Genomic DNA, 57205 nt, shown 5'->3' on the forward strand with positions numbered 1-57205 from the left:
GCCCGGGGCGGGGGGCGGGGGGGGGGCGCGGGCGGCCCGGCCCGCCCCCGCGCCCCCCCCCCCCCCCCCCCCCCCCCCCCCCCCCCCCCCCCCCCCCCCCCCCCCCCCCCCCCCCCCCCCCCCCCCCCCCACGTCCGGCCCGATCAGCCCCGTTCCGCACCGCGTCCCCGCAGCCTCACCCCGGAGCGTCCATGCACCACCCGTCCGCCGCCTCGGACGACGGCTCCGACACCCTGTTCGGCCTCGACGCCCTCAGTCCCGGACCCGCGGCGCAGCCTGCCGACCGAGCCGCGGACCGACCCGCCGACGGATCCCGCCACCGACCCGCCTTCCGCGACTCCGCCGCCGCACGACGCCTGCTGCCGGTGCGGGAGATCTACGCCGAGCCCGCGGCAGCCGCCTCACCGCGCGGCCGGCAGATCATCGCCCGGTTCCCCGAGGCGCGGATCGTGGAGGTGGAGTCCCACTGGGGCATCCCCGGGCTGCACGGCAACGAGGGCAACGTGGCGCGGTGGGCGCGCGTCAAGGGGGAGACGATCGTGCTCGGCGAGCGGAAGTCGCCCAGCACGCGACCCAACGGCCGGTCCGCCGACTGGATCGCGCCGGGGGCCTCCAACGGCTGCGCGATGGCCTGCGCCTACTGCTATGTGCCGCGCCGCAAGGGATACGCCAACCCGGTGACCGTCTTCACCAACATCGACCGGATCATCGCCCACATCGGACGGCACATCGCCCGGCAGGGCCCCAAGCGTGAGCCCAACCAGTGCGACCCCGAGGCCTGGGTGTACGACATCGGCGAGAACGGCGACTGCTCGGTGGACGCGCTGATCTGCGACAACACCGCGGATCTCGTGCACGCCTTCCGGCAGTGGCCGACGGCCAAGGCGTCCTTCGCCACGAAGTTCGTCAACACGGACCTGCTGGCGCTGGACCCCCGCGGCCGGACCCGCATCCGCTTCTCGGTGATGCCCCCGCAGGACGCGCGGCTGCTGGACCTGCGCACCTCACCGGTCGCCGACCGGATCGCCGCCGCCGCGGACTTCCTGGACGCGGGCTACGAGGTCCACTTCAACCTCTCTCCGGTCGTGATCCGCCCCGGCTGGGAGCAGGCCTGGACGGAACTGCTCTCCCACCTCGACGACGTCCTGCCGGACCGCGTGAAGCGCCGAGCAGCCGCCGAGGTGATCATGCTGACCCACAACAGGGACCTGCACGAGGTCAACCTCGGCTGGCACCCCCGCGCCGAGGACGTCCTGTGGCGCCCGGACCTCCAGGAGACGAAACGCTCCGAGAACGGCGCCCTGAACGTCCGCTACGAGACCCGCACCAAGGCCCACTCAGTGAACCGCCTCCGCGAACTGATCACCACCCACACCCCCTGGCTCCGCATCCGGTACGCCTTCTGAGCCCGGTCGGTTGTCGGTAGCGTGATCGGCGTGATGGTGGGCACCGGAGAGACTCGGCTGGTCGTGCTGCGTGGCAACAGTGCTTCGGGGAAGTCGTCCGTCGCGGCCGGGATCCGTGAGAGGTTCGGGCGTGGGGTGGCGTTGGTCGGTCAGGACAATCTGCGGCGGACCGTGCTCCGTGAGCGGGATCTGCCGGGGGCCGCGAGCATCGGCCTGATCGATCTGACGGCCCGTTATGCGCTGGACGCCGGGTATCACGTCGTCGTCGAAGGCATCCTCTACGCCGACCGTTACGGCGACATGCTCGCCCAACTGTGCGCTGATCACCGGGGTTTGACCCACGCCTACTACCTGGACGTGCCCTTCGCCGAAACCGTCGTCCGGCATGCCACCAAGCCGATCGCCGGCGAAGTCAGTGAGACGCAACTGCGTGGCTGGTACCGGTCGCGCGACTTGCTGCCGGGCGGCGTCGAGACAGTGATCGGCGCGGACAGCGCGCTGCACGAGACGGTCGACCGCATCATGCTCGACACCGGCCTCGCCCATCTGCCGGCACTGGACCGCTGACGGGTTCCTGGCGACCTCGACGTCCAAGCGTCCGAGTGTCACGGCGTCGAAACCGTAGACACATCATGGCAGTTCAGCGGCCCCTCATGGCTGTCACAGATCTGTTGCATGGAGCGGACAAATCCGCCTCACAAGATCCATAAGTTTGATCGTGCAGCCGGCCACACGCCCCGACTCTCCGGGTTTCAGTGAAGGCGGCATGCGGCTCTTTCACGCACTCTCGCTTCTCTCTTCTCTGATCTCGACCTGGAGTCGTCATGCGTCGTTCGTTCCTTCGCACCGCCATCACCGCCGCCGCTCTAGGCGCCGCGGTCCTCACCCCGACGGCCGCCGCCTACGCGGCCGATGACGCACCGTCAGCCACGACCGGCAAGGGTGAACTGGTCGACACCAAGACCCTGTTGGATGGGCTGACCGGCAAGGTCTACAAGCTCGGCGAGCACACCTACGCCGCCGAGATCTCCAAGGGCGGCTCCGTGCTGGGCACGCTGAACGCCACCAGCGGCTCCGCCACGATCGTCAAGCAGTCCCGCACCTTCGGGAACGTCCAGGTCGTCCTCGCCTCCGACGGCAGCCTGACCTCGCACCGCAGCGAGCCCGGCGACTCCCTGGGCGACCTGGTGGGGACGCACACACTCCAGGGCGGTCTCACCGCCCGCGTCTACAAGACGAATCCGGGGCTGTACCAGGCCACCGTCCACGCCAAGGGCACCGGCGCCGTCCTCGGCAAGCTCCAGGCGGGCACGTCCGGCGGCGCCGCCGCGTCGGACACCAAGGTCTTCGACGGCGTGCGCGTCACCCTGCGCTCCGACGGCAAGGTCACCAGCGAACTGGTCGACGACGGCAACGGCACTCTCCTGCGCACCGAGACGCTGTCCGACGGCTCGATCCTCAAGGTGTACCGGGTCAAGGGCGAGCACTACCGCGCGCAGAACATCGTCGACGGCCGCGTCGTCTGCACCCTCGACGCCACGAACAAGTCCGTCGCCTGCCGGCGCGGCAGCGCGTACATCGTGCTCACGCCCGGCGGTCAGACCTACCACTGGTCGGGGAGCACCGTCAGCGGCGGCAAGCTGGGCCTGTACAAGCTGCCGAACGGCAAGCTGGTGAAGCTGGTGCGCCAGAACGGCGTCTACGGACTGGACGCCTACCGGGACGGTGTGTCGATCGGCGTCATCTGGGCCAAGAACAACCGCCCGGCGGTCGGCCAGGACGACGTCACCCTCGCCGTGATCAACCCCGACGGCAGCTTCAGCAACCACATCCTGGGCGGCGGCAAGCAGGGCCCCGCGGTGTACATCGGCGCCGGTGACGGCACGAAGCCCCCGACCGACCCGGCCGACGGCACCCCGCAGCCCGGCACGGAGCAGACGGGCGGCGGTTCGCAGACGGGCACCCAGACCACGACGACGCAGACCACCGTCGTACCGAAGGGCGGTGTGGCCGCCGGAGCGGAACTGTCCACGGACGGCGACCACTCGGTGCTCGTCGCCTCGGCCGCGGGCGCCGCCGCGATCGCGGCGGCCGGCCTCGGTTACGTGGCGGTCGCCCGTCGCCGTACCGACTGACGTCCCGCACCACGCCCATGGTCCGGCCGGTTACGCACCATCGCCTCCCTGTGCGCCCGGCCGGACCATGGGCGCGGCACGCCCTGCCGTGCCGCCCCGACCGCACCACCTTGCCCCCCGCCGCGCCACCGGCGAAGCCCGCCCGTTCCGTATGCCCGCCCAGGAAGGCCAGATGTCCCAACGCCGCATCACCGCCGCGCTGTTCACGCTCCTCGCCGGAGCCGCCCTGCTCGGGTGCGGCAGCGATCAAGGGTCCGTGTCGTCCGCGCCGCCGGCACACGTGCGCCCCACGACCGCCGCGCCGACGCTCCCGGCCGCCGCCGTCCGGCCCATGGTCGCGTCCAAGCCCGTACGGGTGCGGATCGCCTCCGCGGGCGTCGACACCGGGCCCGTCCTGGAACTCGGCCTGGCCGCCGACGGCACGGTCGAGGTTCCCTCGGTCGCCCAGGCGGATCGCATCGGCTGGTACGACAAGGGAGTGACCCCCGGGGAGACCGGCCCCGCCGTCCTCATCGGTCACTTCGACACCGACAAGGGCCCGGCCGTGCTGAAGAACGTCGCCCGGATCAAGGCCGGCGACGCCATCACCGTCTTCCGCGCGGACGGCACCACCGCGGACTTCCGGGTCCGCGAAATAGAGCAGGTGAGCAAGAAGGCCTTCCCCACGAAGAAGGTCTACGGCGACACCACACGCCCCGAACTGCGCCTGATCACCTGCGGAGGCGACCTCACGGACGGCCACAGGCCCGACAACATCATCCTGTACGCCGACCTGATGACCTGATGACCTGATGGCTTGGCGGCCTGACGGAATCTGTAGAAGGAAGACCCGCTAAGCCCCGTTCACGGCCTCGCCACGGCTGCCGTTCCCGCCTGAGGAGTGACCTCAGAGCCCCGTCACCTTGGAGCTGGCCGACACCTCGTAGACCAGGGTGACCGTTCGGTGGCCGTCGGGAGGCAGGACGACGTCCCAGCGGGCGATGCCGTCCGCGTCGACCTCGGCGGGCGCGGGCGAGCAGGCTTCCTTACGCAGGCGCACCTCCACCGCCGAGACCTCGGAGACCGGGACGCGCTCCCGCACGGTCACCGTCCGCTCGTCCCGCTCCCCGGGAGCCGAGAACCGGGACAGGTGCAGCCGGACCGTGTGGGTGGTCACGCTCCGCTGGGTCAAGCCGGCGGAGGCGTGGGACTCCTCGGCGTGCCGGATCACCCGGTAGTCGTCGCGGCTGCCGAAGGCGAGCTCGACGGGGGCGCCGGGGGCGGCGAAGTCCAGTGCGCCGCGGCCACTGAATCCGCTCCCGCGGACCAGGTCCACAGGACCGGCGAGCAGGGCGTGACCGGACAGGTTGTCGAACCGCGCCGCCTGGGTGACCAGCGGGGACAGCTCGGGTGCGCACACGTACTCGCTCCTCGCCGTCGTGCTGAAGGAGGAGAGCGGCACCCGGTGGGCGCGGCCGTCCGCGGGCACGGAGATCGGCGCGGGGGATTGCAGCACCCGTGCCTCGCCGCCGTCGGCCAGCCCCGGCAGCCCGAGCACCGGGGCCGGGCCGAGGTCGCCGATCTCCTGCTCGCGCAGCTCGACGTCGACCGTGCGGCGCTCGGCGGCGGTGCGGTCCTTGAGCGTCAACCGGTCCTCGCGCAGCCGCGGCGGCTCGGAGGCCAGCGCGGACCGTGCCGTCGACAGCGTCAGCCGGACGTCCGACCAGTCCTCGCCGGTGCGCTGCCAGACCATCGCGTCGGTCTCCAGCGTCAGCCGGTCGCCGTCGAGCACGGCCCGGTAGGCGGGCCGCCACACCGCACACGAGGTGAGGTGGGTCAGACGCAGCCGCACGGGGCCGTCGGCGGCGGCCTCCACGGTCAGCTCGACATGCCCGACCAGCTCGGCGGGCTCCTGCTCCGAGAGGTCCAAAGCCTGCCGCGCTTCAGCGAGTTCGTCTTCAATGGATGTCAACCGGCTCTGTGCGTCGTGCAGTTGCGCTTCGGCCGACTCGCGTTCGTCGTCCACACGGTTCAGTTCGCGTTCCCAGCGGGGGCCTTCGGTCTCCCCGTAGCCGGCGCCTTCGCCGATCTCCCGCAGCAGATCGGCGGCGAGGCGGCCGAGCAGGTCCAGACGGGACGTGATCCGGTCGCGACGCCGCAGGAGGGCGAACTCCTCCTCTTCGAGAGCCTGCGCGCGGTGACGCAGGGCGGAATCGTCGTCGGCGGGGCGCGGCCCGCGGGGCGTCCAGGCGCGGACGATCCGGGCGTCGAGCACCGTCGCGGCGTGATCGGCGGTCAGCTCGGCGTGGAGAGTGCGGTCCACGGCCAGCGCGCTGACGGGACCGAGCCGCAGCCGCTGGACTCCCGCCCTCAGGTCGAGCACGACGGCTCGCTCGACGTGAGCGCGGTCCTCCAGACAGGTGACGGCGGTGACGGGGAGGGCGATCGGCTTCGGGGCCGTGGACATGGTGGTGTCAGCTCCTGCGGTTGCCGCCGACCAGGGCCTTGCCGGCCGGGATGCGGATCTCGTAGCCGCCGTCGAGGGCGGTGGTCCCGCCGGCGGGCAGGTCCACCCGCCAGACGCGGGTGCCCGGGGCATGGCGGTCGGGCCCCGTCCCGTCCTCGGGCGCGGTCCAGTCCGCGCGCTCCTCGATGCGGACGTCCGCTTCGGAGGTGACCGGCACCCGCTCGCGCACCTCGACGGCGACGGGCCGCGCGAGCCGGTTGGCCAGCTCGACATGGACGCGGTGGTCCAGCACGGTGACGTTGTTGCGCAGGCCCGACGTCGACTCGTCGAGGGTCGTACGGCGCGTGACCCGGATGCCCTCGGCCGGCCCGAGGCCCACCCGGCGCACACCGCCGGGAGCGAGCGTGGGGAGCGCGGCGGTCAGCAGGAAGTCGTCGTCGACGGTGACTTCCACCGGTCCGGCGAGCAGAGCCTGGTCGGTGGCGTTGGAGAGCACCAGCGTCGCGTACACCGTCTCCTCCACGGACGGCGCGCACAGGTACTCGGTGCGCAGACCGACCGGGATCTCGGCGACGGTGACGGTGTGCCAGGCGCCGTCGGAGGGGATGTCGGTGCGGGCCGCGGCGTCGAAGCGGTGATCGAAGGAGCCCGCCGACTCGCGGGGCCGCACCGCGTGTCCGGGCAGCGGCAGCGCGGCGACGGCCTCGGCGCGACGGCGGTACTCGGACGCCACCGGGTCGTAGGGCGTGTCCGGGAACAGCCGGCCCCTGCGGTCGGCCTGCTCGTCCGGGCCGGACAGGGCGAGAGCGGCGTAGTCCAGCTCGCTGCTGCTCGGCTGCGGTGGGCCGGGCACGGGCGGCGGAGGCGGCGGCGCGGCCAGTCCGGAGGCCGCGGGCGCCTTGGCCGAAGGAGCGGCGCCGGGCGGGCCGCCGACGGGAGGACGACCGCCCGTCCGCGCACCGCCCGGCCGGGCGGGGGCGGACCTCTGACGGCCGGCGAAGGCGGCCTGGTCGGGCGCGGACCGCTCGACGTCGGCGAAGGCCGCAGGGGCGGCCCCGGGCGCGGCGGGCATGGCGGGCGGCGCGCCGTAGACCGGCGGCGACGCATACGGCGGCGGTGCCGGGGACGCGGCGAGCGGCGGTGGTGGCACCGGCGGCGACGGAGCCGAAACCGGCTCCGCGACGCCGCCCACGCCGCCCACGCCGCCCACGACGACCGCGACGTGCGCGAGGCTCGCGGCGGGACGGGTGCCCGCCGCGTCGTACCCGCTGAACAGGTCGGCGAGTCCCGGCGGAGGCTCGCGCCAGCCGGAAGGCGCGGGCACGGGCTGCCGGCGGCCGATCCGGATCGAGCGCAGTCTCGGCAGATCGGTGCGACGCCGCAGGTCGGCGGTGGACAGGGAGACGAGTACGCCCGTCCAGTCCTCCCCGGTGCGCTGGGCGACCGAGGCGCGCAGCACCAGACGGCCGCTGTCGTCTCCCTGACGGTGGGTGAGACGGTAGGCCGGCGCCCAGACGGCCCCCGGCACGCCGTACTCCACCTCCACCTCGACCTCGACCTCGGCGTCCGCCGCTCCCTCGCCGTGACCGGCGACGTCGAGGGTCAGGACCGCGCAGACCGTGGACCGAACGTGCGCCGACGGCGCGTCGGTGGAGGCGCGGGCGAGCCGGTCCGCGGCGACGTCGAGCTCGTGCTCGACGTGCTCGAGCGCCTCCTCCAGCTCGACGAGGCGAGCGTGCAGACCCGTGAGCCGCTGCTCGACGAAGTCGGCGAGCCCGAGCCAGGCGTCGACGGGAGTCCGGCGGTGCGGATCGTCGCGCTTGCGGGGCGGCGCCACCGGGCGCAGAGCCCTGACCTCCTCGATCCGGCTCCGCTGGCGGTCCCGGCGTCCTCTCGCCGCCGCGCACTCGTCGCGCAGCCGCTCCATCTCACGCCGCAGCCCGCCGGAGTCACCGGATTCCGACGGCTCGGCGTCCACCTCGATCCGGGCCTCGACGACCCGCACGCCGGAAGGACCCAGGACACGCGCCCGCAGCGAGCCCGGATCCATCGAGCGCGGCAGCCCCGTCACCCGCACCCGACCGTCCGCCGGGACACTGCCCCGCGCCAGCCGACGGCAGACCGCGCCCTGCGCGTACACCACGACCGAATCGAGGACAGATCCCCAACTCCGTGCCGACTCGCCCCTCATGCTCAGCCCCCCGCGCGCGCTGTCCGTACCGCACCCCACCCTACGCCCGACGCCGCCGCCTCACCGCCGGACGCCGATCCCGGTCGGCGACGCGTCGCAGGTGTGGATACCCCCACCCCCGAAGGGTGGTTCACCGGATGGGCGGGAGCAGGGGTGCGGGGCGATCGTGTGTACCCGAAGTCCACAGCGATCAAAGGGGAATTGGTGAACCGTTCCGAGGAACACGGTCTGGCGCGCCGTACGTTACTGGCGGCCACGGCGGCGGCGTTGGGCGCGGCGGCGGTAGGGGCAGGCGCGGGGAGCGCAGTCGCCGGCGGCGGGGAAGGGCCGCTGACGCAGGCGGCGGTGGACGCCGAGGCGGCGCGCCTGAGGCATGAACTGATCCAGCTGCGGCGGGACTTCAACGGGCATCCCGAGGCCCCGGGGCTGGAACTGCGCACGGCCGCGGTGGTGGCCCGGGAGCTGAGGGCGGCGGGGCTGACCGTCACCACCGGGGTGGGCGGCCACGGAGTCGTCGCTGTCCTGCGGGGCTCGCGTCCGGGCCGGACGGTCGCCTACCGGGCGGACATGGACGCCGTCCCGCCCAAGGACATCGTCGGGGGCGGCCCCGCGCCGGCACACCTGTGCGGCCACGACGTCCACACCGCCGTGGGCATCGGCGTCGCCCGGGTCCTGGCGCGGCTGCGGCGGCGCCTGAACGGAACGGTGGTCTTCCTCTTCCAGCCCGCCGAGGAGAACCTGTCCGGGGCCCGCGCGATGATCGACGCGGGCGTGCTGGAGCGTACGGCCGTGGAGGAGGTCCACGCGCTGCACTGCGGGCCCCTTCCGGTCGGCCGGTTCGCCGTGACCGCGGGATTCGGGATGCCCGGGCAGGACAAGGCGGAGGTGACGCTCACCGGGCCGGACGCGGTGAACGCCGCGCGGCGCCTGGCCGTCGACATCGGCGCCCTCGCGACGGTGGCCCTCCCCCAGGGCCCGGCGGACCTGGAGCGGCTCATCGCCGACGCCCACCAGCCCGACGGACCGCTGGCCCGCTTCACCGCCTTGCGGGCGACAGCGCGGGAGGCCGAGGTGAACGTCTCCTACCGCTGCTGGCCGCAGGAGCGGTGGGTGCAGGTGCGCGAGGACATCCGCCGACTGACCCTGCCGTACGAAGGGGCCCAAGTACGCTTCCCCGCCGAGCCGTTCCCGGCCATGGTCTGCCCGCGACGCGAGGGACACCTGCTCGCCCACCACCTGCGCCGCACCCTCGGCCGCGACACGGTCACCGAACTCCACGCCGCCTTCCCGCCCTTCAGCGGCGAGGACTTCGCTCTCTTCCTGAACCGGATCCCCGGCACCTACACGTTCCTCGGCGTTCGGGCCCCCGGCACGCCCATCACCACGAGCTACCCGCACTACCCCGACTTCTCCCCGGACGAGCGCGCCATCGAGATCGGCGTCCGGGCGATGGCGGGCTGGCTCGCGACGCGCAGCAACGGGGCGCGCGGTTCTGCCGCGGCGGCGGCCCGGACGGTCACGGGCCCGGCCCCCGACGCCCGCCGAAGTGCTTCGTGACCGAGGCACTTCGGTGGAGCGCACCTCACCGAGGTCGGCCGCCGCCCCGCTCCCGTGACACCCCGCCCGGCGCTCGGAGGCCCGAGTCACCGGGCGGCGGTACTCGCCGACGCCGCTCTGCCCGGCCTCGTAGCCCCACAGGCCCGGCAGGATGCCGCCGTCGACGACGCCGCACATGCCCGGCACCTCGGCCCACTGGTCGGAGCTCATCACATGGCAGGTGGAGGTGCCCATGATGGCCACCATCCGGCCCGGCTCCACGGCCGTGGCGGCCGGCGCGGTCACATGGGCGTCCACGTTGCCGACGCACACCGCGATGCCTTCGGGCAGCCCCGTCCACGCCGCGGCCTCGGCGGTCAACCGGCCTGCCAGATCGCCGAGTCGACCGATCGGATGGTCCAGTTTGGCGGTCACGAAGTCGGCGAAGCCGGGGTTCAGGGCCACTAGGTGGTCCGGCGAGGGGTAGGAGCCGTCCTGGTGCTGGCCCTTGTAACCGGCGGTGCAGGCGTTGCGGACGTACGTCCCGCCCAGTCGCCACACGATCCGGTCTGCGGCCTCGATCCAGCGGGCGGTCAGCCCGTAGATCTCCGGGTCCTCCTCCAGGAGTTGGAGCGCCTTGGCGAACTCCCACTCCGAGGAGATCTTCCCGCCGTAGCGCTGGAGCCAGGGCTCCTTGCGCTCCGCGGCGAGCGCGGTGATGCGGTCGGCCTGGGCCTGCGCGGCGTGGTGCCGCCACAGTTTGACGTAGGCGTGCGGACGCCCGGCGAGCTCCGGCAGTTCGCACAGGGGGGTGCCGTCGGCGAGCACCGGCAGCACCGTGCAGGCGGTGAAGTCGGTCCCGATCCCGACGACTTGCTCCGCACGTACACCGGAACGGGCGAGCGCCTCGGGCACGGCGGTGCGCAGGACGTCGATGTAGTCCGACGGCACCTGGAGGCCCAGTCGGGCGGCAGCGGGGTCCCGTCGGGCAGCTCCCGGTCGAGGACGGCGTGCGCGTAGGGATGCTCGGCGGAGGCCAGCTCGGCCCCGTCGGAGACCCGGACCACTACGGCCCGCCCGGACAACGTGCCGTAGTCGACTCCCACGACGTAGGTGTCGGGGAGGGGGCGCTCCGTGTGCTCCCTGGGCTCCGTGTGCTCCCTGGGCTCCGTGTGCGCCCCATGCTCCGTGTGCTCGGCGTTCACCACCGGACCGCCCTTCTGTTCGGGGTTTCGTACGCCGTTCGCAGGCGCGGATGAGGGTGAGGAAAGCGAAGAAGAAAAGGATGAGGGTGGGGATGGGGATGGGGGTGTGCGCACCCGGCCGGGGCCCGACAGAAGCCCCGGCCGGGTGACGAACGTCAGCCGTTCAGCGGCGCGACGGTCACCTTGTCGACGTCGGGCGCGTACGCCGCGGCGTTGCCGAAGGAGACGGTGTTGACGCCGGCCTTGAGGGTGACCGGGACCGGCAGGTCCCAGAAGTTGGACCAGCTGTAGGAGTTGCGGAACATGACCCTCTGGGCGGTGCCGTTGACGGTGATGTCCGCGGCCCTGGAGATCACGTTGGTGTTGTAGTTGCCGGACCCGGCGACCTCGTTGTTGGCGTAGCGCACGTTCATCACGTAGCGCCCGGCCGAGGGGGCGTTCACCTGGAAGGTCAGCGTGTTGCCGGAGCCCAGGCCGACGTGTCCGACGTACTTCCCGCCGGACGCCCAGGAGTTGGCCGAGACCGACGCGGTGCCGGCGCGGGCGGCGTCCTCGGCCTCGTACGTCGCGACGCCCGTCGTGCTCACGGCGCCGGTGACGCGCAGGTCGCGCAGACTGACGCTGCCGCCGCCCGGGACGGCGGCGGTGATGCGGTTGTTGCCCGCCGACAGGTACAGCCGCAGCACTTTGTCGGTGACCTGGCCCTGCGTGGCGGCGAGCGTCGCGGCCCTGGCCCCGTCCAGGCTCAGGGTGGCCTCGCCGGTGGAGGAGTAGTCGGCGTGCACGGTGTAGTAGCCGTCGGCCGGCGCGTAGACGTCGAACGCCGCCTTGTCCTGGGTGTCCAGTATCAGCGCGCCGGCGCCGCCGGCACCGGCCGCGCTGTAGTCGTACGACGGGGAGCCGCTGATGTCGGCGTAGGTCGCGGGGTAGACGGCGTCCGGGGCGGTGGACGCCGTGACGTCGATCTTGTCGAGGGTGACCTCGTTCGTGCCCTTGGCCAGGGTCAGGGTGTGCCGGCCGGCCGTCAGGGTGACGGGCACGCTCGCCGTGGCACGGTAGGTCCAGTTCAGGGTGGACCCGTAGGTGACGGTCCGGGGCGAGCCGCCGTCGACCGTGAGGGTCTGGGTGGCGGGCCCGCCGGACTGGTTGCCGTAGAAGACGTTCACGTCGTACGTGCCGGTCTTCGGGACGTCGACGGTGAAGGCGACCTTGCTGGTCGCCTGGTTCAGGCTGCCGACGTCCTTGGTGCCCGAGGTGGCGAACCCGTAGGGGTTGGAGACCGAGCCCTGGGAGTAGACCGTGCCGCCGGTGATCGCCGCGCTCTCCGCCTCGTAGGACGCGGACCAGGGCAGGCTCGCCGCTTCGGGCGCGGAACTGCCGGCCGGATTGAGGGTGATCCGGTACGCCGACATGGCGTCCAGGCCGGTCAGCGGCACGGTGACGCTGCCGTTCGCGGCGACGGTGGCGGTCGTCCGGGACACCACGCTCGGCGCTGCGGCGGCCCCCTCGTAGCCGGTCCAACCGGTGCGCTCGACGGTGACGTTGACCTTCGTGCCGAAGCGCTTGGGCACGTTCTTGATCACCGTGTCCACGGTGCCGGACGTGCCGCCGAGCAGGACCTGCGCCTGCCTGCGCCCGGAGTCCAGCGAGGCGATGCCCTGGACGGTGTCGATGGTGTTGGCCTGCGGCGGGGTCAGTTTGACGGTGTCGCCGGTGAGTCCCGCGTACCAACGCAGCAGCCACCAGGTGCCGTTGGGGATGTTGGTCTGCGCGTTGTTGTCGTTGAGGTTGCCGGCGATGTTCCAGTAGGCCTGGTCGGCGTAGACCTTGTTCCGCTCGAACAGGGACATCCACTGGATCATCTGCCCCGGCACGGACTGGTCGCGCCGGTTGCCGTACTCGTTGATGCTGACCGGCAGTTCGGCGATGCCGGCCTTCTTCTCGATGGCGCGGTAGGCGGCGAGGTGGGACTCGAAGTCGGACAGGGAGCCAGGACCGAGCTCGTGCCAGGTCGTGATGTCCGGGAGCACCCCGTTGGCCTTGGCCCACGGGTAGAAGTCACCCATCAGCCTGCCGTCGTAGCGCGTCTCGTTGGGGCCGGCGATCCGGGCGTCGGGGATGATCGAGCGGATCTTCTTGTAGACGGTGGTCCAGTCGCTCTTGAAGCTGTTCAGCGCGTTCGTGTACTTGGTGCTGTCCGAACTGCCCAGCCCCGGATACCAGTTGCCGTCGGGCTCGTTGAACGGTACCCACACGAAATCGTCCGCGTCGGGGCGCGCGGCGACCTTGCGGACCATGGTGTCGACCTTGGCCAGATAGTCGCTCAACCCCAAGTTCTCGTACGGCCACTGGGCGTAGACGTCCTGCATGTAGATGTGGACCTCGCCACCGCCGTTGCGGTCGTAGCCCGCCTTGATCGCGAGGGCGTCCCCGTTGGGGTGCTGCGCACCGTCGGGCGCCTTCTGGATCACGGTGGTCATGTGCAGCGGGGCGACCAACTCGTCGCCCGGGACGCCGTCGTCGCTCAGGCCGTACAGCGTTCCGTTGGCTCCGTGCATGACTGCGCCGGTGCTCTGGGCCAGGTCGACGGTGATCTGCGGGGTGGCCGCCTGGGCGTACGGACCGGTCACGGCCGTGCCGATCAGGGCCGCGGTGACGGTCACCGCCCCCATGAGGAGCCGCGTCTTGCGTGATCTGTGCTCGGTTCGAGGCATGTGTGTCCTCCGCCTCCCGCGTCGCCGCGGGAGGATCGTGGGTGGAACCGGGGGTCCGGGACTGGAGCCGGGGGGCCGGGGCGTGCGGGGACTCACGCCCCGGGCGTCTCGGGCGGGGCTACTTGACGGCTCCGCTGGTGATGCCGGCGACGATCCGGCGCTGGGCGACGACGAACACCGCCACCATCGGCAGGCTCATCATCACCACATAGGCGAAGATGAGATGCCAGTTGTTCAAGTACAGCTGTGCGCTGGCGACTTGGTAGAGGTTGAGCGGGAGCGTGGCCTTCTCCCCGCCGCCGAGCACGAAGAACGCGTAGAAGATGTCGCTCCACGCGAACAGCATCACCATGATCGTGGCGGTGGCGATGACCGGGCGCAGCAGCGGCAGGACCACTTGGAAGAAGACCCGCGCCGGGCCGGCGCCGTCCATGCGCGCGGCCTCCTCCAGCTCCTCCGGCAGATTGCGGATGAAGCCGGTCATGAAGAAGATCGACGTGGACAGGTACATCCCCGTGTAGACCGCGATCATGCCCAACTGGGTGCCCGCCAGACCGATCTGACGCAGCTCCATCACGATGGTGATGACCGCGGGCGGGAGCAGCAGCCCGCTGATGCTCAGCGCGTACAGCGTGCCGGCCAGCCGCCCCGAGCGGCGGGCGAAGACCCAGGCCGCCCCGGCGCCCAGCAGCAGCACGAGCACGACGGAGGGGACGACGACCAGCAGGCTGTTGACGAAGCCCTGGACGACCTTGCCCTGGTCGAAGGTCTGCTGGTAGTTCTCGGCGGCCTGCACCTGGTGCGGCAGGGACAGGTTGGGCTTGATCGCCTCGGCCTGCGGCTTCACGGAGGTCACCGCGACCAGCCAGAGCGGGATGCCGATGGTGACGGCGGCGATCAGTACGACGGCCGTCGGCTGGAGCCAGCGCGGGGCACGTCGGCTCCCGGCGGCGGGCGCGAAAGCGGTGGTCACTGGTTGTTCTCCCTCCGGCGCAGGCCGACGATCACGGGCACGGCGAGGACGACCACGACGAGGAAGAGCACCAGGCTCATCGCGGACGCCTGGGCGTACAGACCTTGGCCGAAGATGCGGAACATGTAGATGTTGAACACCTCGGTCTCGCTGCCGGGACCGCCCGCCGTGGTGGCCTGGACGATGTCGAAGGTGTTCATGGACCCGATCAGCGCGGTGGTCACGTTGAAGGTCACCGCGGGCGCCAGCAGCGGGAACCGGATCGACCAGAGCGTGCGCCAGGAACCCGCCCCGTCGATGCGCGCGGCCTCCAGGACGTCACCCGGCATGCTCTTCAGGCCCGCCAGGTAGATCAGCATGGCCAGGCCCATCCACTTCCAGCCGTGGATGACCGTCACCACCACCAGCGTCCAGGTCGTCGAGCCCAGCCACGGCGTGTCCACGGTGTGCCCCGCCAGCGACGACAACACCCCGTTGAGCGCGCCGTCCTGGGCGAGCAGGGCCCGGAAGATGTAACCGACGGCCAGCGCGGAGATCAGCACGGGCAGGAAGAACACGGCGCGGAAGAACCGGTTGAATCGCGTGTCCCGCTCCAGCAGCAGGGCCAGGCCCAGACCGAAACCGTTCTGGAAGACGGCCACCAGGACCGCGTACACCACGGTGATGCGGATGTCCCGGGCCATCGACCCGTCGCTCAGGATGGTCTCGAAGTTCGACAGGCCCACGAAGCCGATCCGCGGGTGGAACGCCGACCAGTCGGTGAACGGGTAGACGAAGTTCAGCAGGTTCGGCAGCAGGAAGAACACGCCGAGCACGGCGAGCGCGGGGAGCGCGAACCACCACGGGTGGTTGGACTTCCTGCGGCGGCGCTCACGCCGGTCGCGGCGGGGCGAGGCGTCCCGCTCCTTCGCGTCCGCGGCGTCGACGACGTCCCTGGTGGCGGTGTCCACCTCTTACTTACCTCCGGTACGGGCCCCGGGCGCGTCCTGACGGGAGCAGCCCGGGGGACGGGCTGGCGGAAGGGGGCGTCGGTCAGAAACCGTCGACGCCGCGGGCCTTCAGGATCTGCTCGAACTGGTCCTGGGCGGCCTGGGCGACCTGCTGGGGGGACTTCTTGCCGTAGATCATGTCGGCGAGGGCGAGGTGCATGTCGGGCGCGGTGAGCGCCTTGACCTGGAAGACGCCGGTGGCCGTGGACAGCGCCTCGGCCTGGGCGATCGCGGTCTGCGGCAGACCGGCCGGGTTGGGCACCGCCGGCTGCACCGACACGAGCTTGTTGGTCTTGATGTACTCCGGGTAGTCCTGGCCGAGCCAGAAGGACAGGAACTGCCGTGCGGCGTTCTGACGCTCGGTGTCGCCGGTCTTGAACGCGACGACGCCGTTGGTCTGGTCGGGCGAGTACTCCGCCTGGGCGGCGCTGTTGGCGATGGGGAACCAGCCGAGCTTCTGGTCCATCTCCTCCGTGCTTGCGGTGGACTGGATCTGCGCCTGGAGCGAGGTGACGTTCAGCGCCATCGCGGCACTGCCGTCCATGATCGCCTTGCCCTGGTCGACGAACGTGGCGGTCTTGTAGTTCTTCTGGGCCAGCCCGCCGTCGAGGATCTTCGTCTTGTACTTGGTGATGGCGTCGACGACGACCTTGTCGGTCCAGGACTCCTTGTTCTTGTTGAGGTCGTCCCAGAACGACTGGGGCAGGTCGGTCATCTGTGCCTGGACCTGCCACTGGAGCGGCCACTTGTCGCCGCCGACCTCGAAGAACGGCGCGACGCCCGTCTTCGCCTTGATCTGTGCGGCGGTGGCGAGCATCTCGTCGTAGCTCTTGGGCATCGAGGTGACGCCGGCCTTCTTGAAGACGTCCTTGTTGTAGTAGACGCCGAGGACCGCCGGGCTGGTGACGATGGCCGCGTAGCGGTGTCCGTCGACCTGACCGAGGCTCTGCTCCGTCTTGCCGAGCTTGGAGACCCAGTCCTCGTTGTCGAGTTGGAGCAGGTTCTGCTGCGGCTGGACGAAGGGCAGCGTGCTGCCCGTGGGCTGCCAGAACATCAGGTCCGGCTTGACGCCCGAGGCCAGCTTGGTCGGGACGTTCGACTCGTAGGGGTCGGGGATGACCTCGGTGGTGATCTCGGCGCCGGTGGCCTTCTCGAACGCCTCGATGGCCTGCTTGGGCTGCGAGACGCTGTTCTGCGCCGTCCACATGGTGAGCTTGACGCCCTTGAGGTCCGCGGTCGGGTCGACCGAACCCTGGGGCGCCGCGTCCGTGCCGCCGGCGGTGCTGTCGCTACAGGCGGTGGCGGTCAGCCCGAGGAGACAGGCGGTGACAAGGACGGAGACGGCTCTTCTCATGGCGGGATCCTTGCTCGTCGAGGGTGAGGAGGTACGGCTGTGCCGCGGGGCGGCGGGACGGGGGAGGCGCGGCGGGGCTACTGCGGTCCGCGTGAACTGAGCTGCGACGCGGGGGATTTCACCGAGGGGTCGCGCAGGCGGCGTCGCGGGAAGAGGCGTTGGGCTGTACGGCGACGCCGGGGAGCGGTGCGGGCTGAGGTGGCGGTGATCGCTGAAGGAAGCCGGTCGAACAGACCTCGGCAGGGCGGGAGGTGCGAAGGGGGCCGTGCCGATGGGGAGTTGTCGAAGGGGTCTGCGCAGCAGGGGGGTGTCGAAGGGGTCCGGGCAGGACGGGAGTTGACGAAGTGGCTGAGCAGGACGGGAGTTGGCGAAGCGGTCAGGGTAGGAGGGGATTCGGCGAAGGGGTCCGGGCAGGACGGGGGGTTGGCGAAGGGGTTCGGGCAGGACGGGGTTGGCGAAGCGGTCGGGGCAGGAGGGGATTTGGCGAAGGAATCAGGACGGAAAGGGAGTTGGCGAAGGAGCTTGCGCGGAAAGGGAGTGGGCGGAAGGAGAGTTCGGCCGGCTGAGCCGGGCGTGGTGTGCGCACCCCGCCCGGCTCACGCGTGGCGCGTTCCCGAGCTCTCCCTGATCACGAGGGCGGGTTCGGCGGGCACCGGCGCGGTCGACTCGCCGTCGGTGTCGAGCTGGGTGCGCAGCAGCCCGAAGGCGGTGCGGCCCAGCCCCTGGAAGTCCATGCGGACCGTGGTGAGGGACGGTGTCAGGAACGCGGAGTGCGGGGCGTCGTCGAAGCCGATGACGCTGACGTCCTCCGGAACCCTTCGGCCCGCGTGGTGCAGGGCGCGCAGCACGCCAAGCGCCAGGTCGTCGTTGCCGCACAGGACGGCGGTGACGCCCGGGTCCTGGGCGAGCTTCTTCCCGGCCTCGTATCCGGCCTGCGCGTCCCAGCCCTTGCCGGCCGGCTCGGGAGCGACGACGCCGGCCGCCTCCAGGGCCTGACGCCAGCCCTCGGCGCGGGGCCCCTCCGAGCGCCGGGTGCCGGTGGAGGCGGGGATGGCCACGTAGTGGACCGTGTCGTGCCCGAGCGACAACAGGTGCTCGGTCGCGGCGTGGGCCGCCTCGCGGTCGTCGGCCCACACCGCCGGACGGTCGGGCGTCCGTCCCGGGGCGGGCGCCTCCACCACCGCCGCACACGGCACATGCGCCGGTACGCGGTCCAGGGCGGCGGCGCCCAGCCGGTCGAAGCCGATGACCACCAGCCCGCCGCCGGCGTCGGCGGCCGAGGCGATCGTGCGGTCCAGGTCGTCCTCGGGAGTCAGGAGCCGCACGCCGAGCGTGTAGCCCTCGGCGCGGGACGCCTCCTCCAGGCCTTGAAGGGTGGCGGCGTAACCGTAGAGGAGGGTGTTCGACGTGAGCACCGTGACCGACCGGGTCACGCCGCTGGCCAGCGCGAACGCGGTGGCGTTGCGCCGGAAGCCCAGGGCGTCGATGGCCTCCTGCACCCGTAGGCGCGTCTCCTCACGGACGTTCGGGTGGCCGTTGATGACCCTCGAAACGGTCTGGTGGGAGACGCCTGCCGTCTGGGCGACGTCGCGGATGCTGGCGGCCTTCTGCGGCCCCTGAGCGGGGTCGGAGCGGCCGGCCGACCTTGTGTGACCGGTCACAGACATGCCAGGATTGTGAGCGGTCACAACGTGGGCGTCAAGAGACCGAAACACCGGGTTCACCGACGGCCACATCCGCCCGACGCGGCACACCCTCACCCGCCGAGCGTGAATCCCCAGATCAACCCCCATGAGAACCGCCGCAGGACCGAACATCCCGGAAGGGGAAATCGCGTTGACCGCTGTCGTCGAATCCGCCGAGAGGTCCCGAGTCTGGTCGCACCCGGCGCTCGGCCTGCACGCCGTCGTGGACGCCACCGGGGCGGTGAGACTCGGCGGACCCGGCCAGGACTGGGCCCGTCTGGTCCCCCTCGTGGAGATCACCGCCACCGGCCACGGGCGCATCTGGTCGGGGGAACGCTTCATCGAGACGGCCATCGGCGACCGTCTGACCTACCGCGCACACGAGACGGCCCGGGACGGCGGCCTGGAGCGCACGACGATCCGGCTTGCGGACCCCGCGACCGGTCTGGCCGCCGACGTCACGTTGGAGGCGACCGAGGGAACCGGCTGCCTGCGGTCCCGAGTCCGCCTGGTCAACGAGGGCAGTGCGCCGATCCGGCTGGAGAGCGTCTCCACCCTGACCCTCGGCGGCATCGTCGACGCGGCCGGCGGCCTCGACGGACTGACCCTGCACTGGGCGGACAACGACTGGCTCGCCGAATGCCGTTGGCGGCAGGCCCCCTTCCGCGAGCGGGTCGTCCCGCTCAGCCGCTCTGCCCACGGACACGAGGGCAGGGGCTGCTTCGAGCGCTACTCACAAGGGAGTTGGTCCACCGGCCGCCATCTGCCGCTGGCCGGCCTCACCGACGGGGAGGGCCGCGCCTGGCTGTGGCAGATCGAGTCCAGCGCCGGCTGGCGCTTCGAGACCGGAGAGCGCGAAGGGGCCGCCTACGTGGCCCTGTTCGGCCCCGACGACGCCCACCACCAGTGGCACCACACCCTGGCCCCCGGCGAGGAGTTCCACACCGTCCCCGCCGTCCTCGTGCGGACGGAGACCGGCGGCCTGGACGCGGCCTTCGGTGAACTCACCGACCACCGCCGCGCCGTCCGCCGCGACCACCCCGACCACCGCACCCTGCCGGTGATCTACAACGACTACATGAACACCCTGATGGGCGACCCCACCACCGAACGGCTCCTGCCGCTCATCGAGGCGGCCGGGGCGGCCGGGGCCGAGGTGTTCGTCATCGACGCCGGCTGGTACGACGACGACGCCCAGGGCTGGTGGGACGCCGTCGGCGCCTGGGAACCCGCCCCCAACCGCTTCCCCGACGGCCTGCTGGAAGTACTGGACGCCATCAGACGCCACGGGATGACGCCCGGACTCTGGCTCGAACCCGAAGTCGTCGGCGTACGCAGCCCCCTGGCCCACACCCTGCCGGCCGAGGCGTTCTTCCGGCGCGGCGGCGTGCGCGTCACGGAACACGGACGGCACCACCTGGACCTGCGCCACCCGGCCGCCCGCGCCCACCTCGACGAGGTCGTGGACCGGCTGGTCGGCGAGTGGGGCGTCGGCTACCTGAAGCTCGACTACAACATCAACATCGGCCCCGGCACGGAGAACGGCGGCGGCGAGAGCGCGGGCGCCGGACTGCTCGGGCATCACCGCGCCCACCTCGACTGGATGGCCTCGGTCCTCGACCGGTACCCGCGTCTCGTCCTGGAGAACTGCGGGTCGGGCGGCCTGCGCATGGACTACGCGCAGCTGGCCGTGGCGCAGCTCCAGTCCACCAGCGACCAGCAGGACCTGCTGCGCTACCCGCCCATCGCCGCGGCGGCCCCCACCGCCGTGACCCCCGAGCAGGCGGCCGTCTGGGCCTACCCCCAGCCGGACCACTCCCTCGACGAGATCGCCTTCACGCTCACCGGCGCGCTCCTCGGCCGCGTCCATCTCTCCGGCTTCCTCAACCACATGAACGACGAGCAGCTCGGCCTCGTCCGCTCGGCGATCTCCGTCTACAAGGACCTCCGGCCGGAGCTCGGCGGCACCCGCCCGTTCTGGCCCCTCGGCCTTCCCGCCTGGGACGACGAGTGGATCGCCCAGGGACTGCGGGGCGAGAAGTCCACGTTCCTCACTGTCTGGAGGCGGGAGCCGGGCGCGGACACCGAGCGCACGCTCACCATTCCGCACCTGCGGGGCGCTCAGGTGCGTCCCGCCGTCCTGTATCCGGCGACCGCCGACACCACCGCGGAGTGGGACGCCGACGCCGGGACGCTCACCGTCTCCCTGCCGCGCGCCAACACCGCCGTGCTGCTGGGGCTGAGGCCTGCGGCGGCGGCTTCGTCGGCTGCGGAGTCTTCGGTGACTTCGTTGGACTGACGCGACCGGGGTCCGGGGCTTCGCGTCCGTGGCTTCCTGCGTCCGTGGCTTCCTGCGTCCGTTGCTTCCTGCGTCCGGCGGGTTCGCGACCCGCCACCGGCGAGGTTCGGCCGGTCGGCGGGGTCGCTCGCTCATAGTGGCCCCATGCGGAGGGCCCCTTCGGAACAGCCAGCGGACGAGCGGCACCCATGACCCGTGCGGGACCGTCCATGCTGACGCGCGTGCTGATGGCGACGACCATCGGCACCGCGCTGGAGTGGTACGGGTTCATCCTGTTCAGCACCATGAGCGCGCTCGTCCTGAACCGGCTGTTCTTCCCGCCCGGCGACCCGGTCGCGGCGACGCTGGCGTCCTTCGCCACGTTCGCGGTCGGGTTCGCCGTCCGGCCGCTCGGCGCGCTGGTCATCGGGCACTACGGGGACCGGCTGGGCCGCAGGAAGATGCTGGTGATCACCCTGGTCACCGTCGGCTCGGCCAGCGCGCTCATGGGTGTGCTGCCGACGTACGCGACCGCCGGGGCGTGGGCTCCCGCGCTGCTGGTCGTGCTGCGGGTGATCCAGGGGTTCGGGGCGGGGGCCGAGTACGCGGGGGCCTCCCTCACCCTGGCCGAGTTCGCGCCGCCGGAACGTCGCGGGCGGTACTCCGCCATCCCGCCGGCGGGCGCGGCGCTCGGAGCACTGCTCTCGGCCGGGGCCGTCGCCGCTGTGTCGACCCTTCCTCCGGACGACTTCCTCGACTGGGGATGGCGCATCCCCTTCCTCGTCACCGTCCTCGTCACGGCGACCGGCTTCTACATCCGTGTGAGCGTGGTCGAGAGCCCGATGTTCGAGGAGGCCAAGCGGAAGCAGGGCGTCGCGCGGGCGCCCGCCGTCGAACTGGCCCGAAGCGCTCCCCGGGCGCTGCTCGCCGGGGTGGTCAGCAGCGTCGGACCGAACGTCGCCGCGTACATCCCGGTGGTCTTCGCGCTCGCGTACCTCACCGGACAACTCGGCTTCTCCCGCACGGACACCCTCGTCGGAGCACTGATCTTCTTCGCGTGCAGCGCTGCGGCGATGCCGCCGGCCGGGGCGCTCGGGGACATGGTCGGCCGCCGGGTCGTGTTCGGCGGTGCCATGGTCGCCGCAGCCGTCTTCGCGTTCCCCTTCTTCTGGCTGCTGGGCACCGCGGAGACCGGATACGTGTGGTTCGCGTTCGGCGTGAGCGGCTTGCTGCTGGGAGCCCAACTCGGCGGACAGGCAGGCTTCCTGGCCGAACTGTTCACGACGAGGACCCGGTTCAGCGGCGTGGCCCTCAGCCGGGAGGTCGCAGCCGCGCTGGCGGGCGGTACCGCCCCGCTCGTCGCGACGGCACTGCTGGAGGCGGCCGGGGGAGCCCCCTGGCCGGTGGTCCTGTACATGAGCGGGCTGCTGCTGGTCAGCGCACTGGCGGTGGCGCTGACGCACGGATGACGTCGTCGCCGGCGTGGGGCCTGGAACCCTCCGGGCGGGGTCGAGCGTTTCCCGTTCGGCCGGGTCGACCGCCTGTTAGCGTGCGCGGGTGGAAGATCTGGGATCCGTGGCGTGGCCGCCCGAGCCGATCAGGACCGAGAGGCTCGTGCTCCGTGAGCCCGAGGCCCGGGACCGTGCGGCGTTCATCGAACTGCTCGCCTCGCCGGAGGTGCACACCTACCTCGGAGGTCCCCGGCCGCGTGACGAGCTGGAGCGCCAGGTGCCCCGGGTGCCCGAACAGTGGCCCGGGAGCTTCGTCGTCGATCTCGACGGGGCGATGATCGGCCACGTCCTGCTCAGGAGAGCGACGGGACACTGCCGCCCGGCCGCCGCGGGGAAGACCGATCTCGGCTATCTGTTCCTGCCGCGGGCGTGGGGATCCGGGTACGCCGCCGAGGCGTGCGCGGCGGCGCTCGGCTGGCTCGCCGGCGTGCTTCCCGGCGAGCCGGTGGTGCTCACCACCCAGAGCGCCAACGCCGGCTCGATGCGTCTCGCGGCGAAGCTGGGTTTCACCGAGGTGGAGCGGTTCGAGGCCTGGGGCGCCGAGCAGTGGCTCGGCATGCGGTCCCCAGAGCACGTCGTCCAGTTTGGGTCGTGACGGAACCGGACGTCCTCAGCCCTTGACCGCCGAGCTGGCGACCCCCTGGACGAACCACCGCTGGAAGAAGGCGAAGACGACCAGCACGGGCAGGACCAGCAGCACGCCGAAGGCGAGGACCTGGCCCCAGTCCACGGGCATCTGCCCCTGGAAGACGCTCATTTGCAGCGGCAGCGGGCGAACCGACGGGTCGGAGACCATCAGGACCGGCCACAGGAACGAGCCCCATTGGGTGAGGAAGGTCAGGATCGCGACGGAGGCGAACGCCGGCTTCGACATCGGGACGATGATGGCGAAGAACGTGCGCCAGGGGCCGGCGCCGTCGATGCGGGCGGCTTCCTCGATGCTGGGCGGGATCGAGCGGAAGAACGTGGCGAACTGGTAGATGGAGAAGGCGTTCGCGATGAAGGGAACGGCCTGGACGTAGACGGTGTTGCGCTGGTCGTTGAGCAGGTAGAACAGCGGGACCGCCACCGCCTCGAACGGGACCAGCATGAGCAGCAGCACCAGCGTGAAGACGGCCCCCTGGCCACGCCACCGCAGCCGCGAAAGCCCGTACGCCGCCATGGAGTTGACGATCAGTCCGCCGAGGACGACGACGGTCGACAGCAGCAGCGAGGTGCCCATGAAACGCCAGAAGTAGCCGGTGGCGTCGGAGTCGAAACTGTCCAGTACGGCACTGTAGTTGTCGAAGGACAGATGGGTCGGCAGGAAGCCGGTCAGGCCGCTCAGCACCTCGTCGGAGGGCTTGAAACTGCCGAGGATCAGGTAGAGGACGGGCAGGACGAAGACGAAGGCCAGGACGCTCAGGACGGCGTAGTCGAGGAAGCGGCGCAGGGGTGTGCGGGTCATGGTCAGTCCTCGTTGCCGGTGCGGACGACGCGGCGCTGGATGAGGGTCAGGGCGACGACGATCAGGAAGAACACGACGGTGATCGCGGACGCCTGGCCGATGTTGTTCTGGTCGAAGGCCGTGGTGACGGCCTGGTACATCACGGTGCGGGTGGCGTCCTCGTCGAGCCCGCCGCCCTTGACGAGGACGTAGACCTGGTCGAAGACGCGGAACGACAGCACCGAGGTCAGCATGGCGACGAAGACGAGGGTGCCGCGGATGCCGGGCAGGGTGACATGCCGGAACTGCTGCCAGCGGGAGGCACGGTCGAGCTCGGCGGCCTCGTACAGCTCGCCCGGGATCTGCTGGAGGCCGGCGAGCAGGATGACCATCTGGAAGCCGACACCCTGCCACACGGACAGCACGATGACCGACGCCATCGCGGTGAGCCCGTCACCGAGCCAGTCGAAGGCGCCCCAGTTCCCGAAGCTCACCGCGTGCAGCGCGGAGTTGAGCAGACCGTCGCCGCTGCGGGCGAGGATGAGCCGCCAGATGACGGCGACCAGGGCCATCGGGAAGACGACCGGCAGGAAGAACAGGGACCGGAACAGGCCGATGGCCTTGAGCTTGCGGTTCAGCAGGATCGCCAACGCCAGCGCCAGGCCGGTCTGCAAGGGGACGACGACCGCGGCGAAGGTCAGGTTGTTCAGCAGGGCCCGCAGGAACGGGCCGGACATGTCGGGGTCGGTGAAGATCCGCCGGTACTGCTCCAGGCCGAAGAAGCGCGGCGGCAGCGGGGATCCGAGGCGCACGTTGTAGAAGGAGAGCACGACCGCGTAGACGAACGGCACGCCGACGAAGGCGATCAGGCCGACGAGAGCGGGTGCGGACATCAGCAGGCCGTGCAGCCGGTCACGGCTGCGGCGCCCGGACCGCCCGGGCGCGGCGGATCTCGGTTGCGGGCTCGGCTTCCCGCCTGCGGATGCGGCGGGTGCGGGGTTCACGGTGGTCACGGTGAGGTCCTCTTCCGGGCCGGGAGGGGCGGGCGCTGTCAGGGGCGCCCGCCCCTCCCGGCTGCTGGATGCCGGCTACGGCAGCTGGTAGCCGTCGTTGTCCGAGAAGTCCTGGTCGATGGCGCGGGCGGCCTTGGCCAGGGCGGACTTCGGGTCGGCACCGCCGTAGACCTCGCTGAGCGCCTGGCTGAACTTGGCGGTGACCGTGGGGTATCCGGCGGTGACCGGGCGGGTCACGGCCACGCACGACGAGTCGATCCGCTCGTCCCCGCAGGGCTTGGCGAGCTGGTCGGCGAAGAGCTGGAGCGGGCCGCCCTGCTGGTACAGCTCACTCTTGGCGAGCGCCGACTTCGTCCCGGGAGGGGCCCCGTTGGCCGTGGTCATCGCGGTGACGTTGGCGTCGTTCAGCAGGGAGTCGAGGAACGCGCCGGCGGCCTTGCCGTTCTCGGAGTTCGCGCCGATGCCCCACGCCCATGAACCCTGCCCCGTCTTGGGGCCGTTGCCGAAGTCGGGCATCGGCAGCACCACGAGATCCTCGCCGAGTGCCTTGCTGTAGGCGGGGTACATCCAGTGCCCGACCCAGCTCAGCGCGACACGACCCTTGGCGAAGGCGTTTCCGTCGGTGTTGGGGTCGGTGTACCCCTTCCATGACTGGAACGTCTTCAGCGCCGACGCAACGGCCGGGGTGTCCAGGGCGCCTTCCGCCTTGCCGCCCTTCAGCAGGGAACCGCCGGCCGACCAGACGATCGGGGCGAAGCCGTAGGTGCCCCACTCGTTGGCGTAGCCGCCGCTCTCCTGAAGGTCCAGGCTCTTGCCGTCGGGGTCCTTGGCGGCCAGCTTCTTGACGGCGTCGGTGAACTCGGCCGCCGTCCAGGCGTCGTTCACGCCGGTGGGGTACTTGACTCCGGCCGCGTCCAGCAGCTTCTTGTTGCCGTAGACGCCGAGCCCGGAGTCGTACATCCCGAGTCCGTAGTGCTTGCCGTTGATCTCGCCCTCGGCCTTGATGGCGTCCGTGGCGTTGGCCATGGTCGTGCTGGAGACGTACTCGTCGATCGCGGCGAGCTTCTTGTTGTAGACGAAGTTCGCCATGGTCGGGCCGTCGAACTCCATCACGTCCGGCAGCTTGGAGGCGTCCGTGGCGGTGATGGTCTTGGTGTAGTCGGTGTCGGGGATCAGGGTCAGCTCGACCTTGATCTTGTCCTGGGAGGAGTTGAACGACTTCACCGCGTTCTGCACGGCCGCCGCCTCGCTCGTCTGACCCTGATGGGCCCAGACGGTGATGGTGCCCGTGCCGCTGCCCTTCTCGGCCGAGGTGTCCGTGCCGCTGCCGCCTCCGCAGGCCGCCAGTGTGGCCAGGGGAAGGACGAGGGCCAGGGCCGTACGGGCCGTCCGGCGGGATCTTGCGCTTCCTGCGTTCACGGTGGGTGCCTCCGGTGTGCGGTGAAGGTGAGGGTGGGAGTGAGGGGGAGTGGTGCGGAGGTGCAGTGGGGGGAGGGGGAGAGGCCGTGCTCCGGGCGGTGCTGCGGACGACGTCTCCGTCATGCGGACCGCCCTCGCGGGAGGTCGGCGTCGGCGCTCGGCTCCTTGACCGTGAGGGGGAGCAACTCCCAGGCGTCGACCGCGAATTCCAGGTGGACGTCCGGCGCGCCGAGGGCTTGCAGCCGCCAAGGTCCTTCGCCCGTCGGGTAGAAGCGCAGGGTGAGCACCTGGCCGGTGGAGGTCAGGAAGACCTCGGCGATGGAGTGGTCGACGACCACCCGCAGCTCGATCGGCTCACCGGCCGGATAGGGCATCCGGTACGAGCCGCCCTGAGCGCGCGAGTCCAGCGAGGCGTGGTCGCGGTCGACGACGAGTTCGCCGGCGGCCGGGTCGAGGCGGATGTCGAGGTACTCGGAGCCGTCCGGGCCGGTCAGCAACCGAAGGCCGAGGGGACCGGTAGGACCGGCGGGGGCGACAGGCGATTCCACCGGGGCTGCTGCGGTGACTTCCAGACGGGCAGTCAGGTCGAAGGCGCTTCCCACGCCGCCGAGTTGAACCGGTTCCGAGCCCCGGGCGACGCCCTCGGCGTGGACGGTGTGCCGACCGCGCAGGGCGAGCAGCTCGGCAGCGGGCTCCTGCCGCAGCGTGCCGTCGTCGTGCACGGAGATCTCCCGAGGCAGGGTGAGCACACCGGCCCAGCCGTCCGCGGCCGCCCAGGACTCCTCGCGTGCCTCCCACGACCAGCCCCACAACAGCCACCGGTCACCCGGGCCCCGCAGCAGCGCGGGTGCGTAGCAGTCGGGGCCGTGGTCCACGAAGACGGGGGAACCGGCCTCGAGGACGTCGCCGCGTTCCTGGCCGCCTTCTTCGCCGCGCTCCTCGCCGATCAGGGCCGCGACGCAGCGCGCCCCGTCGTGCTCGCTCCACGCGCTGAAGAGAAGGGCACCGGGCCGTCCGGACCGCGCGGGGAGGTACTGCGGGCACTCCCATCCCTCGCCGGTGTGCAGATCGGTGCCGCCGACCGGCTCCTGCTCGCGGGCGTCGAAGGGACCCCGGTGCGTCCAGGTCTCCAGGTCGGGCGACTCGTACAGCAGGGCCGCGCCACGGCCGTCGGCGAGGGCGGCGCCGACCAGCATCCGCCAGCGCTCGCCGTCCCGCCACACGTACGGGTCGCGGTACATGGTGCAGCCGTCGGGCAGTTCGGGTATGAGGAGGCCTTCGCGCGGTGTGAAGGTCCGGCCGCCGTCGAGGGAGACGGCGGTGGTGACCGGCTGGTGCTGGGGCGAGCGGTCCCAACGGTTCGCGGAGTAGAACACGATCAACCGGTCGCCGTCGGAGACGGCGTTGCCGGAGAAGCAGCCGTCGGCGTCCTCGCCGCCCGGCGTCGGGGTCAGGGCGATGGGAAGCGGTTCCCAGCTCAGCAGGTCGGGGCTGCGGAAGTGGCCCCAGTGCATGTCGGCGTGGGTCGCGCCGAAGGGGTTGTACTGATGGAAGACGTGATAGTGGCCGTCATGGAAGACCAGGCCGTTGGGGTCGTTGATCCAGTTGCGGGGCGGGCGCAGATGCGCGACAGGCCGGAACGGATCACGGGGCGCGGTGGACACACACGTGCCTTTCGGTATGTGCGGAGGTCGCGATGTACGGGGATCGCGCGTCGTGAGAGTCGGAGAAGCCGTGGCAGCGGGGAGAAGCCGGCACGAAGGAGAGGCCGGTTCGCCGCCGAGACATGCGGGGCCGAGGCAGGGCAAGGCAAGGCAGGCCGAGGCGAGGCAGACCGAGGCAGTACAGGGTGCGGCATGCGTCGCAAGCGCGGCAGGGCATGGCAGGGCGTGGCGCGCCGAGGCCGCCCCGTCCGACGACGGCTGCGAGGCTCAGCGGGCCAGCGGTACTCGCGGTTCTCGCGGTGCTCGCGACTTCCGCGGTGCGGGGCCGCTGCCGGATCTCAACAGGCTGCGGCGGCCCGACGACTCATGGAGAATCTCAGGGGACATGTGTGTACCCTCACTGTGTTCAAAGTACTGACAGGGATGACGACCGGTTGCGACGGTCGCCTGTCATGGTGTGAAGTGCTTCGCCGTTCCGGGGTCAGAGTCGGGGCGGCGAAGCGACCGATGCCCGCGCCACCAGCGGGCAAAGCAGCATCTCTCGGATGTCCGGGCCCGGTGGCCGGCCCGGAGTCTTGGTGAGTGCGAGCAGCTGGGCCACAGCCCGTGCCCCCATCTCGTAGTGCGGCAGCTGAACGGTGCTCAGCGCGGGGTGGACGGCCTCACAGACCAGCTCCTGGTTGTCGAACCCGATGACTGACAGGTCGTCGGGGATGGACAGTCCCAACTCGGCGGCGGCGCGGTAAGCACCGGCCGCCATACGGTCGTTGAAGCAGAACAGTGCCGTGGGGCGCTGCTCGGACGTCAGCAGGCGGCGAGCTGCCCGGTAGCCGGCGTCGACGTCACCGGCGGTCGTGCCGAAGGGCACGGCGGTCTCGGCGGCGACCAGCGACGGGTCGTAGGGGACCCCGACCTCGGCGAGCGCCTTGCGGTAGCCCTCCAGACGGCCCTGCTTGGCGGGAAGGTCGACGGTCTGCACGGTGACGCCGATCCTGCGGTGCCCGTGCCGGGTCAGCTCCCGCACGGCCGTGTGGCCGCCCTGGACCTCGTCGGGCACCACGTAGGGGACGGCCGGGTCGTCGACGCGGGCGTCCAGCAGCACGGTGGGCGTCGAGCCGAGGCTCTCCGGCACGCGCACGTTCCGGTGGTACATCGCCGCGTACAGCACGCCGTCCACCTGCCGCTGGAGCAGCATCTCGATGCTCGTGCGCTCCAGCTCGGCGTCACCGCTGGTGTTGACCAGCAGCAGCACCATGCCCGCGGCCGCGGCGGCCTCCTGCGCGCCGAGGATCATCCGGCCGGCGTGCGGGGTGGTGGCGATCTCGTCGCTGACGAAGCCGATGGTCTGCGAGCGCTGCATGCGCAGGCCCCGGGCGAGTCCGTTCGGCGCGTAGCCGAGCTCCTCGGCGACCTGGAGGACGCGCTGCCGCGTCTGCGCACTGGCCCGCTTGCCCTCGACGCCGTTCAGGATGTGCGACACGGTCGCGGTCGACACACCTGCCGCCGCGGCCACGTCCTTGATCCCGATCCGGCGCGCCATCGAACCTGCCTCAAAGTAGAAGATTCCGGGTTGGTAAATCGTTTAGCCAACCGCGTGGACATGAGAGTGCCGATGGCGGGAGCTCCTGTCAATGGCTCGTTACGAACTCTTGTCCGCGAGGTGTCGCCGTCGGCATGAACCTCGCGGGTCCATCTGGATCGCCGCGTGCGACACTGCGTGCTGAGCGGATGCTCACGGGAGGGGGCGAGGGTGGGGGCCTGGACGGGCACGACGGTGCGCGTGTGTCTCGCCTCGGCGCTGAGCAGCGCGATCATGCTGTCCACGGCGGGGTGTTCACCGGAACTGCGTCCGCTGGTCGGCGTGTACGTGGACCAACAGGGCACCGCACACGCGTTGTTGAGAGCGTGCGACGACGACGGCCGGGTGCGCGGCCCCTGGCTGCACGGCACCGTCGTCCGGGCGGAGGATGATGAGGCGACGTCTGATGAGGCGGCATCGGACGAGGCGTCATCGGACGAGGCCGAGGAGCCCTGGATCGGATGGGACACCCGTGGACTGCGACAGGCCGCGGACTTCCCGCTGTTCGCCCCGCCCGCACAGTGGGCAGCGGAGACCCGTGGTCCGCAGACCCTGCAACCGGGCTATTCGTACGAGCTCGCTTTCGCCGATCCCGATGACTCCTACGTCTACAACGGCTCGGTGACGTTCGACGCCCGGCGGATCGCCGGGATGTCGGCCGGGGAAGTCCTGAACCTCGACGGTGTCGTGACGAGAGAGGCATTCGAGGAGGCGACGCGCAAGGCCTGTTGACCGCTGCGCGTGCGTCGCCTGGATGTGCGTGACGCATGAGGCCTGAACTGCGAAGATGAGGCGCGATGACTGTGGGGTGGTGTTCTCGCGCGTTACGGGCCGCTGTGTTCGCGGCCGTCTGCGTGCTGCTCGCCTCCCTGGGACACGTCTTGATGTCGGGGACCGCGGTGCCGTGGTGGGCCGTGGCCACAGCGGTGACGGCGGCAGGCGGCACGGCCTGGTGGCTGGCCGCCCGCGAGCGCGGGCCGGTCCTGGTCGGCTCCGTCGCCGTCGCGGCGCAGGCGGTGCTCCACTCCTCGTTCTCGCTGGCCCAGGCGATCGCCCAACGGCAGTCCGCGGGCGGCCGTTCGCTCGCCCGCCGGTGGCTGGGCTACCTGCTGTGTGGCTCACCCTCGGGACCGGGCGCGGGACATGACGGCATGTCGACGTCGGCGCTGAGTTCGACGGGCTCGATGGGGTCGACGGGGCCGACGGGCTTGACGGGTTCCCTGGACCTCATGGGGGCCATGGGCTCCATGGGGCATGCGATGAACGCCATGCACCCTGTGGGGTCCATGGGGTCGATGGACCACACGGGGGCCGCGGCGTCGGCCGCGCACTCCCTGGACCACGGCATGGGCGGCATGTCCTCGACCGGCATGCTCGCCGCCCACCTGCTGGCCGCGCTGCTGTGCGGCCTGTGGCTTGCCCACGGAGAGCGCGCCGCCTTTCGCATCCTGCGGGCGCTCGCGGGCCGGCTCGTCGCGCCGCTCCGTCTGATGCTCCGGCTGCCCGCGCCACCGCACCGGCCGCGTGTCCGCGCCCGCCGGGGCCGCACGCGTCACGCGCTGCGCGAACTCCTTCTCACCCACGCGATCACTTCCCGGGGCCCACCCGTGGGGACCGCTGTCGCCTGACGACAGCCGGATTCCCGAGGCCGTCCACGGAGACGACGGGCCGCAGGCTCCCTGCCTCGGGCATCGGCCGCGCCCTCTCACGCGCCCGGCCGTTCCCCTTCACCCCTTCATCCCCGTACCGGTTCGGCCTGGCCGTGCCGCGGTCGCCGCTGTGCGCGCGCCGACCCGGCAACCGGACCCCGGTCCCCGGATTCCCGAGAAGGAGAGACACAGCGTGCTCGCTCCTGTCCTGTCCTCGACGTGCGAAGAGCCGAGAGCAGAGTCGACCGATGAGTCGATCACGGCCTGGGCGCTCGCCGCCCGCGGCGGTGACCCCGACGCCGTCGACCGCTTCGTCCGCGCCCTGCACCGTGACGTCCGCCGTTACGTCACCTTCCTCGGCGCCGACCCCCAGAGCGCCGACGACCTGACCCAGGACACGTTCCTGCGGGCCCTCGGCAGCCTGCACCGGTTCGAGGGCCGCTCCTCGGCCCGCACCTGGCTGCTGTCCATCGCCCGCCGCGCGGTGATCGACAGCATCCGCCACAACTCCGCCCGGCCCCGCCTGTCGGACACGGACGACTGGCAGTCCGCCGCCGAACGCACCCAGCCGCGCGACCTGCCCGGCTTCGAAGAAGGCATCGCCCTGGCCGAGTTGCTCGACGCCCTTCCCGACGACCGCCGTGAGGCCTTCGTCCTCACCCAACTGGTGGGACTGCCCTACGCGGAGGCGGCCGACGTCAGCGACTGCCCGGTGGGGACGGTGCGTTCACGCGTCGCCCGCGCCCGTATGTCGCTCATCGAGTGGCTGGACGAGGGGGAGCGCTGCACGCGGGTCACGGCTGCGGCGGCCTGACCGACGGGCGCTGCACGCCCGTCAACAACGCCGGCGTCGCGGTCACCCCTCGGGGCTTCCGCGACGCCGGCCTCGTTGGAGCAGCGGACGTCAGGGCTTCAGGAACCCGGCTTCGGCCAGGACCTTCTGGCCCTCCGCGGACTGCACGAGCGCGATGAACGCCTTCGACGTGTCGACGTTCTCCGACTCCTCGAGCAGGGTGATCGGGTAGTCGTTGACGGCCTTGGCCGACTCGGGGAAGTCCACGCCCTGCACCTTGTCGTCCGCGGCCTTCACATCGGTCTTGTAGACGACCGAGGCATCGGCCTCCTTCAACACCACCTTGTTCAGGGCCGACTTGACGTCCTCCTCGTAGGAGACCGGGGTGAGCTCCAGCTTGCTCGCCTCCAGCGCCTTCTGGGCGGCGGCCCCGCACGGCACCGTCTTGTCGCACAGGACGACCTTCAGGTCGGGGTTGGTGAGGTCTTTCAGCGAGGCGATCTTGTCCGGGTTGCCCGGCAGGGTGGCGATCGCCAGCTGGTTGCGGACGAAGGTGGCCGGGGTGCCGGAGGCGTCCCCCGCGTCCGTGACGATCTTCATCGTCTTGGGGCTGGCGGAGGCGAACACGTCGGCCGGCGCCCCGCTGGTGATGCTCGCGGCGAGGGTGTCGCTGCCGCCGAAGTTGAAGGTGACCTTGGTGCCCGGGTGGGCCTCCTCGAACTCCTTGCCCAGCGTCGTGAAGCTCTCCTTGAGCGAGGCGGCCGCGAAGACGATCACCTCGCCGGACAGCTTGTCCGAGGCCGAGGCCGAGTCCGATGCGGAGGCGTCCGACTTCGCCGATGAGGAGTCGTCGGAGGAGGAGCAGGCGCTCAGGGCCAGCAGGGCGACGGCAACAGCGCCGGCCACCTGCGGCATCCGGTGGGTCCGGTGGGTGCGGCGCGCGGTACGGGTGATCACGGGTCCAACTCCCTCAACGTCCTGACGGACTCGTCCAAGCCTGGTGCGTCACGTCGCGCAGGTGTGGGCCACGACGGCACGCCTCACGGTGTCCGCGCTGACACCAAGGAAGGCAGCCGCGTGATCGATCCGGCGGGTACGCACGGCCGATGATACTGCCGCAAGTGCAGGGCAAAAGTCGCCTGTGGCATGGCATGAGCCGGATCATCGTTCTTTTGCATTGGTATGTGCGTTGTACGGCGCGACGGTTCGGGTACGGTCATGCGGGAGGTGGTAGCCCATGAGTCAGTCCCTCCGACTGTCCGTACGGCCGCCGGACCGGCGACGGAACTCGACCTCACCGGCGATGTGGCCCACCCGGCCCGGCTGACGGTGCCCGACCTGCACGCCTGGCCTCAGCACGCCGCACAGGTCGCCTTCGAGTGCAACACCAGCGGAAGCCGGCAGCACCGCTTCACCGGACCGCTCCTGCTCGACGTCCTCATGGACGCGGGCCCGGCCTTCGACCCCGCCCGCCGCAAGGACCGCCTGCGCTTCCTGGTCGCCGTACGCGGCGCGGACGGCCATCGCGCCCTGCTGTCCTGGGCGGAGATCGACCCGGACTTCGGCCGGGCCCCCGTCCTGCCGGCGGCCACGTTCGACGACACCCCGCTCGACCGCGCCGGCGCCCAACTCGTCGTACCGCAGGACCGCTGCGGCGCCCGGTACATCAGCGGCATCGAGGCGATCCGCGTGGACGGCGGCTATGCGGCATGGCCGTGACGGCGGTGAGGGAACCCCCGCTCGCCTGCGCGCCGCTGTCACCCGCCCTCACCCGCGTTCGCGGAGCCCCTCACCCGCGTTCGCGGAGCCCCTCACCCGCGTTCGCGGAGATACGCCTCCAGCTCCGCGGCCCCGGTCAGCATCGCCCGGCCGCGGGCGGACAGCCTGCCGTGCCAGTCGCCCAGTGCGTCTTGTAGCGGCTCCAGCCCGCCGGCCGCCCGCACCTGCGCCAGCAGTGGCGCGATCTGCTCCAACAGGTAGCCGCCCCGTCGGAGTTGGTGGGCGAGACGGGCGTCCCGCACGTCGGACTCGTCGTAGACGCGGTACCCGGTCAGCGGGTCGCGGCGCGGGCGCACCAGCCCGGCGCGCTCCCACTTCCGCAGCGTCGCGGGGCGGACGCCGAGCCTGTTCGCGAGCGGACCGATGAACGTGCCGCCGGGTTCGGCTGCCCTCGTGGACGAGCCGGGCCCGGCGTCGCTCGTGGACGCCGTGCCGGACCCCAGATCGCGCAGAGCGCTCTCCACGGCCTGAAGGGTCCGCCGATCGTCGAGGAGTTGACCGTGGCTCTCGTCGATGAGGCGGAACGCCACATCGACCGCGCCCTCGTTCACGGCCCGCATGATCGCCGTCGCGGTCTGATGCCCGTGGCCGGGCACCAGGGCGAGGAACGCGCGCAGGGCCAGCGCGTGCAGCGGGGTGTAGGCGCGGTAGCCGCTGGCTGTGCGACCGGCGGCCGGGAGGATGCCGGCCGCCTCGTAGTTCCTGACCGCCTGCGTGGACAGACCGTGCCCGCGCGCCAGATCGACCGGCCTGAGCCGCTCACCGCTTTGAAGGTTCCGCCCCATGGGTCCCACGATATCGCTGCTGCTTTGCATGCGTCGCAGGAAAAGCTTCCATCGAAGATTCAACGATACCGTTGAAGCCATGGTTGCTGACATCGAGGACGCCGCCCATGCCGTCGAGGCTGCCGCCGTCATGCGGCTGTTCCCGGCCCGCCCCCGGCTGCTCGCCCTGGGCGAGCCCACCCACGGCGAAGAGACTCTGCTCGCCGTGCGCAACGACCTCTTTCGGCAACTCGTCGAGCAGGAGGGCTATCGGACGATCGCGATCGAGAGCGACTGCATGAAGGGCCTGATCGTGGACGACCACGTCACGACGGGCAAGGGCACGCTCGAGGAGGTCATGGAGCACGGGTTCAGTCACGGCTGGGGCGCCTTCGAGGGCAACAGGGAACTGGTGCGCTGGATGCGCGCCCACAACGAGGGCCGCCCCGCGTCCGAGCGACTCCGCTTCGCCGGCTGCGACGGCCCATTGGAGATCACCGGCGCGGCCGGCCCCCGACAGGCCCTCACCGCACTTCACGACTACCTGGCGGCCCGGGTGGACGCCGACCTGCTGCCCTGCACCGCGGAGACACTGGACCAGCTGCTCGGCACCGACGACCGATGGACCGCTCCCGCTGCGATGACGGACCCGTCCCAGTCGTTCGGGCAGTCGCCCGAGGCGGGCCGGCTGCGGCTGCTGGCCGACGATCTGGCTGCCCTCCTCGACGCCCAGGCACCGCACCTCATGACGGCGACCGCACAGGACGACTGGGACCGGGCCCGCCTGTACGAGCGCACCGCGACCGGCCTGCTGCGCTACCACCACTGGATGGCCGACACCTCCCCTGCCCGCATGACCCGGCTGGTGGCCCTGCGGGACCAGATGATGGCCCACAACCTCCTCGCCGTCACGGCTCGGGGCCCGGCACTCGTCCACGCCCACAACGCCCATCTCCAACGCCAGAAGAGCATGATGCAGATGTGGCAGGGGCCGGTGGAATGGTGGAGCGCCGGCGCGCTCGTGAACGCCCGACTCGGCGACGGATTCGCCTTCTTGGCCACGGCCGTCGGGACGATCCGACACCGGGGAGTGGACACACCGCCACCGGACACCATCGAAGGACTCCTGTACGAACTCCCGCAGGACCGCTACGTCATGGACGCCGCGCAACTCGCCGAGACGCTGGCCGACACGTGCCCCGCACCCCGCGCATCCCCCTGGTTCGGCTACGCCCCGCTCGCCCCGTCCCACCTGGAGACCACTGACGGCGTCGTGTTCGTCAAGGACGCCGAGCAGAGCTGACGTCGCTGCTCACGACGGCCATCACCTGGCAGCCGCGCCGCTGTTCCCCGTTCAGGGTGGTCTATCTCTTGAGAGCCCAGTCCTCAGCGATGCACCGGCGCAGGTAAGGCAACAACCCGCGCTCCAGCAGGGCCCGTTGCCAGTCCTGCCGGGCCTGCTCCAGGCGGGCGGAGTGCGCGGAGCCCCCGCGCCCGAACGCCGCGGCGCCCACCACCGCCACGAGGGCGACAAGCGCGCTCAGAGCTGCGACGAGGCCGAGGATCCAGCCGGCGGTCACCAGCGAGCCGGGCAAGGTGCCTCGTACGGCGGCCAGTTGGAGCACATAGCCCAGGACGAGCAGCACCGCGGCCGACGAGGCGGAGACGAGGGGGGTGAGGACTGCCAGGGCGGGGAGCAGCGAGCCCGGCTCCGAAGCATCCTCGGTCTCCCTGGTGGTGGACGTGTTCAGGGCGAGGCGGGTCAGATACACGTCGTACGCGCCCTGCGCCGCCGTCGCGATCTCGTCGGCGTCCGCGAGCGCCCGTGCACGCAGGCGGGTGGCGAACTCGCCGGTCGGGTCCGCCCGCAGCGCGCTGCGTATGTCCGTTGTGCACAGCGCCAGTTGCAGCACGGCCTCGAAGTCCGCCCGGTCCTCGGGGCGCAGGCCGGCAGCGTTGCTCACGTGGTCTCCTGACAGGTGGGGGGGAGGGGGCGGGGAGGTCGACGGCAAGTCCGGCAGGGGGGCAGGCCGGTGGGCCGGATCAGACGGGCAGGCCGGTGGGCCGGATCAGACGTTGACCCCGAAGTCCGCGGCGATACCGGCGAGTCCGGAGGCGTACCCCTGTCCGACAGCGCGGAACTTCCACTCGACGCCGTTGCGGTAGAGCTCACCGAACACCATGGCCGTCTCCGTCGAGGCGTCCTCGGACAGGTCGTAGTGGGCGATCTCGGTGCCGCCGGCCTGGTTGACGACCCGGATGAAGGCGTTGCGGACCTGACCGAAGCTCTGGCCGCGGTTCTCGGCGCAACATCCATGCCGCGGACATCGACGGCAAACTCGGCGGCGACCGACCGGCCAACCTCAGCCCGGGTTCGAAGAACATCCTGGTCGTCGGTTCGGACAGCCGCGACGGGGACAACGCCGGATACGGCGAGGGGCTGACCACCATGCAGTCGGACACGCTGATGCTGATGCACATACCGGCGAACCGGCAGTGGGCGACGGTGGTGTCCTTCCCGCGCGACTCCTGGGTGGAGATACCCGAGTGCGACAAGGGCGACGGCAGCACATCCGCCCCGCACCACTTCAAGATCAACGAGGCGTTCGCGATCGGCGGCGCCGACGGCGGGGAGGTCGCGGACGCCGCCGCCTGCACCGTCAGGACGGTCGAGGCCAACACCGGCTTGCGTGTCGACCACTTCATGTCCGTCGACTTCCAGGGCTTCAAGGGCATGGTCGACGCACTCGGCGGCATCGAGGTCTGCCCCGAGGAGGCCATCCACGACGAGAAGGCCCGACTCGACCTCGAGGCGGGCTGCCGGACCGTCGAGGACGAGCAGGCGCTCGGCTACGTGCGCGCCCGCTACAGCGTCGGCGACGGCTCCGACATCGGACGCATCGGCCGCCAGCAGGAGTTCATGGAGGCGCTCGCCACCAAGGCGCGGTCGAAGCTGGTCAGCCCGGACGCGATGTACGGCTTCCTGGCGTCCGCCACCGAGTCCCTGACCACGGACCGGGGTCTGGCCGGCATCAAGCCCCTCTACGGCCTGGCCGCGGAGCTCCAGGGCATCCCGAGCGAGAAGTTGACGTTCCTGACCGTGCCGAACTATCCGCGTGAGGCGGATGTGCCGGACGACAAGGCCAACGTCGTGTGGCAATACCCGCAGGCCGCCGACCTGTTCGCCGCATTGGCCGACGACCGGGAGGTCGACGGGGAAGAAGATGCGGGCCGAGGCGAATGACCCGGTCCACGCGTCCGCCGTGCGCGTGCGGGTCCTCAACGGCAGCGGGGTCACGGGGCGCGCAGCCGCCGTCGCGGAGAAGCTGCGGGAGACCGGCTTTACGGTCGTCGGCACCGGCAACGCCCCGGAGACCACCCGCACCACGACGGTCACTCACCCCCAGGGGTTGACGCAGCAGGCAGAGGCGCTGGCTTCACGACTGCCGGACGCCCGGGCGGTGCCGGACGCGACCGCTGCCGCGGACGCGGTGACTCTCGTCATCGGAACCGGACTCGACCCGGCCGACGTCCGCTGACCTGACCTGACCTGACCTGACCTGACCTGACCTGACCGGACTGGAGCGGACCGGGCTGGGCGGGCCGGCAGCCCGGACCCCGCCGCAGAGCCGGCCACGCTCGCGCCGGGCCGCCGCCCACTGGCCGACGCGAGCGTGCCGGGACGGGATCAGAGGTCGAACTGATGCGGCGGCAGGCCCAGCGCGAAGCACGCCTCACGCACGACGGCCTGCTCGGTCTTGTCGAAGTCGCCGTCCGCGCCGCCGATGACGATGCTCGGCGGTCAGCTTGCCCAGGTTGTCGTCGAAGCGCCGCTGAAGGTCCATGGCGTCGAAGTTCTGCAACACCTCGTTGGCGGATTGGCCGGCACGGGGCCCCGGCCTCGCGGCCGAGGCCCCGTCGTCTACGTCGCCTGCGTAGTCTGCGCGGGTGTGTGAACGCCTGCTCAGGCCGCCGGTGACTGGAGGTACCGGGCCAGCAGGTCGTCCAGGCTCACCATGCCCGTCATCCGGCCCGACCCGTCGAGGACGACCGCCAGGGAGGCGCGGCGACGGCGCAGCAGGTCGATCGCGTCGGCGACGGTGGCGTCCTCGCCCAGCTCGGGCACGGGGCGGGCCAGTGCGCCGGCCGTCGCGGCACGACCGTGCGCTCGGGCGACCAGGGCGTCACGGGCGTGCACCGAGCCGAGGGCGGAGCCGTGCTCGGAGCCGGAGCCGGAGCCGGAGCCGGAGTCGGAGCCAGGGCCGGGGACAGGGCCCGGGTGTCGGACCAGCAGGCGGGTGCGGTCGCTGTCCGCCGCCACCCGCAGGATCTCGTCGATCGAGGCGTCGCCGTCGACCGAGGTGATGTCCCCCGCGGGGATGAGGAGTTCGCGCACCGGGGTCTGCGGCTCGGTCAGCGAGCGGGTCAGCAGCTCCGAGTCCGTCTCGCTGATCAGGCCGAGGCGCTCCGATTCCTCGACGAGGTGGGTGAGTTGTTCCCGGTTGTGGACCGAGGCCAGCTCGTCGCGCGGGGTGACCCGGCACAGGCGTACGAGGGCGTTGCTGATCCGGTTGAGCAGCGAGATCAGCGGTCGCACGGCCTTCACCACGGCCCGGAAGGCCGGCGACAGCAGCATCGCGGAGCGCTCGGGATGGGCGATGGCCCAGGACTTCGGGGCCATCTCGCCGACCACCATGTGCAGGAACACCACCACGGACATGGCGAAGACGAAGGCCACGCCGTAGCTGACCGCGCTGGGCAGGCCCAAGTCGTTGAGCAGAGGGTCGAGTTCGTGCGAGATGGCCGGCTTGGACACCGATCCGAGCCCCAGGGTGCAGACGGTGATGCCGAGTTGGGCACCGGCCAGCATGAGGGAGAGTTCGCGCATACCGGCGAGGGCGGCCTTGGCGCCGCGCTGCCCGTGCGCCGCGGCCTTCTCCATGCGGTGCCGTTTCGCCGCGACGAGGGCGAATTCGGCGGCGACGAAGAACCCGCTGCCGATCAGCAGCAGGACGGTGACGAAGAGCGCCATCGGGAAGCTCATGCCTGCCCCTCCTCACGCGCGCGATCCACCGCGGGCAGCCGCTCCAGCCGGACCCGTTCCGGCACGTGCCGGTCCAGGGTGCGTACGTCGATCAACGCGCTGTCTCCGTCGGGCAGTTCGACGGTGAGCCGGTCGCCGATGGCCGGGAAGCGGCCCAGGCGGTCCACGATCAGGCCGGCCACGGTGGTGTAGTCCTCCTCCTCGGGCAGCCGGATGCCGGTGGCCTCGGCGACCTCGTCCAGACGGCGTCCGGCGTCCACGAGCCAGCCGTCGGCGTCGGCGACGGCGAGTTCGGTCACCGTGTCGGTCTCGTCGGCGATGTCGCCGACCAGTTCCTCGGCGATGTCCTCGTAGGTGACGATGCCGGCGACCCCGCCGTGCTCGTCCAGGACCACGGCGAACTCGTCGTTCCGCTCACGCATCCGCGCGACCGCTTCCGGCAGCGCGAGGGTGTCGGGCAGCAGCAGGGGCGGCCGGGCGAGGGCGCCGGCGGTGGTGCCGGTGAGCCGGCCGGCAGGCAGCCGCATGAGTTCGCGCACGCCCAGGACGCCGGCGACGTCGTCGGGGTGGTCGCCGAGGACGGGATAGTTGGAGTGCCCGTGCTTGCCGATGAGGTCGACGGCCTCGGCGGCGCCGGCGTCCTTGCGGACGAAGACGGAGTCCGCGCGGGGCACCATCACCTCGTCCAGGGTGCGCTCGGAGAAGCCCAGGGCGTGGTCGATCAGCTCCGCGGTGTCCTTGGGCAGCTCGCCCTGCTCGTGGGACTCGCCGATCAGATGGCCCAGCTCCTCCAGCGTGGCACCGTGATGCAGCTCCTCGACCGGTTCGATGCCCACCTTGCGCAGCAGCCGGTTGGCGGCGCTGTCGAAGACGTGGACCAGGGGGCCGACGACCTTCAGATACGCCAGGGTGGAGCCGGCGAGGGACTTCGCCAGCCGCTCCGGGACGGCGATCGCGAGGTTCTTCGGAGCCAGCTCGCCCAGCACCATCTGCACCACCGTGGCGCCCACGAAGGCGAGCACGACGGAGACGACGCCGACCGCGCCCGCGGGCACGCCGAAGCCGGTCAGCACCGGTTCGAGCAGCGCGGACACGGACGGCTCGGCGATGAAGCCGACGACCAGTCCGGTCACGGTGATGCCCAGCTGCGCGCCGGACAGCATGAACGACAACCGCCCCAGCACGTTCAGGGCGCGGGCGGCCTTGCGGTCCCCGGCCTCGGCCTCACGTGCCAGGGCGAGCCGGTCGGCGGAGACGTAGGCGAACTCCTGTGCGACGAAATAGCCCGTGCCGGCGGTGAGGACGAGCACGGCCAGCACGCCCAGCCAGGCTTCCACGGCACTCATAGAACACCACCCCGCCGTGTGCCGTGCTGATGTCCAAGCTCTGGAGAGTTTTGGCGGGATGGTCGGGGACTGTGTCCCCCGGGGTCCGTCGGTGTGGCGGACAAGATCAGTACTCCTCCGATTCGTGCTGGAACTCGGAGAACGATTCAAGCCACGTTCCGGTTCCCGACGCGTCCCGCTATTTCTTGCCGCACCTCCCGGCTCCGGGGGATCCACTGCTGAAGGGTGGTTGGATCCTCCTGGACCGATGACATCGCCACACCGAAGGGGGCGCACATGGCCGGCGTCACAGATCTGATCTCCTACCCCGTCAAGGGCTGCGCGGGCACGTCGACGAGCGACGCGCTGCTCACTCCGGCAGGCCTGGCGCACGACCGCAGCTTCATGGTCACCAGCGAGGAAGGGGTCTACCGCACTCAGCGACGCCACCCCCGCCTGGCCCTCATCCAGCCCGCCATCAGCAACGACGGCACCCGCCTCACGCTCGACCTGGCCGGGGCCGACACGGCGGCCTTATTCGGCGCAGTCCGCCTCGACGTGATCACGTCCGCTCCGCGCCGTGATGTCGACCTGTTCGGCGCGGGCTTCCAGGGGATCGACCAGGGCGACGAGGTCGCAGCCTGGCTCTCGGAGGTCCTCGGCGTCCCCAGCCGCCTGGTCCGCGTACCGCCGGAACACGACCGGATCGCCGACGGCCTCACCCCCGGCCCCTCCGGCTACGCCGACAGCAGCGCCGTACACCTGCTCTCCCGCGCCTCCCTCGCCCTCCTCGACCAGCGGATGGCCGAGCGCGGGGCCCCACCGCTGCCGATGAACCGCTTCCGTCCGAACATCGTCATCGACGCCAGTCCGGGTGACGGCCCCGACGGCGACGGCGACTGGGCGGCCGTACCGCACGCCGAGGACCGCGCCCGCCGCATCACCATCGGCGGCTCCGAACTGGGCTACGCCAAACTCGCGACCCGCTGCGCGGTCACCCTCGTCGACCAGCGGGCCGGGGCACGGCAGGGCCCGGAGCCACTGCGCACGCTGGCCGCCTACCGACGAGCGACGAGCGGCGGCGTGGTGTTCGGCACGAAATTCTCCGTGACACGGCCGGGAAAGCTGTCGGTGGGCGACGACGTGGTCGTCGAGGAGTGGGGCGACGCCGAACTGTGAAACGTGGGCCGCCATGGGTTCAGGAACTGCCGGCACGGCCCGGCTGATACGGCAGGTGAGCTTGCTCGCCGCACTTGCGCTTGAATGAGTCGAGTGAACGAGATTGCTGCGCTGAGGCTCCGTCAGGCCGTCCGACGCATCGAGGAGGCCACCCGCGAACGTGCCGCCACGGGGCGCGGGCCGGAGCACGCCGATGACGTGGCGGGCACGTTCGCCACGGACGGCGCGCTCGGCTTCGACCCGTTCCCCTTCCTGCGGGCGCTGCACGAGGCCGGTTCGCGCGCGGTGGTCATCGGCCAGGTCGCCGGCATCCTGCACGGCTCGGTCGAACCGACCGGCGACCTGGACCTGCTGTGGGACGGTACCCAGGAGCAGGCCCAAGCCCTGCGAGCCGCCCTGACCGCCGCGGGCTGCACGGACCTGCCCGACCTGGACCGCCCTCAGGCGGCCTACCGGGTGACCGGCACCGCCGGCGACCTGTGCACGCCTGCCCTGCCCTGGGGCGACATGGACACCGCCCCCTGCCTGACCCGAGCGGCGAGCACCTACGACATAGCGGGCTTCGCCATCAACTTCGCTGCCCTGGACGACCTGATCCTCATGCGCCGCTCCCTCGGCCGCCCCAAGGACCACCGCCGCGCGGACGAACTCGATTGCTTGCGCCGATGAGCTGCGCGTCGAACCGGCTGACGATCTGCCGGAACTGGCGGGCGTTACGAGATGACATGGCCTGCATCACGGTGTCGAGGAGGGCCCGGGCTTCGAAGGGATCGCCGCAGCAGTACCAGTGCAGGTCGCCCCACTCGTAGTCGTCCCACAGCCGGCGCTCGGAGCGGTGCACGTACGCCTTGCACAGGCGCAGGGCAGCGCTGACATCTCCTGGTCGCAGATAGTTACGGGTCCGTTCGAGACGGACGATCTCGGACCGTGCGCCCGAGGACAAGCCGCCTATGCCTGGCTGTGCTTCTGGTGTCCGGTGCCGGGGAGCGCCCGCCCGGATGCGTCCTGGCCGTCTACGCGGCATGGACCTTTCGGTACATCGTCATGCCGTACATCGTGCCACGGCCAAGGCCCGAGCCGCTGATTGTCATGGACGGGATCCCTGCGCCCGGCGTATCGTACGTCGGCTGTGTGATCTTGCTCAGTGCTTCTGTGCTCGTCGCCCGTGGGGGGTCTCGTCATCATGTCCGCATCCCGTGCACCGTTTCGGCTGCCCTCGTTGCCCGGGAACTCGCCCGCGCCATCGCGGGGGTACCTGTTCGCCATGCTCGCGGGGCTGGCGCTGGCAGCGGTCAGCGACCTGGTCAGCGTCTACGCCGGTGTGAGGCACTTCCTGGAGATCGACGGGGACGCCGGTTCGGTCACGCTGTCCCAGTCGGAACTCGATGCGGCGTCCTCGCTGAGCGATACGGCCGTACGCTGGCAGGGCATGGTGTTCCTGCCCTGCGCGATCGTCTTCGTGCTCTGGTTCTCGCGGATGCGCCGCGCCACCGGCCCACTGGCGCCCGATCGGTTCCGTGACGGCCCTGGTTGGGCCGTCGGCGGCTGGATCGTCCCCGTGGTGAATCTGTGGATGCCCTATCGCGTCGCCTTCGACATGTGGGCAGCCTCGACCCCGGTGCCGCGCGACGGCGAGGACCACCGGCTGCGGACCTGGCCGCTCAACCTGTGGTGGGGCCTGTTCGTCTCCGCGGCCCTGTTCAAGGTGTTCGGCAGAATCGAATACGAGAAGGCCGAGACGCTGCCGCAGCTCCAGGACAGCCTGATCTGGTACGCCGCCGCCGACACGCTGCACATGCTGTCCGCGCCCGCCGCCGCCTACTTCGCCGTCCAACTCACCGCCATGCAACGCCACAAGGTGTCACACGACCCGCTCGGAACGACGGCCGCCGCACGAACACCGACCAGGTCAGCCTGAGTTCGCGCGGCGCAGGCGCCTGTCGGTGGGGCCCGGACGACAACTCCGGAGCCGGACCAAGAACTCCTCCACCCGCCATCTCGATTCAGCAACGCGCACCAGGGTGGTCAGATGCACCGGTGCGGCGAGTAGCAGCGGTAGTAGGCGAGTTCGCCGGTGCTGCGGTTTCGGCGGATGAGCAACTGGCGACTTGCGGGCCGGGGTCGACGAGGTCGATGACGGCCCAGTCGTAGAGGCTGTGGCCCCTTGGCTCCGGCCCCTGCGGACAGCTGCTGCCAGGCCAGCTTGGGCACCCTATGGGCGAGGGCGTCCGCGCGGAACTTCCCGGCGCCGGTGCTGACTTCGTGCGAGCAGGCGCGGAACGTATAGTTTCCGGTCCACCGCTGCGTGCCCGCGCCGCCCCGCGTAGACCAGCTAGACAAGCAACCTGGGCGTTCTCGATCCTGTCCGCAGTGCCGGTGTACTGGCGCTGCGCGCCCCGTGCCGGCGCCCTTCTTCACGTCGCCGGTCTCGTCGACCGCCAGAACCCAACAGTTCATGCGCGGCGGGCCCGACAGCAAGCCGAGTACCAACTGCCGGACGCGACGCCGGGGTTCGACCCGCGTGAACCGGCCTGTGATCCGGCTCATCAGGCCCTCAAACGCCTCCTGCAAGCGGGCAGGGTACGCTGTGACCTGCGGTCACCGCGTGATCGTTTGTCTTCACACACCGATGATCAACGGTGGCCGCACCCGTCTCCACAGTGCGTCAGGGTCGCGCAGGTTCGCCTGCCGTCCCGTGTCAGGAGGACATGTGCAACGTGGCGAAGTCTGGTGGGTGGGGTTCGACGAGCGGCGACCGTTCGTACTGCTGTCGGTAGACAACGCGTCCGGGATCCGGGCGATGCAGGTCGTCGCGCCGGCGGGCGTCGACATCAGCGGTCTGGGCGTCGAAGTGCGAGTTGGCGCCACGGAAGGGCTGCCCTTTGAGGGCGTGCTGCGGTTCGCGTTCACGCGTCCGGGCTTCACCCCTTGCACATGGCTGACCACCCTGGCCCGGGAGGACCTGACCGAGCGGGCAGGCGTCCTGCCCTCCGCGAAGCTCAGCGAGATCGAGGATGCCCTCCGTCATGGCGGACAAGCGAAGGAGTGGACCCCGGCGACAACCGCGAAGCTCAGCGAGATACGGGATGCCCTCCGTCTCGGCGGTCTCGGGTAGGCGAAGAAGGAACCGACGCCCCCGAAGGCGTGGTCGAGCTCGTCCAGACGATCGACGCCGGCCTGTCCAGGCGAGCAGGTCGATGCCGATCAGAGCGAGTTCGAGCCACGCTTGGTTGATGGCGAACTGCCGCGACGGGAACCGGCCGAACCCGGTGGTCTTGCCGGTGCGGATGCGGTCCTCGACGCGGGTGTGGCAGCGGTGCTGCACTTCAAGGAACTGGATCGAGTCGCCACCGTGGGGTGTGTCAGTGGCGAAGACCTGATGCCGCATGCCGTTGACCTGGTCGAACAGTGACAGTTGCGCGCCGGGATGGGGGTGTTCCCGGCGGCAGATCAGCCGGGTGCCGGCCGGGAACGCGGCCAGCACGCCGGGGTCGAGATGGTCGGTGAGCTCGACGACCTGGGCGCCGTCACGCAGGCTGCCGTCGCCGTCGAGCGCGGGCACCCAGCAGCGGTGACGGTGATCGCGGTCCGGATCGGTCCGGTGATCGCGACTCCGACGGAGAACTGCGTGTGCAGGCCGTGTTCGCGCAGGCTGCGGATGTGGGCGAGAACTCGTGGCTGCTACCGGCCGAGTCGGACCGGATGAGGATCGGGCTGCCGTAGCGGTGCGCGTCGGGAATCTGGTGCAGGGCCTGGTCCAGGACGGTGATGTGGTCGGCGGCGGTGTTGCTGCCGGTGTTAGCCGGGCGCAGCACCCCGGCCAGGGCTTCACCGGTGGCGTCGAGGTCGGCGGCGGCGACCTGGAAACCGATTGTCGCGTCGATGTCCAGCACGAACCCGGGCAACGCCTGGCCGAGCACCATGGTGGCGGGCAGCGAGCGCCGGGTCTCGAGGACCTGTGCCCAGGCCAGTTCACGGGCGGCGGCGCGCGCCGCCCGCAGCCGGGCCAAGGCTGCGGTGTCGATCGCATCCAGGACCCGCCACGCGGTCGGACCAGAGGCCACCGGACCGAACAGGCCGCCCTGCTGCCGCAACACCGCCAGATCGGTGATGGCTTCGCCGCCGTCAGCCACGAGCACCGACAGGTCGACCGCGACGCGGCCTGGTTCGTGCGTTGGCCGGCGCTGCCGGTTCAGGCCCAATGCTTGGACGAACCCGCTGGTCAACCCGGCCTTGTCAGCCAGTCGGTGAGCAGACGGGCGCCGCCTAAAAGATCGTGTTTTAACGGTCGTCTCAGGTTCGCTCAGTAGGAAGTAGGCGTCAGACGAGCGAGGCAACTCGTGTGTAGGAGGTGTTGATGGTTGTCAATGTAACGCCGTCAGGGAAAGCGCCGCCCGGGCGGTTGAGATCCTGGGTGGGCGCCATGGCGCTGGTGACGGCGTTCCCTGTCGCCGCCCGCGGGTCGCACGCCGACAACAGCGCGGGGCCCGGCGCGGCCGGCCCGCACAGCGCGCACGCGGGCGGGTCGTCAGCTCCAACACAGCCGCCGCGCGCCGACAAGCGGTTCCTCGTGGTGCCGCCGGTCGGCGCTGCCGTGGTGCGCACGCAGGACGCGAAGACCCGTGGTCTCGGCTGGCAGTGTTTCGGCGGAACCGGCGCGGCCGGCGCCGAGGTCGAAGGGGGGACGCGGCGTGGGTGGACACTTGGGCGCGCCTGGTAACGACGAAGGGTCGAACTGAAGCATCTCGCAGACGGATGCCGTACGGATACCACACCACACAAACACCTGAAGAGAGACCGACATGAAGTCTAGGGGACGTCGCGGCTTTCTAGCCGCTTCCACGGCACTTGGCGCTGGTGCCGGCTTGTCCGCGTATGCCGCCGTTTCGGCAGCGGACGGGAACAAGACTCCGGACAAGACTCCGGACAAGACTGCGGACATTGCATTGCGAGACCGGGACCTGCCCTTCATCGGCACGGAGGAGACCTTTTCGACTCCCACGTTGTTGAAGCTGAACTCCATCAATCAGGATCACATAGCGTTCCTTGAGGAAATTGGTCTTTCGGATCTAGGCCAACGCCGCATCGGCGATATGGATGCGGGGGGACTCAACGTTCAAATTCTCTCTGCTCATACACCCTCCGTACAAAATGTCCCTGGGCAAAGGGGCATCGACCTTGCCTATCGTCTTAACCGGCAACTCGTAGACGGGCCGATCGCCAAATATCCGGGCCGCTTCAAGGCTTTCGCCACCTTGCCCTTGCAGAGCCCGGAGGCGGCGGCGGACGAACTGGAACGCTCGGTTCGGGAAGATGGCTTCCTGGGCGCACTGACCAACGGACACATCGCGAAGAAATATCTCGATCATCCCGATTTCGAGCCTGTGCTGGCACGTGCCGTTGCTCTCGATGTGCCGATCTACCTGCATCCCGGCTATCCAGCTGACGAGGTCTTCAAGATCTACTACAGCACCACACGGTCTGAATACACGGAAGAGTACCAAGACTACATTTTCAGTGGGTCTGGATATGGCTGGCACCAGGAGGTGCTGACCCAATGCATTCGGATGATCACGTACGGGGTTTTCGACAGATTCCCCAAACTGAAAATCATCATCGGCCACATGGGCGAAGGTCTTCCCTTCTACTACGAGCGGATCGTCAATGACATGGGCGAGCCAACCAAAGACTCTCTCGAGAAGCCCATCGGGCAATACTTCCAGGACAACTTCTGGGTCACAACCAGCGCATTCCCCCAGACCGAACTGCTCGATCTCCTGCTGAAGTTCATAAGCGTGGATCGAGTGATGTTCGCGACCGACTACCCGTTCGCGGACATAAAGGAGCAGACCGACTGGTTCCGCGGAGTCGATTTGCCACGCGAGGACAAGGAAAAGATTGCGTTCCGAAATGCAGAGAAACTGTTCAGAATGAAAGTTCCCGTGAAGTGATACGCCAGCGTCAGCCGGAGTGAAAGACAGCTTTTCTGTAAGGCGAGAGTGCGGCCGAAGCATGCGATGCGCGGCTGCCCCATAACGCGGTCTCATGCAGGCTTTTCTAAGATCGAACGGGGTTCGCGGCTGGAGGCGACCCGAATGTGAAGGGCTCGCAGCCCATCGGTAATTATCTGAGTGTCTGAATCGGATGGTCACAGGTGAACCTTTTTCAACGTGGCGAGGCCGGCGGCTTGCGCAGCGTCTCGGTCGTGCCGACGGTGCGCATGGTCGCCGAGGTGCGGCCGGAGTACGAGACCGAGTGGCCCGCGATGAAAGCGGTCGCCCGGAAGCTGCACGACGGCGCAGCTCAAGCGGTTACTGGGAAGGACGTGCCATAACTCGATCCTCTCAAACGATCGAGTCCCTACCGAGCCCGAACGGTTCATGTACAACATCGACTGATGTCGTGCAGGTTTGTTCACTAGTGGAGGTTGTCATGCAGAAGAATGCGGCTAAGGCGACGATTATGGCCGCCCTGGCTTTCGCGGGACTGTTTGGTGTCGCCGGCCCGGCGCTTGCCACCGATTCGGTTCCCGCTGCGCGCTCATCCGCTGCGCTTGGGTGTACCGATCTCGCTAATGAGTTGCGGGATGACCTGCGGTCGGTCGGAGTAAATGTGCCTCAGGGTACAGAATGGCAGACTGTCTACCTGTACGCCTACGACTGGGCTGTCAGGCACCCCGGGGCGACGGCTGAGCAGGTGATGGCAGCGGCTGAGCGCTTGCGCTTGGCTTGCTAGTGTGATGCGCCAGATATCCTGATGGTTAGTTCTGCTCGGTTTTCTGGCTGGTCGTTCCGACCTTGGTGAGGTGGTCGGCGAGAGAGTTGAGGATCTCGTCGGCTGTCTTGGTCCAGGTGAAGGGCCGCGGGTTCTCCTTCCAGGTGTCGATCCAAGCAGTGATGTCGTCCTCCAGTGCCTTTACGGAGGTGTGGACGCCGCGGCGGATGAGTTTGTCGGTCATCAGGTCGAACCACCGCTCCTCCTGGTTCATCCAGGAGGAGCCGGTGGGGATGAAATGGACGTGGAAGCGGGGGTGTCTGCCGAGCCATGTCCGGATGTCGGCGGTGGGGCCTTGACCCAAGGCCGGGTAGTTACTGAGGCTTGAGGCGTGATGTCGTTCGGGGCTGACGGAACATGATCGTCGCGGTATGCCGGTTGTGTGAGATATCCGCAGGGTGGTGGGCTGACGCCTGAACGGCAGGTGTTTCGTGAGCTGATCCGGATCAGGGCCCCGGGGAGAGTCACGTTCGCCCGTTTGATCACGGGATGGCGTTGAGGGTCAGGACGGCCTCGGGTTGACCGTGCGCGCGTCGGGCGCTGGCGGTGTTGGCCCAGCCGACGCGGTGGAAGTGGCGTGTGCCGGGTCGCGCAGGGCGGTCATGACGGCGGGGGTGCGGTGGTGCTGAACCTGATCGGCGTCCTCACCTGTCGGGGATCACGGGCCGGTCGCGGTGCGGCTGTGCGCTCCAGAAGGATGGGCAATCCCGACGGGAAAGAAGAGCAGACTCCATGTCAACGCTTCGTGAGACCCGATGAGTTGAAGAGATCTATGCGATGGTGTCTTCTCCGCCTGTCGCTGCGGAGATTTCGACACGTCTTGAACGGAGTTTTCCATGCAGAAGGTCATCGACTACATCGAAGAACATCGGAAAACGTACGAGAACCATGCATTCTTCACTCGCCTGCTCACCGACGAGTCGCTCCCCGGAGAAAGGCGTCTGGCGTGGGGGCCCAGCGTGGTTCCCTTCATCATGGGCTACTCCGACCTGAACAAGTACGTCTTCCGCAAAGACGAAGGCAACGCCCGGCCCGATCAGCTGCAGGCCCTTCTGAACGCGCACACGTACGAAGAGGACTTCCACTGGCAGTGGATGCTGACCGACCTGGAGAAGCTGGGGGCCGACAGCAGCATGCCCCTGTCGGACGCCACGCGGGTCCTGTGGAGCGCCGACTTCAGCCACTCTCGACGTCTCTGCCTGGAACTGGCCGCGCTCGCCGCGGGCGCCCCCACGTACGCCGTTTTCGCGATGGTCGAGTCCATCGAGGCTGTCTCCATCACGATCTTCACCCACTGCCGGGGAATCGCCCTGCGGGACGGTCGCGAATGTGAGTTTTTCGGCACCAAACACTACATGGCGGAGGCGTCGCACAGCATAAAGTCGCCCGAGGTGGAAGAGAAAAGCCTGCCGTCCCTCGACGACGCACAGCGCGAGGAAGCCAAGCGGGTGGTGGACCGCACGTTCTCGCTCTTCGACAACTGGTCCGGCTCGCTCCTGCGGTTCGCTCTCGAAAGCGGGGACCACGAGCGCACGTACGAGAGGGTGATCCAGGAGAGCAAGGACCTGCTGCCGGAAGCCGAGGCAGTGGCCGCTGCCGCCTTCTAGCCTCGATTGTTGCAGGTCAACTGCAGGCCCCGGGGAGAGTCACGTTCGCCCGGTTGAGTATGTGACGCTGTGTCAGCCCTGGGTGCAAGGCGAGCACGGCCCCTTGTGATCATGGAGTTCTCTACGCTTCACGATCTGCAAGGTTGCCGTGCTCGCTGTTTCATCATCGCCTACGCCCATCGCCCCGGACGCGGCGCCCCTGCCCTCCTCGCCGCCGGGGACGCTCGTGCCTGCGGGGCTGGTGGAAGCGCTGAGCCGGGTGCCTGACCCGCGTGATCCCCGGGGTGTGCGATACCGGCTGGCGACGCTACTCGCGGTGGGCGTGTGTGCGATGGACCAGCGCGGGGCACAGCTCACTGACCGCGATCGCCGAGTGGGCAAGACGCCGCGACCAAGCGGTACTTGCGCGCCTCGGCTGTCCCTACGATCCGTTCACCGGCCGCTTCACAGCTCCCGGCGAGCGGACCTTGCGGGACGTTTTCGGCAAGGTGGACGCCGCCGCGCTCACCCAGGCCGGCTTCGCCCGCCTGACGGCCTTGACGCCCTCATCCCCCTGCGCCACGGCACCGGACGGTGTCCGTGAGCGGGAACAACGGCGTGCGCATCGGACCGCCGCACCGCAACAAGGCGACGTTCGGCCGTCGCGACGGGCGTTCGCGGTGGATGGAAAGTGTCTGCGCGGCGCAGTACGCGCCGACGGCAGCCGCGTGTTCGTACTGACCTCCGTGCGTCACGACGACACCCTGACCGCGGCCCTGCGTGAGATCGGAGCGAAGACCAACGAAATTCCCGAATTCACGCCGCTCCTCGACCAGATCGACGACACCGGCCTGGCCGACGCCGTGGTCACCGTGGACGCCCTGCACGCACAGAAGGACCACGCCCGCTACCTCGTCGAACAACGCCACGCCCACTACCTGCTGTCGATCAAGAACAACCAGCCCAGATCGCAGGCCAGTTGAGGCGAATTCCCTGGAAGGACGTGGCCGTCCTGCACCGCTCCAGGGACTGCGGGCACGGCAGGGAGGATGTCCGCGAGGTCAAAGTCTGCGGCGTCGACGGACTGCTGTTCCCGCACGCCCGCCAGGTGGTCCGCATCCACCGCAAGCGCCGCCGCACCGGGGCTGGGAAGTGGCAGACCGAGACCGTCTACGCGGTCACCGATCTCGCCGCCCACCAGGCCGATCCGGCCGAGATCTCAGCGTGGGCCCGCGGACACTGGATCATGGACAGCCAGGCCCTGGAACCGCTTGTGCGCGGCATCCCGCCCATTCGCTCCCGCCGCGGACCTCGGCTCAGACTCCCGGCGAAACTGCATGCGGACAAAGGCTACGACTGCAAGCACCTGCGACGATGGCTCCGCAGCCGCGGCATACCCCACCGCATCGCCCGCAAGGGCATCGAGCCCTCGCAGCGGCTCGGCCGTCATCGATGGGTCGTTGAACGTACGGTTTCCTGGCTTGGCGGATGCCGTCGCCTACACCGCCGCTATGAACGCAAGCCCGAGCACTTCCTTGCCTTCGTCGGCATAGCCGCCGCTCTCATCTGCCACCGGCGCCTCACCATATAAACGGTGGAGAGGCGTTGTGGCGTCGGCGGGATCAGTCGGTGGTGAAGCTGGACAGTAGCGCGGCCGGGTATCGGCTGCCCGCCGAGCCGTGGGGGAGGATCTCGGTGATGTGGGCCATGTCGGCGTCGGTTAGCTGGACGCTGTCCGCGCCGACGTTCTCCTCGAGACGCTTGGCACTGCGGGTGCCAGGGATGGGCACGATGTCCTGACCTTGGGCGAGGAGCCAGGCCAGCGTGAGTTGGGCGGTGGTGATGCCCTTGGCCGCGGCGAGTTCCTTGAGCTGTTCGGTGGCGCGGAGGTTGTAAGTATAGTTCTCGCCCTGCCAGCGCTCGTCCCAGCTGCGCATGTCGTCCGCGGGGTATTCACTCGCGGGCTTGACCGCCCCGGTCAGGAAGCCGCGGCCGAGCGGGGAGTAGGGCACCAAGCCGATGCCGAGCTCCCGCAGGACGGGAAGGATCTCCTCCTCCACCTCCCGCTCGAAGAGCGAGTACTCGTACTGAAGCACCGAGAGCGGGGTGACGGCGTGGGCGCGTCGGATGTACTGGGGGCCGACGTTGCTCAGGCCGAAGTACTTCACCTTGCCTTCGGTGATCAGATCGCCGACCACGCCCGCGACCTCCTCGACCGGAATGGTGGGGTCGGAGATGTGCTGGTAGAAGAGGTCGATGTGGTCGCTCTGCAGGTAGCGCAGGCTGTTCTCGGCGACCTTGCGGATGTTCTCGGGGCGGCTGTTGAAGCCGGAGCCCAGCGGCTGGGTCGTCATGTCGAAGCCGAACTTGGTGGCGAGGACCACCTCGTCGCGGAAGTCGCGGACTGCCTTGCCCAGGAGGATTTCGTTACTGCCGGTACCGGCGCCGTACAGCTCGGCGGTGTCGAAGAAGTCGATGCCGAGTTCGTGGGCGCGGCGGATGGTTGCGATGCTCTCGTCGTCGTTCGAGGCGCCGTAGGCCATGGACATGCCCATGGTCCCCAGGCCGAGCGCCGAAACGCGCAGACCCTGAGAGCCCAGATTGCGGTGCTGCATGAGTTCACTCCCTCGGTATTTCGTCGGTTTCACCCACAGAGGCCAAACCGAACTGTTCCGTTTGACTGTACGCGCCGACCACCCCGACTGCCAAACCGAACGGTTCGGTGCTCTATCCTGGGCCTATGTCCCAGTCCCGCGACTCCGGCCAGACCGCAGCGCCCACCGCCGGCGGCGACACCACGCGCGAGCGCATCCTTGCCGCTGCCATGGAGGAGTTCGCCGGCCACGGCATCGCCGGCGCCCGCGTGGATCGCATCGCCAAGCTCGCCAAAACCAGCAAAGAACGCGTCTACGCCTACTTCCGCAGCAAAGACGCGCTTTATGCCGCTGTTGCTGCACGGGAGTATGTCGTCATCGCCGAGGCCACCCAGATGGACCCGTCCGACCTCCCTGGCTACGCGGGCCGCCTGTTCGACTACTTCGTCGCCCGTCCAGACCACCACCGCCTGATCACCTGGGGCCGCCTCGAACTGCAGGGCACCACAGCCGGTGCCGACGATCCCGACCAGGCAGTGATCGCCCGCAAGATCGACCAGCTCCGCCAGGTGCAGCAGGCTGGACAGCTCGACCCCGCCTGGGACCCGGCCGACGTCCTCGCCCTGGTCAACCAGATCGCCATGACCTGGGCGTCGCAACCCGAACTCAGCAAGGCCGCCGCCGCACACGCCGTGGACCCCACCACCGCCGCCCGCCGTGCCGCGGTGGTGACCGCAGTCGAGCAGCTATTCCCCCGAGCGGTCTGAGTAACACCGGTTTCGGGCAGGGGACCTGCCCGCAACGGGGTACGTGCGCTCGTGACCGGAATCAGGCTCAGGATGCTGAGCCCCCGGGTATCCCTGCTCGCCGGCACCACCACCAACGGAACCTCAAAGGCATCCGTCCGACACCGTTCAGCGAGCGATCACGCCATAAGAACTGCCGCTAATAGCGGTGGTTGGGCCAGTGTGGGTCCTCCCAGCGGGTGGGGCCGGTGAGGTCGAGGAGGCGTATGCGGTGCAGCAGTTCCTCGGGAGCGTCCAGGGCTTGGAGTCGCGCCGGGGCGTGCCGGACCAGCCAGGCCGTGAGTTCGGTGCGCACCGCATCCCCGTTGTCCCAAGCGTTCCAGGGGAGTTCATCACCCAACAGGTCGTACTCCCAGTGCGCGACCGCCTCGGCCAAGTGCCGGTCGGCGACGCGGTGGTCGAGTGTCTCCCACGTGTTGAGCCACGGGGTGAGCGTGGCGGATGCCTCGGCGCACAGCGCGAGGACCTCAACGACGGGGACGGCGGGATCCGATGAGGAGAGGGTGTGGGCCCACCAGGCATGCAGGAACTCCCACACTGCCGCGCTCTGTTGCACCGGCCACTGCCGCCAATGGCCGCGAGCGAACGAATGCCCGACCTCGTGCATGCCGAACAGGGGCTCCACGAGGCCGTTGACCAGCGCCCTGGCGAACTGGGGCAGGATACGGCGCAGCACCGCGCCGTGGTCCCTCCAGTCGGGGGCCTCCCAGTTGCGACGCAGCAGATCCGGGTGCAGCACCACGTCGGGGACCTTCAGTTGCGCAAGCTCTTCCGCGCTGCCCCAGTGGCACTCGCACTGGCTCGCGTCGCTGCGGGCGGTCATTCCGTGAAAGGTGACGTCCAAGCAGTCCAGAGCACGGTCGAGTCGGGGCCGCGCGGGAGTGTCGTCGAGGTTCATCGTTGTCGGCACAGCCTCAGGGGGACTCCGGTGGCTCCCGCCAACCGAAGATCACCACCTTACCGGGTAACCTCCGTCATCGGCACGGTAGTTACCCTCGCCCAGCCGACGGTGCGGTGCACAAGCGAGAAGGGAAGCGCGGGGACTTGAGGAAGCAGCAGCGGAATGGGCGTCGTCGCGTCGAAGCGGTGTCGGCGGTTCTCTGTGCGACCGCCCTTCTCGCTGGTTGCTCCGAAGGCCTACAGGCGAGGGAACCCGGTCCGGCAGCCGTTGAAGTCACGGTGATTCGTGGGGACGTGACGTATCCCCTGACCGTCAAGGTCACGCAATGGGAGATGCGTCCGCACCCGCAGGTCCCCGGGAGAGGGGACGCGATCAACTTCGGCTATCGCTCGACCAAGACCGAGCCGCTGCCGGACACGATGGTCGAACTCGCGGTGTGCGCCGTGGACTCCGCGAAGATCGTGCTGCTGTGCTCCAGCATCATCGTCCACGACACACCCGGTGACCCATGGGTCGAGGAGGGGGACTCCTGGATCGGTGCCGGATCCGAGATGGATCTGTCCGCCACCGCCGGCGTCGTCCTGCTGCCCGACCAGTTGCGCGGCGGCTTGCATCCGCCTGACGATCCCAAGGACGGCGACGGCTACGTCCCGCCTCTCGTTCCGGCACCCGGTGACCGGCTACGCCTCGCCTGACCGGCTGCTCTCCGGGGGGAGGCTTCGGCGTCTCGGAGGTCGCTCAGTCGAGGCAGAAATCGTTGCCCTCGACATCCTGCATCACGATGCACGACTCGTTGTGCTCATCGGCGAGCAGCACGCGCACTTGCACCGCGCCGAGCGCGACCAGGCGTGCGCACTCGGCCTCGAGCGTGGCCAGGCGCTCCTCACCCACGAGCCCGGTGCCGACGCGCACGTCGAGATGCACCCGATTCTTGACCACCTTGCCTTCGGGGACGCGCTGGAAGTACAGCCGCGGCCCCACGCCCGAGGGATCACTGCATGCGAACGCCGCCCCCTGCTGCTCGGGCGGCAGCGAGCGATCGAAATCGTCCCACGTGGCGAATCCCTTCGGCGGCGGCGGAACGACGTACCCCAACACCTCGCACCAGAAGCGGGCGACGCGCTCAGGTTCCGCGCAGTCGAAGGTGACTTGGAACTGCTTGATCGATGACATCGGCGCACCATAGCAGGGGGATCCGGTGCTCACTGCCCCGTGTGCATCCGGGGCAGTTCCCTGACTAAGCCCGCCGTCTCAGTGCTGCTCCACACCCCGCCCGCCCAGCGCGGGAACCCGCCCCGTCGTCCCGTCCGGGAAGGTGATCTCGACGGCGCCCTCGGGCGTCAGGACGGCACGGGTGCCCGCCCGCAGCGCGTGCAGGTTGCCGTGGACCGCCGGGTCGGCCGTGAGGACGACGAGCGTCGCCAGCAGATGCGTACCGCCGGGGTGGGGCGAGGTCAGCAGGGGAGTGGCCGAGTGCAGGCCGTACGCGTTGTGGTCGCGGGCGTGGGCGACGTCGCCGTGGCACGGAGTGGCGGGAGCGGGGGCGTCCTGCCGGCCGAGCAGGGACACGATGGCTGTCGTCAGGCCGTCGCGTCGGCGGGCCAGCGCCCAACCCGGGCCGGTCTCCCCCATCGGCGGAGCGCTGTCGCAGGCCACCGCCCAGCCGCCTTCCCGCACGGTGACGCCGGCCGGGGCCTCGATCCGGTGCACGCGCACCTCCCAGGGGCCGTGCACCACGCTGGCCGTGTCGATGCGCGAGTGCTCCTCGCCGTCCGGACCGAGCGGCCTGTGCCATGACGCGGCGAGACGGTCCGCGGTGTACAGCGGGTGGATGCGGCCTCGGCGCGAGGCGGTCGACGGACCGTCGAGCAGGGCGATGTGGTTGTCGGGTCCGAACTCGCCCTCGGCGGGCGGCGTTTCGGGCGCGGTGGCGCTGGAGTAGGCGAACCGGGTGTAGTGAGGGCTGTCCTGGGAGGTGGCGGGCGGTGGCGGCAGCCGGTCGCTGCCGTGGTTGACCAGCCGTACGATCCCGTCGGCGGCCGTGGAGTGCAGCAGCCACCCCGGAGCGGGCAGCGCCGTGTACCGGTCCGCCGTGTCGACCGGGCCGGGCTCCTCCCGCGCCGTCCACACCGGATGGTCGGACGGCAGGAGCAGGCCGAGGAACGCCTTGCTCGCCCAGTAGGGCGAGGCCGGACCCGAGTACGGCTGGGTCACCGGGAGGTAGGGCCGGTACCAGCCGAGGCTCAACAGGCCACGTTGGTCAGGGACTTCATGGTCGGTGAAGTGTTTGAGGGCGCCCGAGGCCAGGCGGCGGGTGCGGCCGGGCGGCAGCGGGGTGGCGTCGGCGAGGACGCCCGCCCACAGCGGCGCGGCGGTGGCGTAGCGGTAGGTGAGCGAACGGCCTTGGTGGACGGGCGCGCCGTCGGAACCGAAAAAGTGCTGATGAGTCGTCAGGAACGTACGTAGGCGGGCGCGGTGGCTCGCCAC

General features: G+C 70.2%; 45 protein-coding genes and 7 pseudogenes (1 of these 52 cut by a window edge). 25 read left to right on the forward strand and 27 right to left on the reverse strand.

Annotation, left to right across the window (positions count from 1 at the left end):
• Positions 1-191 precede the first annotated feature (191 nt).
• From ACFYX4_RS21170 to ACFYX4_RS21185, 4 genes are all read left to right on the forward strand, one after another.
• The gene (locus ACFYX4_RS21170; RefSeq protein WP_389335251.1) at positions 192-1406 is read left to right on the forward strand and encodes a spore photoproduct lyase family protein; all 1215 of its coding nucleotides are present in this window, start codon (positions 192-194) and stop codon (positions 1404-1406) included.
• Between the two features lie 33 nt (positions 1407-1439).
• Complete coding sequence (locus tag ACFYX4_RS21175) at positions 1440-1973, forward strand: AAA family ATPase (protein ID WP_389335916.1); 534 nt, start codon at positions 1440-1442, stop codon at positions 1971-1973.
• Between the two features lie 257 nt (positions 1974-2230).
• Positions 2231-3541, forward strand: coding sequence for a hypothetical protein (locus ACFYX4_RS21180; RefSeq protein WP_389335254.1), 1311 nt, complete (start codon positions 2231-2233; stop codon positions 3539-3541).
• A 172-nt stretch (positions 3542-3713) separates the two neighbouring features.
• Positions 3714-4325: a class F sortase gene (locus ACFYX4_RS21185; RefSeq protein ID WP_389335257.1), complete on the forward strand. Its 612-nt coding sequence runs from the start codon at positions 3714-3716 to the stop codon at positions 4323-4325.
• Positions 4326-4427: 102 nt separating this feature from the next.
• Here ACFYX4_RS21185 and ACFYX4_RS21190 read toward each other — a convergent pair whose 3' ends face one another.
• Together ACFYX4_RS21190 and ACFYX4_RS21195 are read right to left on the reverse strand one after the other, a co-directional pair.
• A complete protein-coding gene (locus tag ACFYX4_RS21190) occupies positions 4428-5987 on the reverse strand; it encodes a mucoidy inhibitor MuiA family protein (RefSeq protein WP_389335260.1) in 1560 nt (519 codons plus the stop codon).
• A gap of 7 nt (positions 5988-5994) precedes the next feature.
• Entirely contained in the window at positions 5995-8178 is a 2184-nt protein-coding gene (locus ACFYX4_RS21195) for a DUF4139 domain-containing protein (protein WP_389335263.1), read from the reverse strand.
• 204 nt (positions 8179-8382) lie between these two features.
• Between ACFYX4_RS21195 and ACFYX4_RS21200 the strand changes: the two genes are divergently transcribed.
• Positions 8383-9735 carry a M20 family metallopeptidase gene (locus ACFYX4_RS21200; protein ID WP_389335267.1) on the forward strand — a complete coding sequence of 451 codons (1353 nt, stop codon included), beginning with the start codon at positions 8383-8385 and terminating at the stop codon, positions 9733-9735.
• Between the two features lie 102 nt (positions 9736-9837).
• Here the strand turns inward: ACFYX4_RS21200 and ACFYX4_RS21205 are convergent.
• From ACFYX4_RS21205 to ACFYX4_RS21230, 6 genes and pseudogenes are all read right to left on the reverse strand, one after another.
• Positions 9838-10820 (reverse strand): annotated as a pseudogene (locus ACFYX4_RS21205) (ribulokinase); the annotation flags it as partial.
• Between the two features lie 254 nt (positions 10821-11074).
• Entirely contained in the window at positions 11075-13633 is a 2559-nt protein-coding gene (locus tag ACFYX4_RS21210) for a CBM35 domain-containing protein (RefSeq protein ID WP_389335270.1), read from the reverse strand.
• Between the two features lie 118 nt (positions 13634-13751).
• Complete coding sequence (locus ACFYX4_RS21215; protein WP_389335273.1) at positions 13752-14606, reverse strand: carbohydrate ABC transporter permease; 855 nt, start codon at positions 14604-14606, stop codon at positions 13752-13754.
• The gene (locus tag ACFYX4_RS21220) at positions 14603-15556 is read right to left on the reverse strand and encodes a carbohydrate ABC transporter permease (protein WP_389335282.1); all 954 of its coding nucleotides are present in this window, start codon (positions 15554-15556) and stop codon (positions 14603-14605) included. The genes ACFYX4_RS21215 and ACFYX4_RS21220 overlap by 4 nt, the downstream gene beginning before the upstream one ends.
• Positions 15557-15638: 82 nt before the next feature.
• Positions 15639-16949 (reverse strand): ABC transporter substrate-binding protein, encoded by a 1311-nt coding sequence (locus ACFYX4_RS21225; protein ID WP_389335285.1) that lies wholly within the window; start codon positions 16947-16949, stop codon positions 15639-15641.
• 596 nt (positions 16950-17545) lie between these two features.
• Positions 17546-18616: a LacI family DNA-binding transcriptional regulator gene (locus ACFYX4_RS21230; protein WP_389335288.1), complete on the reverse strand. Its 1071-nt coding sequence runs from the start codon at positions 18614-18616 to the stop codon at positions 17546-17548.
• Between the two features lie 169 nt (positions 18617-18785).
• Between ACFYX4_RS21230 and ACFYX4_RS21235 the strand changes: the two genes are divergently transcribed.
• The 3 genes from ACFYX4_RS21235 to ACFYX4_RS21245 all read left to right on the forward strand — a co-directional run bounded on the left by ACFYX4_RS21235 (position 18786) and on the right by ACFYX4_RS21245 (position 23018).
• Complete coding sequence (locus ACFYX4_RS21235; RefSeq protein ID WP_389335291.1) at positions 18786-20933, forward strand: alpha-galactosidase; 2148 nt, start codon at positions 18786-18788, stop codon at positions 20931-20933.
• Between the two features lie 188 nt (positions 20934-21121).
• Positions 21122-22381 (forward strand): MFS transporter, encoded by a 1260-nt coding sequence (locus ACFYX4_RS21240; protein WP_389335294.1) that lies wholly within the window; start codon positions 21122-21124, stop codon positions 22379-22381.
• Between the two features lie 88 nt (positions 22382-22469).
• Positions 22470-23018: a GNAT family N-acetyltransferase gene (locus tag ACFYX4_RS21245; RefSeq protein WP_389335297.1), complete on the forward strand. Its 549-nt coding sequence runs from the start codon at positions 22470-22472 to the stop codon at positions 23016-23018.
• A gap of 15 nt (positions 23019-23033) precedes the next feature.
• On the opposite strand, the gene ACFYX4_RS21250 is transcribed toward ACFYX4_RS21245, so the two are convergent.
• The 5 genes from ACFYX4_RS21250 to ACFYX4_RS21270 all read right to left on the reverse strand — a co-directional run bounded on the left by ACFYX4_RS21250 (position 23034) and on the right by ACFYX4_RS21270 (position 29485).
• A complete protein-coding gene (locus tag ACFYX4_RS21250; RefSeq protein WP_389335300.1) occupies positions 23034-23870 on the reverse strand; it encodes a carbohydrate ABC transporter permease in 837 nt (278 codons plus the stop codon).
• A 2-nt stretch (positions 23871-23872) separates the two neighbouring features.
• On the reverse strand, positions 23873-24862 hold the full coding sequence (locus ACFYX4_RS21255) for a carbohydrate ABC transporter permease (protein WP_389335303.1): 990 nt from the start codon (positions 24860-24862) through the stop codon (positions 23873-23875).
• Between the two features lie 75 nt (positions 24863-24937).
• On the reverse strand, positions 24938-26281 hold the full coding sequence (locus tag ACFYX4_RS21260; RefSeq protein WP_389335306.1) for an ABC transporter substrate-binding protein: 1344 nt from the start codon (positions 26279-26281) through the stop codon (positions 24938-24940).
• Positions 26282-26400: 119 nt separating this feature from the next.
• The gene (locus tag ACFYX4_RS21265; protein WP_389335309.1) at positions 26401-27945 is read right to left on the reverse strand and encodes a glycoside hydrolase family 32 protein; all 1545 of its coding nucleotides are present in this window, start codon (positions 27943-27945) and stop codon (positions 26401-26403) included.
• A gap of 481 nt (positions 27946-28426) precedes the next feature.
• A complete protein-coding gene (locus ACFYX4_RS21270; protein ID WP_389335312.1) occupies positions 28427-29485 on the reverse strand; it encodes a LacI family DNA-binding transcriptional regulator in 1059 nt (352 codons plus the stop codon).
• A gap of 210 nt (positions 29486-29695) precedes the next feature.
• Between ACFYX4_RS21270 and ACFYX4_RS21275 the strand changes: the two genes are divergently transcribed.
• The 3 genes from ACFYX4_RS21275 to ACFYX4_RS21285 all read left to right on the forward strand — a co-directional run bounded on the left by ACFYX4_RS21275 (position 29696) and on the right by ACFYX4_RS21285 (position 31987).
• Entirely contained in the window at positions 29696-30256 is a 561-nt protein-coding gene (locus ACFYX4_RS21275) for a hypothetical protein (RefSeq protein ID WP_389335315.1), read from the forward strand.
• Positions 30257-30408: 152 nt separating this feature from the next.
• Positions 30409-31152, forward strand: a complete 744-nt coding sequence (locus ACFYX4_RS21280) for a hypothetical protein (RefSeq protein WP_389335318.1) — start codon at positions 30409-30411, stop codon at positions 31150-31152.
• Positions 31153-31366: 214 nt separating this feature from the next.
• Positions 31367-31987 carry a sigma-70 family RNA polymerase sigma factor gene (locus ACFYX4_RS21285; RefSeq protein ID WP_389335321.1) on the forward strand — a complete coding sequence of 207 codons (621 nt, stop codon included), beginning with the start codon at positions 31367-31369 and terminating at the stop codon, positions 31985-31987.
• A 90-nt stretch (positions 31988-32077) separates the two neighbouring features.
• Here ACFYX4_RS21285 and modA read toward each other — a convergent pair whose 3' ends face one another.
• The gene (gene modA / locus ACFYX4_RS21290; protein ID WP_389335919.1) at positions 32078-32920 is read right to left on the reverse strand and encodes a molybdate ABC transporter substrate-binding protein; all 843 of its coding nucleotides are present in this window, start codon (positions 32918-32920) and stop codon (positions 32078-32080) included.
• A 264-nt stretch (positions 32921-33184) separates the two neighbouring features.
• Here modA and ACFYX4_RS21295 point away from each other — a divergent pair, with 264 nt between their 5' ends.
• The gene (locus ACFYX4_RS21295; RefSeq protein WP_389335323.1) at positions 33185-33685 is read left to right on the forward strand and encodes a molybdopterin-dependent oxidoreductase; all 501 of its coding nucleotides are present in this window, start codon (positions 33185-33187) and stop codon (positions 33683-33685) included.
• Between the two features lie 92 nt (positions 33686-33777).
• Here the strand turns inward: ACFYX4_RS21295 and ACFYX4_RS21300 are convergent, their stop codons facing one another.
• Complete coding sequence (locus tag ACFYX4_RS21300) at positions 33778-34530, reverse strand: TioE family transcriptional regulator (RefSeq protein ID WP_389335326.1); 753 nt, start codon at positions 34528-34530, stop codon at positions 33778-33780.
• A gap of 79 nt (positions 34531-34609) precedes the next feature.
• On the opposite strand from ACFYX4_RS21300, the gene ACFYX4_RS21305 reads away from it, so the two are divergent.
• Complete coding sequence (locus ACFYX4_RS21305) at positions 34610-35812, forward strand: erythromycin esterase family protein (RefSeq protein WP_389335329.1); 1203 nt, start codon at positions 34610-34612, stop codon at positions 35810-35812.
• Positions 35813-35873: 61 nt separating this feature from the next.
• On the opposite strand, the gene ACFYX4_RS21310 is transcribed toward ACFYX4_RS21305, so the two are convergent.
• A complete protein-coding gene (locus tag ACFYX4_RS21310) occupies positions 35874-36473 on the reverse strand; it encodes a hypothetical protein (RefSeq protein WP_389335332.1) in 600 nt (199 codons plus the stop codon).
• 105 nt (positions 36474-36578) lie between these two features.
• A pseudogene (locus ACFYX4_RS21315) lies at positions 36579-36815 on the reverse strand (TerD family protein); the annotation flags it as partial.
• A gap of 2 nt (positions 36816-36817) precedes the next feature.
• Between ACFYX4_RS21315 and ACFYX4_RS21320 the strand changes: the two are divergent.
• Positions 36818-38048 (forward strand): annotated as a pseudogene (locus ACFYX4_RS21320) (LCP family protein); the annotation flags it as partial.
• 149 nt (positions 38049-38197) lie between these two features.
• Here the strand turns inward: ACFYX4_RS21320 and ACFYX4_RS21325 are convergent.
• The 3 genes and pseudogenes from ACFYX4_RS21325 to ACFYX4_RS21335 all read right to left on the reverse strand — a co-directional run.
• Positions 38198-38387: pseudogene (locus tag ACFYX4_RS21325) on the reverse strand (TerB family tellurite resistance protein); the annotation flags it as partial.
• Positions 38388-38473: 86 nt separating this feature from the next.
• Positions 38474-39553, reverse strand: coding sequence for a hemolysin family protein (locus ACFYX4_RS21330; RefSeq protein ID WP_389335335.1), 1080 nt, complete (start codon positions 39551-39553; stop codon positions 38474-38476).
• Positions 39550-40899 (reverse strand): hemolysin family protein, encoded by a 1350-nt coding sequence (locus ACFYX4_RS21335; protein WP_389335338.1) that lies wholly within the window; start codon positions 40897-40899, stop codon positions 39550-39552. The genes ACFYX4_RS21330 and ACFYX4_RS21335 overlap by 4 nt, the downstream gene beginning before the upstream one ends.
• Positions 40900-41175: 276 nt before the next feature.
• On the opposite strand from ACFYX4_RS21335, the gene ACFYX4_RS21340 reads away from it, so the two are divergent.
• The 3 genes from ACFYX4_RS21340 (at position 41176) to ACFYX4_RS21350 (ending at position 43975) form a co-directional block, all read left to right on the forward strand.
• Positions 41176-42057, forward strand: coding sequence for an MOSC domain-containing protein (locus ACFYX4_RS21340; RefSeq protein ID WP_389335341.1), 882 nt, complete (start codon positions 41176-41178; stop codon positions 42055-42057).
• An 84-nt stretch (positions 42058-42141) separates the two neighbouring features.
• On the forward strand, positions 42142-42726 hold the full coding sequence (locus ACFYX4_RS21345) for a hypothetical protein (RefSeq protein WP_389335344.1): 585 nt from the start codon (positions 42142-42144) through the stop codon (positions 42724-42726).
• Positions 42727-43321: 595 nt separating this feature from the next.
• Positions 43322-43975, forward strand: a complete 654-nt coding sequence (locus ACFYX4_RS21350; protein ID WP_389335347.1) for a DUF4328 domain-containing protein — start codon at positions 43322-43324, stop codon at positions 43973-43975.
• Positions 43976-44038: 63 nt separating this feature from the next.
• Here ACFYX4_RS21350 and ACFYX4_RS21355 read toward each other — a convergent pair.
• Positions 44039-44604 (reverse strand): annotated as a pseudogene (locus ACFYX4_RS21355) (transposase); the annotation flags it as partial.
• A gap of 163 nt (positions 44605-44767) precedes the next feature.
• Here ACFYX4_RS21355 and ACFYX4_RS21360 point away from each other — a divergent pair.
• The gene (locus ACFYX4_RS21360; protein WP_389335350.1) at positions 44768-45172 is read left to right on the forward strand and encodes a type II toxin-antitoxin system PemK/MazF family toxin; all 405 of its coding nucleotides are present in this window, start codon (positions 44768-44770) and stop codon (positions 45170-45172) included.
• 63 nt (positions 45173-45235) lie between these two features.
• On the opposite strand, the pseudogene ACFYX4_RS21365 reads toward ACFYX4_RS21360, so the two are convergent.
• Positions 45236-46321, reverse strand: a pseudogene (locus ACFYX4_RS21365) (transposase); the annotation flags it as partial.
• A 159-nt stretch (positions 46322-46480) separates the two neighbouring features.
• On the opposite strand from ACFYX4_RS21365, the gene ACFYX4_RS21370 reads away from it, so the two are divergent.
• Both ACFYX4_RS21370 and ACFYX4_RS21375 read left to right on the forward strand, forming a co-directional pair.
• Positions 46481-46777, forward strand: coding sequence for a hypothetical protein (locus tag ACFYX4_RS21370; protein ID WP_389335353.1), 297 nt, complete (start codon positions 46481-46483; stop codon positions 46775-46777).
• An 82-nt stretch (positions 46778-46859) separates the two neighbouring features.
• Positions 46860-48008, forward strand: coding sequence for an amidohydrolase family protein (locus ACFYX4_RS21375; RefSeq protein ID WP_389335356.1), 1149 nt, complete (start codon positions 46860-46862; stop codon positions 48006-48008).
• 809 nt (positions 48009-48817) lie between these two features.
• Here the strand turns inward: ACFYX4_RS21375 and ACFYX4_RS21380 are convergent.
• Positions 48818-49135 (reverse strand): hypothetical protein, encoded by a 318-nt coding sequence (locus tag ACFYX4_RS21380; protein ID WP_389335359.1) that lies wholly within the window; start codon positions 49133-49135, stop codon positions 48818-48820.
• A gap of 532 nt (positions 49136-49667) precedes the next feature.
• On the opposite strand from ACFYX4_RS21380, the gene ACFYX4_RS21385 reads away from it, so the two are divergent.
• From ACFYX4_RS21385 to ACFYX4_RS21395, 3 genes and pseudogenes are all read left to right on the forward strand, one after another.
• Positions 49668-50438, forward strand: a complete 771-nt coding sequence (locus ACFYX4_RS21385) for a hypothetical protein (RefSeq protein WP_389335362.1) — start codon at positions 49668-49670, stop codon at positions 50436-50438.
• Positions 50439-50764: 326 nt separating this feature from the next.
• Positions 50765-51400, forward strand: a complete 636-nt coding sequence (locus ACFYX4_RS21390; RefSeq protein ID WP_389335365.1) for a transposase — start codon at positions 50765-50767, stop codon at positions 51398-51400.
• Between the two features lie 266 nt (positions 51401-51666).
• A pseudogene (locus tag ACFYX4_RS21395) lies at positions 51667-52008 on the forward strand (transposase); the annotation flags it as partial.
• Positions 52009-52039: 31 nt separating this feature from the next.
• On the opposite strand, the gene ACFYX4_RS21400 reads toward ACFYX4_RS21395, so the two are convergent.
• Positions 52040-53032 carry an aldo/keto reductase gene (locus tag ACFYX4_RS21400; RefSeq protein WP_389335368.1) on the reverse strand — a complete coding sequence of 331 codons (993 nt, stop codon included), beginning with the start codon at positions 53030-53032 and terminating at the stop codon, positions 52040-52042.
• Between the two features lie 125 nt (positions 53033-53157).
• Between ACFYX4_RS21400 and ACFYX4_RS21405 the strand changes: the two genes are divergently transcribed.
• The gene (locus tag ACFYX4_RS21405; RefSeq protein WP_193476888.1) at positions 53158-53778 is read left to right on the forward strand and encodes a TetR family transcriptional regulator; all 621 of its coding nucleotides are present in this window, start codon (positions 53158-53160) and stop codon (positions 53776-53778) included.
• A gap of 178 nt (positions 53779-53956) precedes the next feature.
• On the opposite strand, the gene ACFYX4_RS21410 is transcribed toward ACFYX4_RS21405, so the two are convergent.
• Positions 53957-54715 (reverse strand): hypothetical protein, encoded by a 759-nt coding sequence (locus ACFYX4_RS21410; protein ID WP_389335372.1) that lies wholly within the window; start codon positions 54713-54715, stop codon positions 53957-53959.
• 296 nt (positions 54716-55011) lie between these two features.
• Here ACFYX4_RS21410 and ACFYX4_RS21415 point away from each other — a divergent pair, with 296 nt between their 5' ends.
• Positions 55012-55413, forward strand: coding sequence for a hypothetical protein (locus ACFYX4_RS21415; RefSeq protein ID WP_389335375.1), 402 nt, complete (start codon positions 55012-55014; stop codon positions 55411-55413).
• A 43-nt stretch (positions 55414-55456) separates the two neighbouring features.
• On the opposite strand, the gene ACFYX4_RS21420 is transcribed toward ACFYX4_RS21415, so the two are convergent.
• Both ACFYX4_RS21420 and ACFYX4_RS21425 read right to left on the reverse strand, forming a co-directional pair.
• The gene (locus ACFYX4_RS21420) at positions 55457-55891 is read right to left on the reverse strand and encodes a VOC family protein (protein WP_389335378.1); all 435 of its coding nucleotides are present in this window, start codon (positions 55889-55891) and stop codon (positions 55457-55459) included.
• A 78-nt stretch (positions 55892-55969) separates the two neighbouring features.
• Positions 55970-57205: the 3' portion of a DUF2264 domain-containing protein gene (locus ACFYX4_RS21425; RefSeq protein WP_389335381.1), read on the reverse strand. Its footprint extends 789 nt past the window's final position; only the last 1236 of its 2025 coding nucleotides appear in the window; its start codon lies off the right edge, out of view; the stop codon is at positions 55970-55972.

The organism is Streptomyces sp. NPDC002328, from assembly GCF_042890065.1.
In the GTDB taxonomy this organism is placed as follows: domain Bacteria; phylum Actinomycetota; class Actinomycetes; order Streptomycetales; family Streptomycetaceae; genus Streptomyces.

What these genes read in the sequence shown, in the direction of transcription:
- ACFYX4_RS21170 (WP_389335251.1), top strand. Translation starts at nt 192, where the DNA reads ATGCACCACCCGTCCGCCGCCTCGGACGACGGCTCCGACACCCTGTTC.
- ACFYX4_RS21175 (WP_389335916.1), top strand. Translation starts at nt 1,440, where the DNA reads ATGGTGGGCACCGGAGAGACTCGGCTGGTCGTGCTGCGTGGCAACAGT.
- ACFYX4_RS21180 (WP_389335254.1), top strand. Translation starts at nt 2,231, where the DNA reads ATGCGTCGTTCGTTCCTTCGCACCGCCATCACCGCCGCCGCTCTAGGC.
- ACFYX4_RS21185 (WP_389335257.1), top strand. Translation starts at nt 3,714, where the DNA reads ATGTCCCAACGCCGCATCACCGCCGCGCTGTTCACGCTCCTCGCCGGA.
- ACFYX4_RS21190 (WP_389335260.1), bottom strand. Translation starts at nt 5,987, where the DNA reads ATGTCCACGGCCCCGAAGCCGATCGCCCTCCCCGTCACCGCCGTCACC.
- ACFYX4_RS21195 (WP_389335263.1), bottom strand. Translation starts at nt 8,178, where the DNA reads ATGAGGGGCGAGTCGGCACGGAGTTGGGGATCTGTCCTCGATTCGGTC.
- ACFYX4_RS21210 (WP_389335270.1), bottom strand. Translation starts at nt 13,633, where the DNA reads ATGCCTCGAACCGAGCACAGATCACGCAAGACGCGGCTCCTCATGGGG.
- ACFYX4_RS21225 (WP_389335285.1), bottom strand. Translation starts at nt 16,949, where the DNA reads ATGAGAAGAGCCGTCTCCGTCCTTGTCACCGCCTGTCTCCTCGGGCTG.
- ACFYX4_RS21230 (WP_389335288.1), bottom strand. Translation starts at nt 18,616, where the DNA reads ATGTCTGTGACCGGTCACACAAGGTCGGCCGGCCGCTCCGACCCCGCT.
- ACFYX4_RS21240 (WP_389335294.1), top strand. Translation starts at nt 21,122, where the DNA reads ATGACCCGTGCGGGACCGTCCATGCTGACGCGCGTGCTGATGGCGACG.
- ACFYX4_RS21250 (WP_389335300.1), bottom strand. Translation starts at nt 23,870, where the DNA reads ATGACCCGCACACCCCTGCGCCGCTTCCTCGACTACGCCGTCCTGAGC.
- ACFYX4_RS21270 (WP_389335312.1), bottom strand. Translation starts at nt 29,485, where the DNA reads ATGGCGCGCCGGATCGGGATCAAGGACGTGGCCGCGGCGGCAGGTGTG.
- ACFYX4_RS21280 (WP_389335318.1), top strand. Translation starts at nt 30,409, where the DNA reads ATGTCGGGGACCGCGGTGCCGTGGTGGGCCGTGGCCACAGCGGTGACG.
- ACFYX4_RS21295 (WP_389335323.1), top strand. Translation starts at nt 33,185, where the DNA reads ATGCGGGAGGTGGTAGCCCATGAGTCAGTCCCTCCGACTGTCCGTACG.
- ACFYX4_RS21300 (WP_389335326.1), bottom strand. Translation starts at nt 34,530, where the DNA reads ATGGGGCGGAACCTTCAAAGCGGTGAGCGGCTCAGGCCGGTCGATCTG.
- ACFYX4_RS21305 (WP_389335329.1), top strand. Translation starts at nt 34,610, where the DNA reads ATGGTTGCTGACATCGAGGACGCCGCCCATGCCGTCGAGGCTGCCGCC.
- ACFYX4_RS21330 (WP_389335335.1), bottom strand. Translation starts at nt 39,553, where the DNA reads ATGAGCTTCCCGATGGCGCTCTTCGTCACCGTCCTGCTGCTGATCGGC.
- ACFYX4_RS21335 (WP_389335338.1), bottom strand. Translation starts at nt 40,899, where the DNA reads ATGAGTGCCGTGGAAGCCTGGCTGGGCGTGCTGGCCGTGCTCGTCCTC.
- ACFYX4_RS21340 (WP_389335341.1), top strand. Translation starts at nt 41,176, where the DNA reads ATGGCCGGCGTCACAGATCTGATCTCCTACCCCGTCAAGGGCTGCGCG.
- ACFYX4_RS21345 (WP_389335344.1), top strand. Translation starts at nt 42,142, where the DNA reads ATGAGTCGAGTGAACGAGATTGCTGCGCTGAGGCTCCGTCAGGCCGTC.
- ACFYX4_RS21350 (WP_389335347.1), top strand. Translation starts at nt 43,322, where the DNA reads ATGCTCGCGGGGCTGGCGCTGGCAGCGGTCAGCGACCTGGTCAGCGTC.
- ACFYX4_RS21370 (WP_389335353.1), top strand. Translation starts at nt 46,481, where the DNA reads ATGGCGCTGGTGACGGCGTTCCCTGTCGCCGCCCGCGGGTCGCACGCC.
- ACFYX4_RS21375 (WP_389335356.1), top strand. Translation starts at nt 46,860, where the DNA reads ATGAAGTCTAGGGGACGTCGCGGCTTTCTAGCCGCTTCCACGGCACTT.
- ACFYX4_RS21385 (WP_389335362.1), top strand. Translation starts at nt 49,668, where the DNA reads ATGCAGAAGGTCATCGACTACATCGAAGAACATCGGAAAACGTACGAG.
- ACFYX4_RS21400 (WP_389335368.1), bottom strand. Translation starts at nt 53,032, where the DNA reads ATGCAGCACCGCAATCTGGGCTCTCAGGGTCTGCGCGTTTCGGCGCTC.
- ACFYX4_RS21405 (WP_193476888.1), top strand. Translation starts at nt 53,158, where the DNA reads ATGTCCCAGTCCCGCGACTCCGGCCAGACCGCAGCGCCCACCGCCGGC.
- ACFYX4_RS21410 (WP_389335372.1), bottom strand. Translation starts at nt 54,715, where the DNA reads ATGAACCTCGACGACACTCCCGCGCGGCCCCGACTCGACCGTGCTCTG.
- ACFYX4_RS21420 (WP_389335378.1), bottom strand. Translation starts at nt 55,891, where the DNA reads ATGTCATCGATCAAGCAGTTCCAAGTCACCTTCGACTGCGCGGAACCT.